Source organism: Herpetosiphon giganteus, from assembly GCF_016907925.1.
Lineage (GTDB): Bacteria > Chloroflexota > Chloroflexia > Chloroflexales > Herpetosiphonaceae > Herpetosiphon > Herpetosiphon giganteus.
Genome location: NZ_JAFBCZ010000006.1, coordinates 1 through 57,671, shown reverse-complemented (window position 1 = coordinate 57,671; position 57,671 = coordinate 1). Strand labels below are relative to the sequence as shown.

49 protein-coding genes and 1 tRNA gene (1 of these 50 running past the window's edge) are annotated in these 57,671 nt (G+C 51.6%); 24 read left to right on the top strand and 26 right to left on the bottom strand.

The annotated features are described in order from the left end of the window. From plsX to mazG, 7 genes are all read left to right on the top strand, one after another. Nucleotides 1-343, top strand: the final stretch of a protein-coding gene (gene plsX, locus JOD20_RS07190; protein ID WP_204754612.1) for a phosphate acyltransferase PlsX. The gene continues 764 nt to the left of window position 1, outside the view; the window shows 343 of its 1,107 coding nt (coding positions 765-1,107); its start codon lies beyond the left edge, outside the window; it ends in the stop codon at nt 341-343. Between the two features lie 17 nt (nt 344-360). After that, nucleotides 361-1,611: a 3-keto-alpha-glucoside-1,2-lyase-like domain-containing protein gene (locus JOD20_RS07185; RefSeq protein WP_204754611.1), complete on the top strand. Its 1,251-nt coding sequence runs from the start codon at nt 361-363 to the stop codon at nt 1,609-1,611. Between the two features lie 45 nt (nt 1,612-1,656). Further along, nucleotides 1,657-2,439 (top strand): enoyl-CoA hydratase-related protein, encoded by a 783-nt coding sequence (locus JOD20_RS07180; protein WP_420828943.1) that lies wholly within the window; start codon nt 1,657-1,659, stop codon nt 2,437-2,439. A 25-nt stretch (nt 2,440-2,464) separates the two neighbouring features. After that, complete coding sequence (locus tag JOD20_RS07175; protein ID WP_204754609.1) at nt 2,465-5,626, top strand: GAF domain-containing protein; 3,162 nt, start codon at nt 2,465-2,467, stop codon at nt 5,624-5,626. Between the two features lie 88 nt (nt 5,627-5,714). Continuing rightward, nucleotides 5,715-6,965, top strand: coding sequence for a serine hydroxymethyltransferase (locus tag JOD20_RS07170; protein ID WP_204754763.1), 1,251 nt, complete (start codon nt 5,715-5,717; stop codon nt 6,963-6,965). 131 nt (nt 6,966-7,096) lie between these two features. Then, nucleotides 7,097-8,038, top strand: a complete 942-nt coding sequence (locus JOD20_RS07165) for a peptidylprolyl isomerase (protein ID WP_204754608.1) — start codon at nt 7,097-7,099, stop codon at nt 8,036-8,038. A 71-nt stretch (nt 8,039-8,109) separates the two neighbouring features. Continuing rightward, nucleotides 8,110-9,252: a nucleoside triphosphate pyrophosphohydrolase gene (gene mazG / locus JOD20_RS07160; protein ID WP_204754607.1), complete on the top strand. Its 1,143-nt coding sequence runs from the start codon at nt 8,110-8,112 to the stop codon at nt 9,250-9,252. A 548-nt stretch (nt 9,253-9,800) separates the two neighbouring features. Here the strand turns inward: mazG and JOD20_RS07155 are convergent. From JOD20_RS07155 to mnmA, 7 genes are all read right to left on the bottom strand, one after another. Beyond that, on the bottom strand, nt 9,801-10,808 hold the full coding sequence (locus JOD20_RS07155; protein ID WP_204754606.1) for a DUF1152 domain-containing protein: 1,008 nt from the start codon (nt 10,806-10,808) through the stop codon (nt 9,801-9,803). A gap of 86 nt (nt 10,809-10,894) precedes the next feature. Continuing rightward, entirely contained in the window at nt 10,895-11,425 is a 531-nt protein-coding gene (locus JOD20_RS07150) for a GTP-binding protein (protein WP_054533430.1), read from the bottom strand. Nucleotides 11,426-11,493: 68 nt separating this feature from the next. Further along, nucleotides 11,494-12,315, bottom strand: a complete 822-nt coding sequence (locus JOD20_RS07145) for a DUF4388 domain-containing protein (protein ID WP_204754605.1) — start codon at nt 12,313-12,315, stop codon at nt 11,494-11,496. 29 nt (nt 12,316-12,344) lie between these two features. After that, a complete protein-coding gene (locus JOD20_RS07140) occupies nt 12,345-13,268 on the bottom strand; it encodes a DUF1385 domain-containing protein (RefSeq protein WP_054533428.1) in 924 nt (307 codons plus the stop codon). Nucleotides 13,269-13,344: 76 nt separating this feature from the next. After that, nucleotides 13,345-13,788: a hypothetical protein gene (locus JOD20_RS07135; protein ID WP_054533427.1), complete on the bottom strand. Its 444-nt coding sequence runs from the start codon at nt 13,786-13,788 to the stop codon at nt 13,345-13,347. A 159-nt stretch (nt 13,789-13,947) separates the two neighbouring features. Next, nucleotides 13,948-14,205 carry a hypothetical protein gene (locus tag JOD20_RS07130; protein WP_204754604.1) on the bottom strand — a complete coding sequence of 86 codons (258 nt, stop codon included), beginning with the start codon at nt 14,203-14,205 and terminating at the stop codon, nt 13,948-13,950. Continuing rightward, nucleotides 14,202-15,275 (bottom strand): tRNA 2-thiouridine(34) synthase MnmA, encoded by a 1,074-nt coding sequence (gene mnmA, locus JOD20_RS07125; protein ID WP_204754603.1) that lies wholly within the window; start codon nt 15,273-15,275, stop codon nt 14,202-14,204. The genes JOD20_RS07130 and mnmA overlap by 4 nt, the downstream gene beginning before the upstream one ends. Before the next feature lie 169 nt (nt 15,276-15,444). Here mnmA and JOD20_RS07120 point away from each other — a divergent pair, with 169 nt between their 5' ends. Together JOD20_RS07120 and JOD20_RS07115 are read left to right on the top strand one after the other, a co-directional pair. After that, on the top strand, nt 15,445-15,762 hold the full coding sequence (locus JOD20_RS07120) for a DUF427 domain-containing protein (RefSeq protein WP_204754602.1): 318 nt from the start codon (nt 15,445-15,447) through the stop codon (nt 15,760-15,762). Between the two features lie 64 nt (nt 15,763-15,826). Continuing rightward, the gene (locus JOD20_RS07115) at nt 15,827-16,618 is read left to right on the top strand and encodes an enoyl-CoA hydratase-related protein (RefSeq protein WP_204754601.1); all 792 of its coding nucleotides are present in this window, start codon (nt 15,827-15,829) and stop codon (nt 16,616-16,618) included. A gap of 293 nt (nt 16,619-16,911) precedes the next feature. On the opposite strand, the gene JOD20_RS07110 is transcribed toward JOD20_RS07115, so the two are convergent. From JOD20_RS07110 to JOD20_RS07100, 3 genes are read right to left on the bottom strand one after another with little or no spacing between them, the layout of a single operon-like run. Beyond that, nucleotides 16,912-18,288 carry a sigma 54-interacting transcriptional regulator gene (locus JOD20_RS07110; protein ID WP_204754600.1) on the bottom strand — a complete coding sequence of 459 codons (1,377 nt, stop codon included), beginning with the start codon at nt 18,286-18,288 and terminating at the stop codon, nt 16,912-16,914. A 21-nt stretch (nt 18,289-18,309) separates the two neighbouring features. Then, on the bottom strand, nt 18,310-19,596 hold the full coding sequence (murA, locus tag JOD20_RS07105) for a UDP-N-acetylglucosamine 1-carboxyvinyltransferase (RefSeq protein ID WP_204754599.1): 1,287 nt from the start codon (nt 19,594-19,596) through the stop codon (nt 18,310-18,312). Nucleotides 19,597-19,617: 21 nt separating this feature from the next. After that, entirely contained in the window at nt 19,618-20,781 is a 1,164-nt protein-coding gene (locus tag JOD20_RS07100) for a hypothetical protein (protein WP_204754598.1), read from the bottom strand. A 567-nt stretch (nt 20,782-21,348) separates the two neighbouring features. Here JOD20_RS07100 and JOD20_RS07095 point away from each other — a divergent pair. Together JOD20_RS07095 and JOD20_RS07090 are read left to right on the top strand one after the other, a co-directional pair. Beyond that, entirely contained in the window at nt 21,349-22,530 is a 1,182-nt protein-coding gene (locus tag JOD20_RS07095) for an ATP-binding protein (protein WP_204754597.1), read from the top strand. A gap of 9 nt (nt 22,531-22,539) precedes the next feature. After that, nucleotides 22,540-23,343 (top strand): response regulator transcription factor, encoded by an 804-nt coding sequence (locus JOD20_RS07090; RefSeq protein ID WP_204754596.1) that lies wholly within the window; start codon nt 22,540-22,542, stop codon nt 23,341-23,343. A 45-nt stretch (nt 23,344-23,388) separates the two neighbouring features. Here JOD20_RS07090 and JOD20_RS07085 read toward each other — a convergent pair whose 3' ends face one another. Beyond that, on the bottom strand, nt 23,389-23,658 hold the full coding sequence (locus JOD20_RS07085; protein ID WP_204754595.1) for a hypothetical protein: 270 nt from the start codon (nt 23,656-23,658) through the stop codon (nt 23,389-23,391). Between the two features lie 323 nt (nt 23,659-23,981). On the opposite strand from JOD20_RS07085, the gene JOD20_RS07080 reads away from it, so the two are divergent. The 5 genes from JOD20_RS07080 to JOD20_RS07060 all read left to right on the top strand — a co-directional run bounded on the left by JOD20_RS07080 (nt 23,982) and on the right by JOD20_RS07060 (nt 27,780). Further along, a tRNA-Val gene (locus JOD20_RS07080) sits at nt 23,982-24,058 on the top strand. Nucleotides 24,059-24,212: 154 nt separating this feature from the next. Next, entirely contained in the window at nt 24,213-24,887 is a 675-nt protein-coding gene (locus JOD20_RS07075; RefSeq protein WP_204754594.1) for a hypothetical protein, read from the top strand. Nucleotides 24,888-24,921: 34 nt separating this feature from the next. Next, nucleotides 24,922-25,533 carry a hypothetical protein gene (locus JOD20_RS07070; protein WP_204754593.1) on the top strand — a complete coding sequence of 204 codons (612 nt, stop codon included), beginning with the start codon at nt 24,922-24,924 and terminating at the stop codon, nt 25,531-25,533. 108 nt (nt 25,534-25,641) lie between these two features. Then, nucleotides 25,642-26,520 carry a VOC family protein gene (locus JOD20_RS07065; RefSeq protein WP_204754592.1) on the top strand — a complete coding sequence of 293 codons (879 nt, stop codon included), beginning with the start codon at nt 25,642-25,644 and terminating at the stop codon, nt 26,518-26,520. Nucleotides 26,521-26,604: 84 nt separating this feature from the next. Further along, entirely contained in the window at nt 26,605-27,780 is a 1,176-nt protein-coding gene (locus tag JOD20_RS07060; RefSeq protein ID WP_204754591.1) for an RtcB family protein, read from the top strand. A gap of 311 nt (nt 27,781-28,091) precedes the next feature. Here JOD20_RS07060 and JOD20_RS07055 read toward each other — a convergent pair whose 3' ends face one another. Both JOD20_RS07055 and ligA read right to left on the bottom strand, forming a co-directional pair. Next, entirely contained in the window at nt 28,092-28,757 is a 666-nt protein-coding gene (locus JOD20_RS07055) for a hypothetical protein (RefSeq protein ID WP_204754590.1), read from the bottom strand. A gap of 326 nt (nt 28,758-29,083) precedes the next feature. After that, on the bottom strand, nt 29,084-31,099 hold the full coding sequence (ligA, locus tag JOD20_RS07050) for an NAD-dependent DNA ligase LigA (RefSeq protein WP_420828944.1): 2,016 nt from the start codon (nt 31,097-31,099) through the stop codon (nt 29,084-29,086). A gap of 198 nt (nt 31,100-31,297) precedes the next feature. On the opposite strand from ligA, the gene JOD20_RS07045 reads away from it, so the two are divergent. Beyond that, a complete protein-coding gene (locus JOD20_RS07045; RefSeq protein ID WP_204754588.1) occupies nt 31,298-32,584 on the top strand; it encodes an acetyl-CoA hydrolase/transferase family protein in 1,287 nt (428 codons plus the stop codon). A 164-nt stretch (nt 32,585-32,748) separates the two neighbouring features. Here the strand turns inward: JOD20_RS07045 and JOD20_RS07040 are convergent, their stop codons facing one another. Then, the gene (locus JOD20_RS07040; protein ID WP_204754587.1) at nt 32,749-35,475 is read right to left on the bottom strand and encodes a phosphoenolpyruvate carboxylase; all 2,727 of its coding nucleotides are present in this window, start codon (nt 35,473-35,475) and stop codon (nt 32,749-32,751) included. Nucleotides 35,476-35,648: 173 nt separating this feature from the next. On the opposite strand from JOD20_RS07040, the gene trhA reads away from it, so the two are divergent. From trhA to JOD20_RS07015, 5 genes are all read left to right on the top strand, one after another. After that, nucleotides 35,649-36,311: a PAQR family membrane homeostasis protein TrhA gene (gene trhA, locus JOD20_RS07035; RefSeq protein WP_204754586.1), complete on the top strand. Its 663-nt coding sequence runs from the start codon at nt 35,649-35,651 to the stop codon at nt 36,309-36,311. Between the two features lie 398 nt (nt 36,312-36,709). Continuing rightward, nucleotides 36,710-38,161, top strand: a complete 1,452-nt coding sequence (locus tag JOD20_RS07030; protein ID WP_204754585.1) for an ArnT family glycosyltransferase — start codon at nt 36,710-36,712, stop codon at nt 38,159-38,161. 15 nt (nt 38,162-38,176) lie between these two features. Further along, nucleotides 38,177-38,953, top strand: a complete 777-nt coding sequence (locus JOD20_RS07025; RefSeq protein ID WP_204754584.1) for a DUF1295 domain-containing protein — start codon at nt 38,177-38,179, stop codon at nt 38,951-38,953. A 544-nt stretch (nt 38,954-39,497) separates the two neighbouring features. Next, entirely contained in the window at nt 39,498-40,625 is a 1,128-nt protein-coding gene (locus JOD20_RS07020; protein WP_204754583.1) for a LuxE/PaaK family acyltransferase, read from the top strand. Between the two features lie 46 nt (nt 40,626-40,671). Beyond that, complete coding sequence (locus tag JOD20_RS07015) at nt 40,672-41,847, top strand: MFS transporter (RefSeq protein WP_204754582.1); 1,176 nt, start codon at nt 40,672-40,674, stop codon at nt 41,845-41,847. Here the strand turns inward: JOD20_RS07015 and JOD20_RS07010 are convergent. After that, nucleotides 41,844-43,070 carry a GGDEF domain-containing protein gene (locus JOD20_RS07010; RefSeq protein ID WP_204754581.1) on the bottom strand — a complete coding sequence of 409 codons (1,227 nt, stop codon included), beginning with the start codon at nt 43,068-43,070 and terminating at the stop codon, nt 41,844-41,846. The genes JOD20_RS07015 and JOD20_RS07010 overlap by 4 nt on opposite strands. Before the next feature lie 280 nt (nt 43,071-43,350). Here JOD20_RS07010 and JOD20_RS07005 point away from each other — a divergent pair, with 280 nt between their 5' ends. Continuing rightward, nucleotides 43,351-43,785, top strand: a complete 435-nt coding sequence (locus tag JOD20_RS07005; RefSeq protein WP_204754580.1) for an ester cyclase — start codon at nt 43,351-43,353, stop codon at nt 43,783-43,785. Here JOD20_RS07005 and JOD20_RS07000 read toward each other — a convergent pair. Together JOD20_RS07000 and glpK are read right to left on the bottom strand one after the other, a co-directional pair. Beyond that, complete coding sequence (locus JOD20_RS07000) at nt 43,782-44,522, bottom strand: helix-turn-helix transcriptional regulator (protein ID WP_204754579.1); 741 nt, start codon at nt 44,520-44,522, stop codon at nt 43,782-43,784. The two genes, JOD20_RS07005 and JOD20_RS07000, sit on opposite strands and share 4 nt — an antisense overlap. Before the next feature lie 6 nt (nt 44,523-44,528). Continuing rightward, nucleotides 44,529-46,019 (bottom strand): glycerol kinase GlpK, encoded by a 1,491-nt coding sequence (gene glpK, locus JOD20_RS06995; protein WP_204754578.1) that lies wholly within the window; start codon nt 46,017-46,019, stop codon nt 44,529-44,531. A 529-nt stretch (nt 46,020-46,548) separates the two neighbouring features. On the opposite strand from glpK, the gene JOD20_RS06990 reads away from it, so the two are divergent. Continuing rightward, nucleotides 46,549-47,163: an NACHT domain-containing protein gene (locus tag JOD20_RS06990; RefSeq protein WP_204754577.1), complete on the top strand. Its 615-nt coding sequence runs from the start codon at nt 46,549-46,551 to the stop codon at nt 47,161-47,163. Here the strand turns inward: JOD20_RS06990 and JOD20_RS06985 are convergent. From JOD20_RS06985 to JOD20_RS06945, 9 genes are all read right to left on the bottom strand, one after another. Continuing rightward, nucleotides 47,160-48,461, bottom strand: coding sequence for a DUF4129 domain-containing protein (locus JOD20_RS06985; protein ID WP_204754576.1), 1,302 nt, complete (start codon nt 48,459-48,461; stop codon nt 47,160-47,162). The two genes, JOD20_RS06990 and JOD20_RS06985, sit on opposite strands and share 4 nt — an antisense overlap. Further along, a complete protein-coding gene (locus JOD20_RS06980) occupies nt 48,458-49,645 on the bottom strand; it encodes a DUF58 domain-containing protein (protein WP_204754575.1) in 1,188 nt (395 codons plus the stop codon). Before JOD20_RS06980 ends, JOD20_RS06985 begins: the two co-directional genes overlap by 4 nt. Next, on the bottom strand, nt 49,642-50,595 hold the full coding sequence (locus JOD20_RS06975) for an AAA family ATPase (RefSeq protein ID WP_204754574.1): 954 nt from the start codon (nt 50,593-50,595) through the stop codon (nt 49,642-49,644). The genes JOD20_RS06980 and JOD20_RS06975 overlap by 4 nt, the downstream gene beginning before the upstream one ends. Nucleotides 50,596-50,616: 21 nt before the next feature. Continuing rightward, nucleotides 50,617-51,816 (bottom strand): sensor histidine kinase, encoded by a 1,200-nt coding sequence (locus JOD20_RS06970; RefSeq protein ID WP_204754573.1) that lies wholly within the window; start codon nt 51,814-51,816, stop codon nt 50,617-50,619. Further along, nucleotides 51,816-52,526 (bottom strand): response regulator transcription factor, encoded by a 711-nt coding sequence (locus JOD20_RS06965; protein ID WP_054533396.1) that lies wholly within the window; start codon nt 52,524-52,526, stop codon nt 51,816-51,818. The genes JOD20_RS06970 and JOD20_RS06965 overlap by 1 nt, the downstream gene beginning before the upstream one ends. 276 nt (nt 52,527-52,802) lie before the next feature. Continuing rightward, complete coding sequence (locus JOD20_RS06960) at nt 52,803-53,294, bottom strand: SMI1/KNR4 family protein (protein WP_204754572.1); 492 nt, start codon at nt 53,292-53,294, stop codon at nt 52,803-52,805. 346 nt (nt 53,295-53,640) lie between these two features. Further along, the gene (locus JOD20_RS06955) at nt 53,641-54,543 is read right to left on the bottom strand and encodes a glycosyltransferase family 2 protein (protein WP_204754571.1); all 903 of its coding nucleotides are present in this window, start codon (nt 54,541-54,543) and stop codon (nt 53,641-53,643) included. Beyond that, a complete protein-coding gene (locus tag JOD20_RS06950; protein WP_204754570.1) occupies nt 54,540-55,595 on the bottom strand; it encodes a glycosyltransferase family 4 protein in 1,056 nt (351 codons plus the stop codon). Before JOD20_RS06950 ends, JOD20_RS06955 begins: the two co-directional genes overlap by 4 nt. Nucleotides 55,596-55,642: 47 nt before the next feature. Next, nucleotides 55,643-57,172, bottom strand: coding sequence for a Kelch repeat-containing protein (locus tag JOD20_RS06945; protein WP_204754569.1), 1,530 nt, complete (start codon nt 57,170-57,172; stop codon nt 55,643-55,645). Between the last annotated feature and the right edge of the window lie 499 nt (nt 57,173-57,671).

Genomic DNA, 57,671 nt, shown 5'->3' with positions numbered 1-57,671 from the left:
ATGGCGACAAAACCTTGCGCTGGGCTTGCTGCCAACCTTGGTGGCCTTGGCACTACCAGGCAAAGGCCGTTGGCGCGCCCTGCTCGCTGGATTAACCGGCTTGAGCTTGCCAGCCAGCCTTGCAGTTGCACCACTTTTGGCCCTCCGCAAACGGATGGACTATCGCAGTCATGGCGGTGCACCTTTGTTGGGTGTCAACGGCATTGCGATTATTGCCCACGGCAAATCCGATGCTTTAGCGATTCAAAATGCGATTGGGCAGGCGCGCAATGCGGTTGAGCAACGGGTTGTTGCTACCATTAGCCATGCCCTTGAAACCGTTGAATTAGTACCCTCGGCCTAGCTTTGGAGGTAATCCCTATGGCGCTTCGTGAATGTCCTAATTGTCGGGCAAGTGTCGACGATATTAATCCGTTTTGTTCTGAGTGTGGAACCCGGCTCAACGCTGCGCCAACTGCTGCCGAAGGCCCAACTCAGGCATTGCCACGCTACGATGGTCAGGGTGGTAGTTATCCCCCAGCATCGTCACAAAACTACGATCAGCCAGGTAGCTACCCGCCGCCACCGCAACAAAATTATGGTCAACCAGGCAGTTACCCACCACCGCCACAACAAAATTATGGTCAACCAGGCAGTTACCCACCACCGCCACAACAAAATTATGCTGGCGGCTATCAGCAACCGCAAAATTATGGCCAGCCTGGCAGCTATCCGCCACCACCACAACAGCAACAATATGGCAACCAACAGCAATATACGCCAGCCAACTATCAACAACCAAGCTACGGCGCTGGCTACCCAAATGCTGGCACACCAACCAAGCGCAGCAGCAACACTGGTATGGTTATTGGGATTGTTGTGGGGATTGTGCTGTTACTCGGGGCTGGCATAGCCTTCTTGATGAATGATAAAGAAGATGATCCCAAGAAATTGATCGCGACCAATTCGACCAGCGTGGCCACGGCAACAACTCGCCCAACCCGTACTCCGGCCTCAACCGACGACCCAGAACCAGCAACCACCGAGCCAGTTGTTGGCAGCGGCGTGTTCTTGGAAGACGATTTCTCCAACACCGACCAAGCCTGGCCAGAGCAAGAAACCGCCAGCAAGTCGGGCAAATATGCCTATGTTGAAGGCGCATATCAAATTCATGTTTATGTCAACGAACGCATCATCTGGACTTCGACCAACGAAGTGTATAGCGATGTTGATGCAGAAATTGATGTCACGATGGTCAGTGGCGAGCCAACCAATGCCGCTGGCTTAGTGCTGCGCGAACAAATTGAAGGCGATACGTCAGGCAGTTTGTATGTCTATCAAATCGATGGCCAAGGCAATTTTGCCTTCCGCCGCTTCGATAAAGCCGTTGACGAATGGATTAACTTGATCGATTGGAAATATAGCTCGGTTGCTAATGAGGCTATTGGCGCAACCAATCGTTTGCGCGTGGTGGCGGTTGGCTCAAACTTCACCTTCTATTTGAATGGTGAAAAAGTTGGCTCCTACACCGACGAAACTTACGCCACTGGCGCAATGGGCTTTGGTGCAAGCACCTTTGAAGAAGGCGATACCTTGACCCAATTTGATAATTTACGCATGGCTTATCCATAGGCCAATGCCAATCTGGCCCAACAACGAGGTTGGGCCAGCCGGAGTATGTTCGTGTCATATCAACTGATCAGCATCAGCCAGCAAGCAGCAGTCGCCACCGTCAGTCTCAATCGCCCAGAATTGCACAATGCCTTCAATCCCGAATTGATCGGCGAGTTGCGCCAAGCATTAACCGCCATCGCCGCAGATAGCAGCGTGCGGGTGGTTATTTTGACCGGCACTGGGCCTTCGTTCTCTGCTGGCGGCGATTTAAGCTGGATGCAAGCTAGCGCTAGCTACACTGCCGAGCAAAATATTGCCGATGCTGAAAATCTCGATGCCATGTTTGCGTTGCTCAATAGTATGCCGCAGCCAGTCATTGGCCGCATCAATGGCGCAGCGCTTGGTGGTGGCGCAGGCTTGGTAGCCTGCTGCGATCTCGCGGTGGCCGTCGAACAAGCCAAATTCGGCTTTACCGAGGTCAAACTTGGCTTGATTCCAGCAGTGATTGCCCAATATGTCGTACCCAAAATTGGGGTCAGCCAAAGCCGAGCCTTGTTTATTTCAGGCGAACGCTTTAGCGCCGAACGAGCTTTCGAAATTGGCCTCATCCACGCCATTACTGGCGAAGATGAGCTTGATCAAACGGTCGGCTTTTTGGCTGAACGCATGCTCAGTGGCGGCCCCCAAGCCATGGCCCAAGCCAAAAAATTAGTCCAAGCCATGTGGGAAATGGAGCGCAGCGCCGCCAAACGCTACGCTATCGAAGCCATTGCCCAAGCCCGCACCGGCTCCGAAGGCCAAGAAGGCCTCGCCGCATTTCTCAACAAGCGCAAACCCAAATGGTAAACCCTTCGATGAAAGGATAGCCGGTATGTACGATGGTGATAGCGCGGAATCAAGCATTTGGCACGAGCAGCTTGAGCTATTAAGCAAAACCACCCAAGAACATTTTTGCCTGCACAATGCAGAGTTATTGATTCAACGGATTAGCGCATTAATCAGCCATTACTTGCAAACGCCGCATGTCACCATCGCCCTGCTTCAAAACGATCAGCTTGTGCCAGTTGCTAGCGCGCTTGGCCCACTAGAGGATCCCAGCTATCACCAGCCGCCACGCCTGCGCCACAATGCAGGCCCTGCATGGTCGGCACTTTGCCAGCAACAGCAAAGTATCATCACGCCTGCAAATACCCTCAACCAACGCTCTCAACTCAGCGTGCCAATGTTGCGCAACGAGCAATTGCTTGGCTTAATCGATATTCAAAGCGACCAGCCAGCCTCAAAACTGCGTTTGCTCCAACCAATTATCGAGATGATCGCCCAACAATTGGCCTTGGCTTTGGGCACGCTAGCAACACATCGCCAGCATTATCGCGAAGATCAATGCACCAAAATCATCGAAAAAATCAATTTGCATATTTTAAAGCACCTCGATGTGCTGACCGAGCCATACCAAATTATTCGTTTAATTTGGCACTATTTACCAATCCAAGGTGCAGCGCTCTATCTCTACGATGAGCAAGGGCTTGGTTTATTGACCCAAATCAATGCCGCTCATGTGCCAACTCGGCGGGGTATGCAAGCCCTAAGCCATTCCGAGCCACTTGGCCAAGCAACCAGCCCGAATAGAGCTAAAATGCTGCTTGCAGGCACGTATGGCATTGATATTCATGTGCCTGGCAATCAGACCAATCTTGGTATGCTGCACTTGATTCCAGCCACGCCATTCGAGCCAAGCGACGTACAGCTGCTGCACGATTTTGGCGCACGCTTAGGTTATATTCTGGAACATAATCGGCTGTTTCGCTCGATGTATGTGGCCAACGAACGGAATGTGCTCTTTGCCCGCATCGTCAGCCATATTCGCCAAACGATTAATTTGCGCGAGGTCTTGCAGGATGTCTTGGCAACCCTTGGTTTGGGCCTACGCGCCGATTTCTGCACCGTGGCGATGTACGAGCAGGAGCAGCGCTTACGCTTTCATGGCACCTACACAACCTTGCTGCCGCCCGATCAGCGCACCGCGACCGAGGCCTTGTTGCATAGCGAAATGTTGCAAGCCTTCCAGCAAAAGCGCTCGCTGACGATCGACGAATATCACGATAGCAATTACCCCGAATTGCGCGAGCGCTTGCTGGCCTTGAATATTCATGCCTTGGTTTGGGTGCCGTTGGTCGCCAATGGCCAGTGGTTGGGCTTTGTCTGCATCTATAAAGTGCAACGGCCATTCCTCTGGTCGCTTGATGATTTGCGTTTGATCAACGATGTGGCCGATCAATTGGCCTTGGCGTTGCGCCAAATGCAACTTTACGAGGCCGAACATCAACGCCGCCGCGAACTTGAAGCCTTGCAAGAAATTATTCGCGCGATCAGCGGCGAACTCAATTTGCATGCCTTATGCGGCAATGTGGTCGAAAAAGTCATCGATGTGTTTAAAATTGCGGCGGCTGCGGTGCTGATGTGGCATAACGATGGCAGCGCAATGCAGGTCGTGGCTCACGCTGGCTTTTCCGAACGCTACCTTGATTCGCTAGAAATGACCACCGATACGGTTAATTATTGGATTTCGCGCTTCAAGCCGCCAACTCCACTCTACATTAGCGATATTCGCCGCGTTTCGTTGATCGGCGGTGATCCGGCCAGTGCAGAAGGGCTATCATCGCTCTTCGCCCAGCCCTTGATGGTTGACGGGCGGTTTAGTGGCTGGCTGCAAATGTATAGTCGTGGCAACGTGCGCGCCTGGAATGCAGAGGAAAGCCATTTGGCGGCCTCGATTGCCCAGCAAATTTCGCAAGCAATTCATACGGCACGGCGCTATGAGCAAGAGCATTTGTTGCGCACCGATGCAGAGCAATCGTATTATCAATTGCGCAGCGTGCTCGACGAGCTAGAAAACACCCGCGAAACCTTGATCAACTCGGAAAAATTGCGCGCCTTGGGGCAGCTGGCCAGTGGCGTTGCCCACGATTTCAACAATCTGCTAGCCTCGATTCTTGGTAACGCCCAATTTTTACTCATTGATGAAACCCATGCTGAACGCCGCGACGCGTTGCAAGTGATCGAACGTGCGGCCAAAGATGGCGCGGTCACAGTGCGCCGAATTCAGGAGTTTGCGCGGGCATCCGAAACGATCTACGATGATATTGTCGATTTACGCGATGTGGTTAATATTGCGCTCGATTTTACCCGCCCTTCGTGGCGCGACAAAACTCAGCAACGTGGCATCAAGCTCGATATTAGCACCCACTTGGCTGCTGCCCATGTTCAAGGCAGCGCCGCCGAATTGCGTGAAGTGTGTGTTAATTTGGTCGTCAATGCGATTGATGTCTTGCCCAAAGGCGGCACGATTACGATCAGCACAGGCACAACTGGCGAGTGGTCGTATTTCACCATTGCTGATAACGGCCCAGGCATCGCGCCCGAGGATCGCACGCGCATTTTTGAGCCATTTTTCTCGACCAAGCCAATCGGCGAGGGCACGGGAATGGGCTTGGCGGTTGCTTTGAGCATTGTGCAACGCCATCGTGGTAAATTATTGACTGAAGATGTCTATCCCCATGGCGCGCGCTTCGTCGTGTTGCTGCCAATTCATCATGCACCCCAACCAAAGCCGCGCCCAGTTGCGATTGTGCCCAAAACGGCTGCCCAACGCATTTTGGTAGTTGATGATGAGCCAGCAGTGCGCAACATTGTGGCCAAAGTACTGCGCCACGATCATCACGAAGTAACTTTGGCTAGCTCTGGCGAAGAAGCCCTGCGCTGGATCGACGAACAAGCTTTCGACCTGATTATTTCTGATTTGGGCATGCCAGGCATGAATGGCTGGGATGTGCTGGAGCAAGCGCGCCATCGCCGCCCGAATATCATCGCAATTTTGATTACTGGCTGGGGCTATCAACACGATGCCGATTATGCAGCGGCACGCGGCGTGGATAGCGTGCTTGGCAAGCCCTTTGAAATGCAAACCCTGCGCAGCACGGTTGCCGATTTGATTCAAGCCCGCAACACACAAAGCCCAAACCGTGTATCATAGGGATGGGTCAAACAGCAGATCGTCGCACCACGCCCAACCGGCTGCAAGGATGTTTTCCACGTAGACAAGGAGTGTACGCATGTCGTTAATGGATGAATTGCGCCAACAAGATCCCGAATTGGCGCAAGCTATCGACTCTGAAGCTGAACGTCAACGCCATGGGATTGAGCTAATCGCCTCTGAAAACTATGTCAGCAGTGCCGTATTAGCCGCCCAAGGCTCGGTGTTGACCAATAAATATGCCGAAGGTTATCCACGCAAACGCTACTACGGCGGCTGCGAGTTTGTTGACGTTGCCGAAGATTTGGCGATCAAACGGGCTAAGCAATTGTTTGGCGCTGAACATGTCAATGTCCAGCCGCACTCTGGCGCACAAGCCAATATGGCGGTGCAACTGGCGACGCTTGAGCATGGCGACCGCGTGCTGGGCATGAGTTTGGCCCACGGCGGCCACCTGACCCACGGCCATCCGCTGAACTTCTCAGGCAAATCATATGAGATTCACGGCTATGGCGTTGATCGCGAAACCGAACAGATCGATTATGAAGAAGTTGCCGAGATTGCCCACAAAACCCAGCCCAAAATGATTATCTGTGGAGCCAGCGCCTATCCACGCACAATCAATTTCGATTTGCTGCGCACAATTGCCGATAACGTTGGGGCAATTTTGATGGCCGATATTGCCCACATTGCGGGCTTGGTTGCTGCTGGCCTGCACCCATCGCCCGTCGGGGTTGCCGATTATGTCACCACGACCACCCACAAAACCTTGCGCGGCCCCCGTGGCGGCATGATTATGTGTAGTGCTGAACACGCCAAAAATATCGATAAAGTTGTGTTCCCTGGCGTACAAGGTGGCCCGTTGATGCATGTCATAGCTGCCAAAGCGGTCGCCTTTGGCGAAGCCTTGCAACCAGATTATCGCGATTATATGCGCCGCGTGGTGGAAAATGCCCAAGTGCTGGCCGAAGCCTTGACCAACGAAGGCCTGCGGATTGTCAGCGGCGGCACTGATAACCACCTGTTGCTGGTCGATTTGACTCCAGTGAATGCTACAGGCAAAGACGCTGAAAAAGCCCTTGACCATGCTGGCATTACGGTCAATAAAAACGCGATTCCGTTTGATCCCAAGCCACCAATGACTGCCAGCGGTTTGCGCTTTGGCACGCCTGCCGCAACCACGCGGGGCTTTGGGCCAAACGAAATGCGCCAAATCGCCGTTTGGGTCGGCCAAATTGTGCGCGATTTGAGCAACAAAGAATTACAAGCCAAAGTTGCTGGCGAAGTTCGCGAATTATGCGCAGCCTTCCCAGTGCCAGGCCAACCAGAATATGCCTAAATTGGCCAATTAAGCAGCTTAAACGAGGTAGTCGGGCACGGCTACCTCGTTTGGCGTTTGACAAGCAGCCATGGCTGCGGTATCAATGAGATATATAATTTAGCATTTCAACATGTGGAGGACTTTGGCTCATGCGACGACACGCCCAGTGGTTGCTGCTCTGTTTTGTAATCGCAATCCTAGCAGGTTGTGGTAGTGAAATTACCACCAGTCAATCGAAAGTGATGGTTGAGGTCGGTAATTCTTCAATCACTGAAGCAGAATTTACAACCTTTTTGGATTTAAATTCCAATGTTATCAACCAAAATACGAGCGGCCTTGATGCCAATACCACTCGCCAACAACTTTTAGAGCAACTGATTTTGCAAAAAGTGATTCTTGAAGAAAGTGCCAAGCTTGGCGCAGGCATCGATAGCGTGACAGCAGAACAAACTACGATGATGATCGATCAGGCTGTCCAAAAAGAAAAACCAACCTTTGCCGATTATGAAGCGTTTGCCAAAGAAAATCGTTTTGGCACGGTTGAAAGCATGCGTGCCTATGTTGCCCAAATTTTAACCTTCGAGAGCTATGCCAAAATGCTCCAATTGCCAAGCGAAACACCACAATTTCATCTGTTTCATATCTTGGTTTCAACCCAAACCGTCAGTGAATCAGTAGCCCTTGATCGCGTCAACCAACTCTTGACCCAATTGAAAGCTGGCGAGGATTTCTCGGCCTTAGCCCAACAATATTCTGAAGATCCTGGCAGTGGCTCAAATGGTGGCGACCTTGGCTGGTATACCAAAGAGCAATTTGCTGGCTTCGTTCCTGAATTTGCCGCTGCGCTCAACACGCTGGAGATTGGCCAATTGAGCGAGCCTGTGAAGACCGAATTTGGCTATCACATTATGAAAATTACCGAAAGCCGCAACGCGACCAGCTTTGGCTCATTCCAAGAACTCATGAGTTCGCCCGAAGGCACCGCCTATGTCCAAAGCAAAGTCGAAGAATATCGCCAAAAGGATTTGATCAAAAATTATGTCCGCGCCGAGGATGTGCCTTTCCCAGAATCAGTAACCGTTTTCCAATAATCAGAGCAATGCCAATGGGCGTTACGACAGGATGCTTGCTCATCCTGTCGCTCTTTGTTTAAGGAGCAATTATGCTAAACATTCTCAGCCAATTCCCACTCGACCTGAGCCAAGGCTTTCAAGTTCTGCCTGCCCACAAGCTGGTTGCACCAGTACCTCAACCAGCAGAAGGCGCTGATCGCGCGTGGAGTGAATTACAAAGCATCGCTGATTATCAGGCCTTCGTCAGCCCGTTGCCCTTCCAAGCAACCCAAGCTGTGATTATCACCGAAATCGATGCAGCAACCTTGCCAGCAGTTCGGGCCAGCTTATTGCGCCGCTATCCCAGCGAATATCACATTCAGAGCCTTGATGCAACGGGCCTGAGCCAACAAACCCTTGCCAACGCCAGCCCCGCCCAAGCCTGGTATCTGCCAGCGCTCAGTATCGAGGCCGATGTTGCTAGCCCTGGCACCTTGGAATGGATTATGGCGCGCTTGGCGGGGCCACACGGCTGCCCATGGGATCGCAAACAAACCCACGCCAGCTTGCGCGAATTCTTGCTTGAAGAAACCCATGAAACCCTCGAAGCGCTCGACGCTGAAGATTGGCCCAATCTCAAAGAAGAATTGGGCGATTTACTTTTGCAAATTGTCTTTCATGCAGAGTTTGGTCGCCAAGCAGGCCGCTTCGATCTCGATCAGGTCTATGCTGCAATCAACAGCAAGTTGATTCGTCGCCACCCGCATATTTTCAGCACCACCGAAGTCAGCGATGCAGACGAGGTGCTGCGCAATTGGGATGCGATTAAGGCCACTGAGCACAAAGAAAAAGGCAGCCAACGTGAGAGTGCGCTTGATGGCATCGCCAAAACCTTGCCACCGCTCGCAACAGCCCAATTAATGGGCAAAAAAGCTGCCAAAGTTGGCTTCGATTGGCCCGATGTCAGCGGCGTGTGGGATAAAGTGCATGAGGAAATTGGCGAATTGCAAGCAGCAACCAGTCCAGAAGAACAAGCAGCAGAGTTTGGCGATGTGCTGTTTGCGCTGACCAATTTGGCGCGCTGGCTCAAAATTGATTCAGAAAGTGCGCTACGCGGCACAATTGCCAAATTTCGCCGCCGCTTTGTGGCCGTTGAACAAGCAGCCCAAGCCCAAGGCCGCCAACTCAGCCAACTCAGCCTCAGCGAAGCAGACACGCTCTGGGAAGCTGCCAAACGCACCGAGAAACAATAACATTCCCCCACCCCCAGCCCCTCTTCCACTGCACGCGGGCGAGGGGAGCAGACCCTTTTTTACCACACAGTGCGGCAGAACCATGCGCTTAAAGCCCCTCGCCCATCCGATGGGCGAGGGGTTGGGGTGAGAGGATCATGCGGTGGTTAACGCAATGAACCATTACAGTTATAGGCTAGCGGAAAATCATTGGCGTTGGCGACATGTGGTTGGCACTGCACAGGCTCCCGATCCCCAGCCCCTGACCCCCGATCCCTCGCGTCGCAACCGCGAAGAACACGAAGGACACGAAAGCGAGGTTTTTTAGCCACGAATTCCACTAATTTCACGAAAAAGGGCTTTTGACTTGCAGAACATAATCCCAAAAATCTGTGGCCAAAAACTTAACTTCGCAAACTTCGTGGTTCCTAGCCCTTCGTGCTCTTCGTGTCCTTCGTGGTTAATATAACTTTCTAATTTTTGACTTTTGACGTTACTTCATCCTTCACTTCTCTGCGCCTCTGCGTTAAAATCCCAGCCCCCGATCCCTGCCCCCCGATCCCCAACTCCTAGCGTATTCGCGGGCGAACTGGCAAATTTGCGCGCAAGGTATGCACCCATTGCACCACCTCGCGCAAATGCTCGGTCTCAAGCAGCGGCTCCAGCATCAAATGGCGCTCAGCCAGCCCAGCCAAATCAAAAAACCAATACACACTCATGAGCGGATTAATATCGAGCTTGCTACCTGCGGTTTTACTCGTCAAATGATAATCGCCAAAATAGCCCTCGACCGCCGAGATAATCGAGCTATTGATCACACTGGGGTCTTGGTAAATTCGAGATTGCGCCCAGTGCACTGCCGCCGCGTAGGCTTGATAAACCGGCATTTGCTTGATCAAACTGCACGTTCCAAGCAGCACTTCGGCCTCAGCCAGCCTAGCAATATTTTGAAAAATATGGGGATAGTGCATATCGCGTTCAGCGCCCAAGCCAATGCAGGCCACAATTTTGGTTGGCACTTCATGTAATTGGTTAACCGCCGCCAACGAGATTGAATCTTCGACCAAGGTGCCAATTTCGGCCTCATCGCCTTGCACCAAGGCATCAACTCCGCCATCGACCAAGATGATCGCATCGATTGCTAAATGCTGCACCAAGCGCCGATAACTATCCAAGAGGGGCTGCACGCCACTGCGCAAAAACGACCAAACCGTCAATCGCTCGCCATAGGTTTGGCGAAACCACTCGGCCAAATACAGCTCAGGAAAGTAGATAAATGGGCTATGGCGCTGGAACAAAGCGACTTGAGTGGCATCAATTGGGCTATGCTTAGGCACAAATTCAGGGTCGTGGGGCAAACTAGGCACCCCATAAAGCGTATCGCCAAGATATTCGAGATTGGTGGCGGCCTCAAGGTCGCTGAAGCTAAAGTTGGCCAGATGGACATTAAAGCCTTGCGCGCGCAATTGGAGGAAGATCGGCAAGCCACAGAAAATATCAAAGCCACCGCCCATACCAGCGATTAAAATCGAGCGCCGGCCTTGTAATTGTTCAAGAATTGGCAAATTAAGCTGCATAGTCAACCTCTCCCAATGGCAAAAAGCCGCACTCTGCAAACAGAGTACGGCATGGCGAAAAAGAGCAATGAAGCGTGAAGAATCGCCTAATCGGCTGAGCGCTGCATAATAACGTAGAGCAATTCTAGCAGCACATTCTTAACCGAATCCTTTTGGGTTGCCACACAGGGAACAATTTTAACATGGGCTGGCAACCGCAAGGCGAGCCGCAATTCATCAGGTGCCCAAGCATTTTCGTGGTCTTGTTTGTTGGCGGCGACGACATAAGGCGCATCACGTTGCGAAGTGAAGAAATCGATAATCCGATTTGTTTCGCGGAACGTTTCAGGCCGGGTGCTATCGACCAACACAATCAAGCCGAGCATCCCCTCGGACAAGATTTCCCACATAAAGTCGAAGCGTTTTTGGCCGGGTGTGCCGAACAAGTGCAACACCAAATCATCACTGATGGTAATGCGGCCAAAGTCCATTGCAACGGTGGTTTCGCCCTTGAGCAGTTTGGTATCGTCGGAGGCCTTCCGTTCGGTCGAAACCACCTCGATTTCACTAATGGCACGAATGAACTGTGTTTTACCAGCGTTAACCGCGCCACTGATAACCATTTTGACAGTCTGCATACGTCCTCCTAAGACGGAGCTAGGTTGCCGGTGGGAGTGTGGGAGTGTTCCAGCGCAGCGCCGCCTTTCTACATTCCCCTAATACGATTGATGATCCGTGAGACGAGGCTGCGTTTTGGTGCTCCTGCAGCGGCACCAGCACCAGCGCGTCCCGTCGCTGGGACAGGAGGGCGAGGTCGGGTTACCTCAACCAAGCCTGCCGAAATGAAGCCGTATACAATGCGGCTCACATCAAATTCACTCAGACCAGTCCGACTAATCACTTCTTTGATCGAATCTTTGCCGTTGATCCGGGCAAAAATCCGCCATTCATCGGGCGTTAAGTTGATACTTTTAGCCTTTTCGAGTGGCTGATCGACAAAGCGTGCGATCATATCGGTATTGGGAATATGATCCTTGATGCGGCCCCATTCATCGACGCGGCGTACACCCTCCATAATGAGGTTTTCCACCCCAAGCGGTACCGGCGATTGGACATCATCACGGTCGAGCTTTACCCCGGCATTGAAGCAAAACTCACCATCGGGCCAGCCAAACAGACTGTACACCGTCTCTTCTATGTGGGTTTGGATGTGGCGTTGCAGGTCTTCGCGCGTGATAAGATCGTGCTCGACCAGCACCGTTCCAAGCGATTGGTTGCCATCAGTTTGCTGCAGTTGCACCGCCTGCTGCACTTGTTGCGGCGTGAGTTTCCCCGTGCGCTGCAACATCTCGCCGAGCGATTCGCGTTCTTGCGCTTGCGCGGCGTAGAGCAGTTTTCCCTTTTCAAAGTAGAGCGTTGCTGCGGCACTTTGACGGTTCAGTTGTAAACTGCCAGTTTTGTACCCGCGATCGATCAGATAAAGAAAATCAGCGAGTGCAAAGTCGCGCAAATTACCAACAAGAGCCATACAGATGCCCTCACTCTGGATGTACGATGTTAGGACGTAAGTGCAGGCCGAATATCGACCGCAATGGGCTGCGTTTCAATCGTTTGTCCATCGGCGGCCAAGACCCGCGCCAGGGCAGCGATTGCTACCTCAAGCATGGCATCATCTGGTTCGCGGGTGGTCAAGCGTTGCAGCGCCAGTGCTGGTGTCATTAAACCACGCACAATCGGGTTTGTTGCTTTGCTTGCCGTAAGCCGCATCAGCTCGTAGGCAAGCGCCGCCACAAATGGCACTAGGATGATTCGGCTTAGCAAGCGTAGCCAAAAGGGAAACGTGCCAAGCAATGCAAATACAGGAATGCTGAGCACCACCACAATGAGCAATAAGGTTGTGCCACAGCGCGGGTGGATGGTTGTAAAGGGCCGAACGTGCTCAACGGTCAATGGCAGGCCAGCTTCATAGGCCGATACGGCTTTATGCTCAGCCCCATGATACCCGAAAACCCGCCGAATTTCTGCGGTGCGCCCGACCAAGATCAGGTAGCCAACAAAAATCAGCAAGCGCGTTATACCTTCGATTGTTTCGCGACTATAGATGCCAAGCTTGGCCCAACTGGCGATACCCGAAGCAACCAGCAATGGCAACACAAAAAACAACGCAATCGAAATCCCGACTGAGGTTGCGACCAACAGTGCGGTTTGGCCTTTACTCAAGGGTTGCTCTGCTTGATCCTCGGTCACACTGGCCGAAAACATCAAAGCCCACATCCCAATTACCAAAGCATCGCCCAAAAGCTGAATGCCACGCAGCAGCGGAAGCCGACTCCAAAAAACCCGCCGCGCTAAGTTTAATTCACGGTCACGAATGACGATTTGGCCAGAAGGTGAACGGACAGCGACACTAGCCCGGTGTAAACCGCGCATCATTACGCCTTCCATTACTGCTTGTCCACCATACGGAAACCGTTCAGCCATAGCGTTCACCAGAATATGAGGATGGTTTGGTCTGTGTATCGTACCACTAGCCCTTGTCGTTTGACAAGAGGGCAGCCTAGTTATTTTCGTTGCGATCGCTGGGCAACGAGCCACGGGCTTGCCGCCGCGCCAATGATTTGGCCCCAGCTTTGACCCCTGCCAACAAGCTAGCGGCCTTGATCACTGGTGAAACAACGCCTTCAGCCACATACGAGGCTGTTTGCTTGGCGGTTGTGGTCGTAACCTTGGCATTTTCGGTAATATCTTTGACCCGTTCCAACACGTCGTCGACCTTGGGCGAGATCTTTTCCTTGGCCAAGTTGCGCAACTCGTTGACCATCACCACCAACACGCCCACCAAAACAATCATCAAGGTGACCGAGAAGAGTTGGAAAATTGCCAAGAGGATAATCGCAAGATCACGGGCCTCATTCAGCCAGCCCTGTGATATCAACAAAATCGGCAGACCAATCCCAAGAACAAGGAGGACGATGCCCCCGATAATGGCAAACTTCTTCAAGCAATCCTCCAGCGTACCGACACGACCAATCAAAACGTCGAAAGGTACATTTAATGCTTTACAGAGAGGGATTTGATCGCGGCGATTATAGCATATTGCCTTGAAATATGCCACACTTTCACCACAGGAATATTGTCGCCTTTTTTGCCTTCGTAGGGGTTAAACGCGCAGTCGCGTTGCTAGGATTAACATAATCCACGCGGCAATGGTCGATTCGACCAAAGGTACTCCTGCTGGCACTGGCCCAGCCCCAATAAAATGCAAGTTAAAGGCATAGCTCATCAGGCAGCCAATCAGCGCTGTGCCCAAAAAAAGTGGCAAATGTCGCCAACGCTGCCCCCAAAAGAGATGCGCCAAGGCTCCGTAAACGCTGGCGAGCAGCGCAATAATCAATGCTGCTGGCTCTAGCTCATTCACGAATAGCGCTCCGTACTGATCCGACCACCACCAAAGACCCGATCATCGCGATAGAGCACAGCGGCTTGGCCTGGAGTCACCGAACGTTGTGGTTGGTCATAGCGAATGTGCAGCGTGCCGTTGTCGCGGGGGGTAATTGTGGCTGGCACTGCATCGCCATGGGCGCGGATTTGCACCGCATAGGTTCCGGCTTCGATCTGGCCATAGACGCTGCGTACATCGTCAATCACAAAATCACGGCATTCTAGTTCATCAGCGTCACCAACGATGAGCAAGTTGCGTACCGTGTCGATTTCGATCACAAACAACGGCGAGCCAGCTGCAATGCCCAAGCCTTTGCGCTGGCCAATCGTATATTGTGGCAAGCCTTTATGATTGCCCAGCACATCACCACGCCGATTGACAATTGGGCCTGGGCGCATAATTTCTGGGCGTTCTTCGTTTAAGAAGCGTCGATAGTTGTTATCGGGAATAAAACAAATATCCATGCTTTCTGGCTTGTCGGCAGTTACTAAGCCGCGTTCACGGGCCATTTGGCGCACTTCGGGCTTGGTAAAACCACCAAGCGGAAAGTGCAAGCGCGCCAGTTCGCGTTGGCCAAGCATATACAGCACATACGATTGATCTTTGTTAATATCCACGCCGCGGCGCAAATCGTAGGGCTGCTCGCCGCCGCCAGTAATATGCACAAAGTGGCCAGTTGCTAAGCCATCGAAGCCCAATAATTCGGCCCGTTCGAGCAGCACCCGAAATTTGAGGTCGCGGTTGCAGGCCAAGCACGGGTTGGGCGTGGCTCCGCTCGAATATTCACGCAAGAAGTAATCAATCACATGCTTGCGAAAATCTTTTTGATAATTAAACACATAGTAGGGAATGTCGTATTGGGCACAGACACGCCGCGCTCCTGCCGTCATTTCGACCGAGCAACATTGACTTTCCATGATCCCGTTATCATCGCCTTCCCACAGGTGCATGGTTACGCCAGTCACATCGTGACCTTGTTCTTTGAGCAATACTGCGGTCAGCGAGCTATCCACGCCGCCACTCATGGCGACCATAATCTTTGCCATAATTCCTAATCCTAGGTTGTTGAGCACTAAAGATGATTAACGCGCCGGAAATGCATGGCGCGTCGTAGCTGCCAAAATCATACCACGATTTCTGGTTGCGCTCGATGCTGCGCCGAATTTAAGGCCTTTTTCGTGGTACGATTTTCCTATTACCAACGGAGGACGATCCATGTTACGGGAAATTAGCATCAAAGCCAAACATGATCAGGCGACTTTGGCCAAAGGTGTTGAAACACAATCGGTTTTTCGGCTCGAAGGCAACTGGTATTTTGATCAAGCAGTTGTTGATATGCATAATTTACGGGTGACCGAGCGCACCTATGTTTGCCCTCACAAAGGCACATGCTTTTGGATTGATTTGGTGACTGATAACGGCACCATCGCTGATGTGGCCTGGATGTATACCATCGTCAAGCCCAATTACGAACATATAAAAGATAAAATTGCCTTTTATGGCGGCACACGTCACGCCACAACCGAAGCATAAGCGGTACAATCGACGCTGCATCAAGCAATGATGCAGCGTCTTTTTTTGTGCAAAGGAGCATGCTGTGAGTGGTTTCGTTACAACCGAGCAAATTGGCGCGATCTTTCGGATTACGATCAATCGGCCTGAGAAGCGTAATGCAATTAGTTGGCAAGTTGGCAAGGATTTACGCGCGGCGATCGATCAGGCAGCCAGCGCTGCGGGCGTGCGCGTCGTCGTCTTGAGCGGCGCAGGCCCAGTTTTTTCAGCAGGCATCGATCTTGGCGATTTGCTTGATCTGCCCAATCGCTATGGCGAGAATTGGTTGCGCCAAATGCGCACAATCACCGACGATTGGCAGGCCTTGACAACCCGCATCGAGCGCCTAGAAATTCCCACGATCGCCGTTTTGCATGGCATGTGCCTTGGCTTGGGCTTAGAAATTGCCTTGGCCTGCGATTTTCGAATTGCGGCCAATGGCACCAAGTTGGCCTTGCCAGAAACCCGCTTGGGCATTGTGCCCGATGTTGGTGGTACAACCCGCCTGACGCGCTTGGTTGGGGTTGGCCGCGCCAAAGAGCTGATTATGACCGGACGCACGTTTAGCGCCGCCGATGCTGAGCGCTGGGGCATTGTCAATCAAGTGGCTGATGCAGGCAGTTTAGATGAAGTTGTGCAGGCGTTTGCTGATGAGCTGATTCTGGCAGCACCGTTGGCCGTCGGCATGGCCAAACGGGTCATTGATGGTTTGTTTGATGTTGACCGTGGCTTGATGCTCGAAGGCTGGGCGCAGAGCCAATTAATTCGCACTGCCGACTTTAGCGAGGGCGTACAAGCGGCCATCGCGCGTCGCGCCGCCGAATTCAAGGGCGAGTAACGAAGGGGCTAGGGGGCAGGGGTTAGCAGTCAGGGAAAAGGTCATTATTCCTAACGCAGAGGCGCAGAGGAACAAAGGGCTAGGATTCAGGAATCAGGGACTAGGGGTCAGGGGCTAGCAGTCAGAAGTTATTTTAACCACGAAGAACACGAAGATCGCGAAGACTGCGTATGCCAAAGTCCTGACATCTGGCCCCTGACTCCTTGCTCCTCATCTTTCTCTGCACCGCTGGGTTAAAAATCCAATGCCTGCTAAGAGATCTGACCCCTAACCCCCAACTACTGACCCCTCGCCTACGAACTATACTTCTTCTGGCGCTTCTGAAACTCGGCTTCGCTCAGGCCAAGGCTACGGGCGGCGGCCTTCAGGTCGTCGTCGTGTTGCACGAGGGCTTCTTGCAACGCCAAGCGTTCAACATCGGCCAAGAGTTCGTCGAGCGTCGATTGCTCGCGCAAACGGGCGGCAATATCAACTTGCAAGGCCGAGCGCGACGAAGGCACCAACGACATGTGCTCGCTGGTAATGACATTGCCGCGTGACAAAATCACCGCTCGCTCAATTTCGTGCTCAAGCTGGCGCACATTGCCTGGCCAATCGTAGTTGTTCAGCCGCTGCATAGCTTCTTCGGAGATGCGGGCTGGTGGCGACGATGGCGAGTAGCGATATTTATCCAAGAAAAATTCGGCCAGCAAGGGAATATCGCCAGTGCGTTGGCGCAACGCAGGCAGATACAAGGTAATCACATTCAAGCGATAGTACAAATCTTCGCGGAAAGTGCCAGCCCGCACTTCAGCCTCAAGATCGCGGTTGGTCGCAGCAATCACCCGTACATCAACCCGCACGGTGGTCGTGCCGCCGACCCGCTCGAACTCGCGCTCTTGCAAAATGCGCAGCAACTTCTTCTGGGTGGCAAGGGTCATTTCGCCAATTTCATCCAAGAAGATCGTGCCTTTATGGGCTAATTCAAAGCGGCCCTTGCGCTGCGCCATTGCGCCAGTAAACGCGCCTTTTTCGTGGCCAAACAATTCGCTTTCGAGCAGCGATTCGGGCAAGGCAGCACAATTGACTTTGATCAGCGGCCCGTTGCGGCGTGCAGAATTAACGTGGATCAAGTTGGCCAGCACTTCCTTGCCAGTGCCAGTTTCACCAGTAATCAGCACGGTTGCATCGGTGTGGGCCACCCGCCCAATTTGTTTATAGATTTCCTGCATGGCTGGGCTATTGCCAATCATTTTGTCGCGTGGATCAAAGCTTTTGGCTTCGAGTTCACGCACTTTTGAGGCAAGTTGCTGATGGTCAAACAAGCGCTTGACGACCAAGGTCACTTCTTCAACATCAAATGGCTTGATCACATAATCGTATGCGCCAATTTGAATTGCCCGAATTGCCGTTGATGACGTGCCATGGGCGGTCATCATAATAACTGGGGTGGTAATGCCATTTTTGCGCAATTGCTCAAGCACGGTCAAGCCATCTTGGCCAGGCATACGCACATCCATAATCAACAGATCATAGGGATGTTTTTTGGTCATTTTGGCCAAAACTTCGCCGCCATGCTCGGCTGGCTCTGTCAGATAGCCCTCTTCATCAAAGACCTCGCACAAGAGGCCACGAATCCCAGGATCGTCATCAGCAATTAAGATATGCCGTTGTTCTGATGCTTTGGTCACACCGACCCTCCTTAAAGGCCATTATTCAGCAGGACGGCGTTCGATCCGCGCCCCAAGCGCAGCCAGCCGTTGTTCAATTCGTTGGTAGCCCCGATCAATTTGGGCAATATTCGAAATAATGCTTGTCCCTTTGGCGCACAATGCAGCAATCACCAAGGCCATACCCGCGCGAATATCGGGGCTGGTCAGGCGTTCGCCAAAGAGTTTGGCTGGCCCAACCACCACCGCTCGATGCGGATCGCACAAAATAACCCGTGCGCCCATGCTCAGCAGTTTATCAACAAAGAATAAGCGTCCATCAAACATTTTTTCGTGAATCAGCACCGTGCCTTGGGCTTGGGTCGCAATCACCAAAGCAATGCTCATCAGATCTGGTGGAAAGCCAGGCCATGGCATATCGTCGATTTTGGGCACAACCCCATGCAAATCGTCGCGCACGCGCAATTCTTGATCGCCAGGAATCACAATATCTGGGCCTTCATCCTGCCAGGTTACGCCCAAACGCCCAAACATAATCCGCGTCATGCGGTGTTCTTCAGGCCGAGCGTTGGCGATGCGAATGTTGCTGCCAGTCACGGCGGCCAACCCGATGAACGAGCCAACCTCCATAAAGTCGGGGCCGAGCGTATATTCGGTGCCATTGAGCCGCGAAACGCCTTGAATTTGCAAGGTATTGGTGCCGATGCCAGTGATTTTTGCGCCCATGGCAAACAAACAGCGACACAAATCTTGGACGTGTGGTTCGGATGCGGCGTTGACAATTGTGGTCGTGCCATTAGCCAAAACAGCAGCCATAATCGCCTGTTCAGTGCCAGTAACGCTCATTTCATCAAGGAAAATATCGGTGCCAACAAGGCCATTGGTTTGCAATTCGTAGGCTTGTTTGGTCACTTCAACTTCAGCACCCAAGGCAACCAAGGCCAAGAAGTGCGTATCCAAGCGCCGATGGCCAATCGAGTCGCCACCTGGTCGGGCCAATACTGCGCGTCCAGTGCGCACCAACAACGGCCCAGCCAGCAAAATCGAGGTTCGAATCCGGCGCGCCAGCGCAATATCTGGCTCGGAGGTATTGATCGTGGCGGCGTGCACCCGCAACACATTATCTTCCAGCCAGCTGCATTCGATACCTAAGGATTGTAATAACTGAACTTTGACCCGCACATCGGCAATATCGGGCATATTGCGCAAAATAACTGGTTGGTCGCTGAGCAAACAGGCTGCCAATAATGGCAAGGCGGCATTTTTGTTTCCGGCAGGTGTAATTGTCCCGCTCAGGCGATGACCGCCTTCAATGACAAAGGTTTCCACGAATGATAATCCTCAATGTGATTAAGCAGCAGAATTGGACTGATCGTTTGACTCTGCTGGTTGGTGTACCTGTTTGGGTTTGCGCTTGAAACGGCCTCGAATTGCCTTAAACCAATTTTTGGGGTTCAGCAAGCTGCCGAGCCGTTGGCGCAAACCAGGTTTCGCCGCTGAAGTAGGATCATTATCGGCTGATTTACGATTGCCAATGAGCGCCTTTGCCCGTTGTCGCCCTTCTTCTAAAGCCGTTTTGACCAAGCTTTGTAATTCGGCTTTGCTGATCAGTTCGCCACGTTCGTACCAACGCCACGCAGCAATGCCAGTCACAAACGTGCCTGCGTAGGCTACCGCAACTTTGGGTAATAAGCCAATGCCCGGAATCAAGCCCACCAATTGACGCGCAAGTTGTCGCCAGAGAAAACCACCGCCAACGACTGGCAGCAGTTCGCGAATCATGGCGCTGAAATCTCCTTCAGCACCCATCGCCAACGCCACCCGATACGCCAAAAGGGCCTGATTTTTGGTCAGCACCAACATATCGGCGGCATTTAATGGCAAGTTTAATACAGGAATCATTTCAGGCAAGCCCGACGTAAAAGCAAATGTGGCATTGCTCAGCGCAACACTGCTCAGCAGGCTATTGGTTACTTCGCTGCGCAAGCCCGGGTAGCGCCGCGCGGCGGCAATATGCAACGATTCAGGCAAGAGTTCGAGCACAGCTTTGGCCAGTGCTTTGCGTTGGCTCGCCGGATCTGCTTGCGGATCGAGCAACACCGCCGGTGAGGCTTGCAAATCTGCTTGGTGCGTGCTCTCGGAGCTTTTGGGCAAATCCGTGCCCCAAACCGCAATCAACAGCGGAATCGGCAGAATTGCCAATTTTTCGTAGGCCAGAAATTCGTCGTAGCTCAAGGCTTGGCTGGCATCAAGCGTTAAGAGCACCAAATCGACCCGATTGAGGTCGACTGCTTGATCACGGCCTAGCGGTAAATCGATAATGCTGACTTGGGGAGTGCGGGCTGGAAAGCGTTGCGCGCCAAGCGTCAACAACCGCATAATCAAATCGCGCCCGAAGGTAGCATGGCCCAGCAGCGCAATCCGACACGGCAGATCAGCTTGATCGCGAATATCGCGCACATCGATTTCTTTGATGGTTGACCAAATGTTGGTGACATCGCTGAAGCGGCTCACACATCCTCCTCGGCATATGAATGTACTGCATTATAACATAGGCACTTTTAGGCTACTCAGACACATATGAGCGAGCCTGCTAGTTTAGCATAATTTAGGCCAACAATAAAGGATGAATTATGAAGAATGAAGAGCGAGGGATCAGGGGCTAGGTTTCAGGTGTCAGAGGTCAAAAGTCAAAAGTCAGAGGTCAAAAGTCAGAGGTCAGAGGTCAAAAGTCAGAGGTCAAAAGTCAATAGCCCAATCACAATAATCTGTGGCAAAAATAGCCTTCGCGTTCTTCGTGGTTTCCATCCTTCGTGCGCTGCGTGTCCTTCGTGGATCAGCATTTAACGTAGCGGCGCAGAGAAAAGTTAGAAGGATGAGGGATGAATTATGAGCGATGAAATGTGGCGGAATTCATATAGTACCCAACAATCTTCCGATAGCCAATAGCCAAAAGCCACAGCTCCTTCGCGTTCTTCGTGCTCTTCGCGGTTTCCATCCTACCTAGCCCCTGACCACTCACTCCTGACCCCTCGCCCTCAAATATGCTATGATTGCCAATCATTCAAGGGAGTTTTTGGTATGCTGAGTCATGAACAGCTTGAAACGGAAAACGCCAGCCTTAAACGCGAAGTTGAGTTATTGCGTCATCAACTGGCTACTCAACCTGCCGAGCCGCTTTTTCAAAGCTTGCTTGAAGCCGCACCTGATGGCGTAGTCATTGTGAATGCCCACGGCGTGATTGTGGTGGTCAATGCCCAAGCCGAGGCCATATTCGGCTATGAGCGCGAATCGATGATCGGCCAGCCAATTGAAATATTGATTCCCGAGCGCGTACGCGGCGTTCACGTCGCCTACCGCAGCAATTACACGCAAGAGCCACGCACTCGCCCGATGGGCATTGGCAGCGATCTCTTGGCGCGCCGCAGCGATGGCAGCGAATTTTACACCGAAATTAGCCTTAGCCCATTGAAAACGACTGAGCAATTATTAATTATTGCCGTCGTGCGCGATGTGACCGAGCAAAAGAAACTGGCCAAAGAGCACGAACATCGCTTGACCCAGCGTGTCAGTGCCGCCGAAGCAGCCTTGTTGCAAGGCGCACGCTTGGCAGCGGTTGGCCAGCTTTCAGCATCGATCGCCCATGAAATTAATAATCCGCTATATGCGGCGCGCAATGCCTTGCTCTTGCTGGAAGAAGACTTGCCCGACGATTTGCGCGAATCGCCAATTATGCAATTAGCTCGCGATCAATTGACCAGAATTGCTGGGATTATTGAGCGTATGCGCGATTTCTATCGGCCAATGCGCGGCGAGATGGCTCCAACCGATATTAATGAAATTATTGAAGAAACTTTGGCGTTGGCGGGCTTACACGCACGGCATAACAATACCGTAATCACCTTTACGCCCGACCCACAACTGCCAGCAGTAGTGTGCAATGCCGATCAATTACGTCAAGTATTTTTGAATTTGGTGCTGAATGCGCTTGAGGCGATGACCACTGGCGGCACATTAACCGTCACAACCGAGGCCGCCACAAGCTTTGCGACGATCGAAATTTGCGATACAGGAACCGGGATTCCTGATGATATTCGGGCGCATCTGTTTGAGCCATTTTTTACCAACAAACCCAATGGAACAGGCCTTGGTTTACCGATTAGTGCCCATATTGTGACCCAGCATGGCGGCCAAATCGAGGTTGACAGCACCGTTGGGGTTGGCTCGACCTTCCGTGTTGTGCTGCCCTACCAACCTAGCTAGGAGTATTCAATGAGTCAAGCTTCGATATTATTGGTTGATGATGAATTTCCGATTCGCGCCACACTTGGCGATTTGCTGCGCCGCCGCGGCTACGATGTGCAAACTGCCGATAGCGGCGAAGAAGCCCTCGACCGGATTGCCCAACGCCCATTTGATTTGTTTCTTTTGGATTTGCGCTTGCCTGGAGTCGATGGGATTACGGTTGCCCAACGGGTGCGCGAACGCTATCCTGATGCAGCAATTTTGATTTTGACCGGCCATGGTTCGCTAGATAGTGCGATCGAAGGCATTCACTTGGGCGTGTTCGACTATATGCTCAAAACCTCAAGCCCGCAAGATGTGCTGGCGCGGGTCAAAAGTGCGCTCGAAGCCCAATCAGAGCAACGGCATAAAAAGAGCTTAATGACGACCCTCCAAACGGTCGTTGGCGAGCTGGGCGGCAAGCAACAAGAACCAAGCGAACCAACCAGCCAACAGCCAGCAGGCGATCAATGGATTCGGGTTGGCGAGCTGGAAATTGGCCTGTGGCGGCAAATGGCTCGGCTCGGCGAGCAAACATTAAATCTTACGCCAACCGAATTTCGCTTGTTGAGCTGTTTGGCGCAGCAAGCAGGCTTGGTAATGAGCTACGCTAATTTGTTGCGTTGCGCGCAAGGCTACGAGGCTGAAAGCAGCGAAGCCGCCGAATTGCTCAAGCCACATATTTACCACTTGCGCCAAAAAATCGAGCCAGATCCATCGAACCCACGCTATATTTTGACCGTGCGCGGAACTGGCTATGTGTTGGCAGTCGAGCCGCCACAAAGCAAATAGCTTAAATACAAAGCGCCCAAGCGAACATACTTGGGCGCTGTTTTTTTATTGGCCAATTTGTGTAAGCACTGTTTCCTCGAATTTATCGCCAATAATGCTGCTTAGGGCATAGCTGGTCAGCAACGAATAAATCATCGAATTGCCACAGAGCACGCCGACAATTGCTGCTGGAGCAACATTCGAGAGCGTGACGTTAACTGGGCCAAGCGTCATGCCTTTGGGCGTGCCAGCGCCATGCTTGGGCGTATCGCCAAGATACGAACCAACTTGGGCCGCTAACAAAACTCGCGCTATCCCAAAAATAGGTTTCAACATACACAAATTCCTTCTAAATCAACAGAAATCGCTAGCATTGTGTGAGCAAATTGTGTACCGTGAAAGAGCATAGAACATAGCGAAATTATGAAGTATGAAGGATGAGGGATGAAGGATGAAAAGATAAGGAATGCTATTGGCTATTGGCTATTGGCTATCGGAACATTATTCATACAATTCGTGGAACTCGTGGCTAAAAAAATTAACTTCGCGTCCTTCGCGCGCTTCGTGGTTTCATCCCTTTGTGTGCCTTCGTGTCCTTCGTGGATCAATTTGCGCAAAGCCATGGGCTATGCTATACTCGGCAGTGGCTTGAAGGCTATGGGCTGTTAGCTCAGTTGGTTAGAGCGCGTCGTTCACACCGACGAGGTCACTGGTTCGAGTCCAGTACCGCCCACCAAACCCAACCACTCCTGTTTGCAGGGGTGGTTTTTTGTTGTGCTTAATCCATTTTGCATCCATTTGGCGGGCAATTATCTCAATCAAACGCCATTTTTCCGCCATTTAGCCGTGTCATCATACAACTGAGCGTTTCGTTTTAAGGAGCCACGGCTATGTACCTGCTATCGATCAATATGAGTGGACTGGCAATTGGATTCTTTTTTCTAATTGGAGTTGGAATCTTAATCCTCGGCATGAATATATGGCTATTAGTTTTGCTTGGCAGCATTCAAGCGATGCCGCGCAATCATGCCAAAGCTGCTTGGGGATTAATTACAATTAATTTGCTGGAGCCAATTATAACCAGCTGCTGGTTAGTTGCTATCACCTTAATTAAAGGTCATGATTTTTATCGATCGCTTTGGACTATTGCAGAAACTCTTTGGGGATGGGAATTTTTGACTGGATCATCAGGCCAAAGTAATGTTGAAATACTTCTCTATTGTTTAAAATTCTATTGGCCAATGCTCCTTTGTTTAGTGGTTGTGCCAATGCTTGGCTTGCTGAGCCGTAACCATACTACCAGTCAAACTGCCCGATTAAGCCTAAAATATGGTTTTTTGCGCATCTATGGGGTGTATATTGCCTTGATTGTGGTGCAAATGTCAATATATTTCCCAATTTTAATTGGCGCATTTGGCTTAAGCATCTATACCTATCGCAGCATGTATCAGCATGCCAAAACCATTTTGCAACACCCAATCCAAGCATTAACAATGCGCAACCAACAACTTGCGATTGGCTCAACGAATCCGGAAACAAGCCACATTGCAACCAATATCCATTAGAATGGTTGCTATATCGATTAATTGAGTAACAAGCATGGATTCTCTATCATTAGTTGGCTTGTTTATTGGAATATTCGGGCTGACGGTGTATGCTGGCATGCTTTTGCAGCGGGCGCTTAGGCTCTATCGCCAACGTGCCGATTTGCGCCGCGCCTTGTGGCCATTAATTGTGAATCTGGCTGAACCATTTATCAGCTTGCTCTACCTGATTCCTTGCCTGCTTTGGTGGGATTATGGCTATCTTGTGGGTTTGGTTGGGCGCAATTTTGCTGCTAGCTCAATTGTATTTGCCTACCATTGGCCAATGCAGATCTTGCTAGTTTTGGCCCCGCTCAGCCAAATCTTGGCCCAAACCAAACTAGTTGCTCGCACGGCGGGGTTGTGTTTTGCAACTGGCTTTGCACGAATGTCGATGCTCTGGCTGAGTTTCAATTATCTTGCTGGCGGTGCAATGGTCGTTTTGGCCCTACTGGTGAGCGCTGCTAGCTTTTGGCTGCTTGGGCGCTATCTGGTTTGGCTCGGCTTGCCCATACCACAACGGCCAATTGCAGTTACCATTGATGAACAGGGCTTGATATTAATTCAGCCAATTGCGCCAGCCGCGCCGTTGCCAGAGCCAAATCCCCAGCAAAACGCCGATTTGTGACGCATGCAAGGATAACAGGGGGGACAACATTAAGGACAAAGCGAGCGTAGAATGGTTACAGCTTGACAGTAACAACGCTGTACTGATTGCTCGAAAGGAACGAATATTATGGCTACATTTCGCACGATTACGCCTCAATCGATCGATGCCGCTACGACACTCGGCGTAACTACTTTGCGTGTCGCTGATGCTGGCCGCTCATTAGCATTTTATCGCGATTTACTTGGCTTTCACGTTTTAGAACAAACGGCCTCAACGATTGTTTTGGGTTCGCCCGATCACGTTGTGTTGCGCTTAGAGGTTGAAGCTGGCCTGAAACGCCACCCAAGCAATGTCACTGGCTTATACCATGCAGCAATTCTCTTGCCAACTCGGCTTGATTTGGCTTATATGGTGCAACGCTTGATTGCCGTGCGCTATCGCTTTGGCGCGTCGGATCATGCGGTCAGCGAAGCTTTGTACCTCGATGATCCCGATGGCAATGGCTTGGAAATCTATCGCGATCGCTCACGCAGCGAATGGCGCTGGGGAGCCAATGGCGAAGTTCATATGGTCACCGAATCGCTTGATCTGTATGGAGTTTTGGCCGAAATTACGCCCAATGCACCTGCTTGGGCAGGCATTCCTGCTGGCACAACGATTGGCCATATGCACTTACAAGTTGGCAATTTGCGCCAAGCAGAAGAATTCTATCACGGGGTTTTGGGCTTTGATATTGTGGCCCACTACCCGGGTGCGCTGTTCGTCAGCGCTGGCGGCTATCATCATCACTTGGGCTTGAATGTGTGGCAAAGCCAAAATGGCCCACAACAACCAAACGATGCAGCTGGCTTGGCGCATTTTGAGATTGTTATGGCCAACCAAGCAGCGCTTGATAGCGTGCGCCAACGCTTAGCAGCTGCCGACGTTACAGTGCAGGAGCAAGCAAACGGCTTGGTGGTGCTTGATCCATGGCAAACTGAATTGCGCTTTATCGTCGCTGCCTAAAATCAGGCTGGGGAACGATGGTCGCTGGTATGGGCTATGCTAAGCTATAGCCCATTTTTGTTTTAAAGCGATAGGAGAGCGATCGTGCAGTACGTTGAGAATATTCCAATCTGGGGTGATCCAATTGATGAAGGGGCGTTGAGCCAGATTAAAACCTGTGCGCTTGATGCCGACGCGGTGGCATTGATGGCTGATCATCATAAAGGCTATGCGGTGCCAATTGGCGGCGTAGTGGCCTACCGTGATGCAATTAGCCCTTCGGGCGTTGGCTACGATATTGCCTGCGGCAACAAAGCCGTCTTGCTCGATATGCCCGCCAGCGAAGTTCGCGCCAATATCAAGCAGATTATGGACGACATCTGGCGTTCATTGTCGTTTGGGGTTGGCCTGAACAATCGCCAAAGCGTTGATCATGACTTGTTTGATGACCCAGCGTGGAAAATTCCAGCGGTCAAATCGTTGAAACAAACTGCCCGCAATCAGCTGGGCACGATTGGCTCTGGCAATCATTATGTCGATTTATTCGCCGACGAACTTGATCGGGCTTGGATCGGCGTGCACTTTGGCTCGCGGGGCTTGGGGCATAAAACCGCCACCTACTTTTTAGAGGCTGGCGGAGCCAAAGATGGCATGGACGTTGCGCCCTTGGTTTTGCCAGCAGCCTCGGATTTAGGCGAGCAATATTTAACCTGTATGAATTTGGCTGGGCGCTATGCCTACGCGGGCCGCGATTGGGTTTGTAGCGAGGTGGCGCGTATTTTAGGCGCAAACATCCTTGACGAGATCCATAACCACCATAACTTTGCTTGGCGCGAAACCCATAACGGGGTTGATATGTGGGTGGTACGCAAAGGCGCAACCCCAGCCTTCCCAGGCCAACGCGGCTTTGTTGGCGGCTCCATGGGCGATATTTCGGTCATCTTAGAAGGCATCGATTCGCCAGAATCCAAAACTGCCTTGCATTCAACCGTGCATGGCGCTGGGCGGGTGATGAGCCGCACCGCTGCCCGTGGCAAAGTCAATTGGCGCACTGGCAAAGTGCTCTCGCCTGGCAAAATCTCGCGCGAGATGATGAATACATGGGTGCAGCAAAAAGGCGTTGAATTGCGCGGCGCTGGCACCGACGAATCGCCACATTGCTACAAACGCTTGCCTGATGTGCTCAAGCATCACGCCAATACGGTCAAAATTCTGCACACCTTGCAACCGCTGGGCGTGGCGATGGCTGGCGAAAACGAGTTCGATCCGTATAAGGATTAGAACATAGAACATAGAGCATAGAACATAAAGCCAAGTCAGAAGTCAAAAAACAAAAGGCAGAATTGAGATCAGAATCTTCGTAGCGGCGCAGAGAGAACGAGGCTATAGGCTGTGGGCTTTTGGCTATCGGAGATATTTTCGATCAATTAGCATTCAGAATTTAGCGCAGAGCGTTTTGTAACCACGAAGAGCACGAAGAGAACGAGGCAGTAAGACTATAGGCTATAGGCTATGGGCTATTGGAATGTTTTGTGGTATTCCAATAGCCTATGAAATCATTATCATTTATAAAGTGAGTTATCATTTTAATTTTAATTGATAATAGGCCAACTATAGCTATTCTTTTTTTTATTATATTTCACTTTTTTAAGATACTCTAGATCAGCTTCCCAAATTACTATAGCATTCTCCATATTAGGATGATTTTTACGCATTTTATATAATAATTCTATATGTGCAGTAACTTTCTTAATACCTTCTCCTACAACAGCCCTTTGCAAAGATTCAAGACGTTTTCTTGGTAGTATACCCTTATTCGCAGAATAACCATATTTCTTCTTTAAAACACTTACTTCTGCTAATTTTTCATATATCAATACCTTTTTAGGTATTATCTTCTTTTTTACTATAATTCTATCATTTTGTTCTACCAATTTAGCATTATTAGGACTACTAGTATTTATACCCCATCTGGCCCTAATACGACTTAGTTTATCGATAGAATTTTCATTTCTTTTAATTCTATTAATATTCTCGATAGAAATCCCCTTATTTTCACTCAAGTGAATGTTCTTAGCAGATTCAGCAATCAATAAATCTGTTGTATTTTTATTATCTTGCATTGCTTGCCATATAGCTCTATATGTTGGTCTAACATTCGTACACAATTTTTGAATCGAATTAAATCTTTCTCGTGCCTCTTTTTCACCACATTTATATCGTTGGATATAGTTTTTGATTACTGCTTTTCTGGACATAGATAAATCTCCTGCATTTTGCAATCAAAACAATATATTTTGACTATATCAGAATGAGGGGATTGAAACAAGCATCAATTTTTAACGCAGCGGCGCAGAGCTTTTTTTAACCACGAAGGCCACGAAGGGCACGAAGTAGAGTTATTGGCTGCTGTCGATTGGCTATCGGAGATTTGTTGAATTTCCAACAATTGTTCCGATAGCCTAATGCCAAAAGCCCAGAGCCTCATCCCCCTTCGCGATCTTCGCGATCTTCGCGGTTTCAGGCTTTACGCCCCTCGCAATTTCAGCCTTCGTGTAACTTCGTGCTCTTTGTGGATCAATAATTAACTATCGGCGAGCAGTGCATACAAATCGTCCATGCTGAGCACTTTCACGCCTAAGCTTTGGGCTTTGGTGAGCTTCGAGCCAGCGGCCTCGCCCGCCAGCAAATAATCGGTTTTCTTGCTGACGCTACCGCCAACTTTGCCGCCATGGGCTTCGATCAAGGCTTGGGCTGCTTCGCGGCTGATGCCTGGCAATGTGCCAGTGATCACAAAGCTCTTGCCTACCAAACGATCGCTTTGTGGCTCGGCAACAGCGCCAAGTTGGGCTTGTACGCCCAAGGCCAGCAGTTCGGCAATCAATTGTTGGTTGGCTGGCGTGCTGAAGAAATCCACCACGCTTTGGGCGGTGCTGTCACCAATCCCATCAATCGCGGTCAATTGCTCAATTGTGGCTTGGGCCAAGGCTGGCAGCGAGCGGAAATTGCGCGCCAAATCAACCGCAGCAACGGTACCAACGCCATTGATTCCCAAGGCCGTAATCACCCGATCAAGCGGGCGCTGCTTGGATTCTTCGATCGCATTCAGCAAATTAGCCACGCGCCGATCGCCATAGCCTTCGCGGCCAGCAAAACTCGCAATGTTCAAACGGTAAATATCAGGAATCGATGTGATTAAGCCCATTTCGACAAATTGGCTGGCTTGACGCTCGCCCATGCCCACAATATCCATCGCGCCGCGGCTCACCCAGTGTTCGATTGAGCGAATCAGCCGCGCAGGACAGGCATTGTTGATGCAATAAATATCAACTTCATCGGCAAGTTGCTCGACTGGCTGGCCACAAGTTGGGCAAAACGTTGGCGCTGGCCATGGCTGCTCGTTACCAGTTCGCGCCTCGACAATTGGCCCAATCACATATGGAATCACGTCGCCAGCCCGTTTGACCACGACCCGATCGCCGATGCGAATATCGCGGCTGATGATGTAATCGGCGTTGTGCAGCGAGGCATGTTGCACCGTCGTGCCGCCCAAACTGATTGGCTCAAGCACGGCGTTGGGAATCAGTTTGCCAGTGCGGCCAACATTGATCACAATATTCAGCAGGGTTGTGGTTTCTTCGCGAGCAGGGAATTTGTAGGCAATTGCCCAGCGTGGATCGCGGCCAACCACACCAAGCTCGCGTTGCATAGCAAAATCATCGATTTTGACCACCACGCCATCAACTTCGTAGCTGAGCAATTCGCGGCGGCCCATCCACTCGTGACAATAATCGACCACAGCAGCAAAATCATCAAAAAGCCGCGTATCGGGATTAATGCTAAAGCCATAATGGCGCAAGGTGTTGAGAGTTTCAGCTTGGCTACTGAGGTCTACGCCGCTGAACGGGCCGACGGCGTAGGCAAAAAAGCGCAACGGACGGCTCGCAGTAATCGTCGAATCGAGCTGGCGCAACGATCCGGCGGCAGCATTGCGTGGGTTGGCAAAAACTTTTTCGCCTGCATGGGCTTGGCGTTCATTCAATTGATTAAAAGCTTCGATCGGCAAATAGACCTCGCCGCGCACCTCGATACGGTCGGGCAACGGTTGGCCATCGATTGGTTGCAGCCGCAAGGGCACATCGCGAATTGTGCGCAAATTGGCGGTAATATCTTCGCCAATTTCGCCATTACCACGAGTTGCGCCAACGCTAAACACGCCATTGATATAGGTTAAAGCCACGGCTAAGCCATCAATTTTTGGCTCGACCGTGTAGCTCATAGGCTGCGCACCAATAATTTGCTCGGCACGTCGTCGCCAGGCAGCTAAATCATCGGCATTGAAGGCATTGCCAAGACTCAACATTGGCACAGGGTGTTGCACTTTGGGAAATTTACCTAAGGGAGCGCTGCCAACGCGTTGGGTTGGCGAATCGGGGGTGCGCAATTCGGGATATTCTGCTTCAATTGCCCGCAATTCATTCAATAAACTATCGTATTGGGCATCGCTGACCAACGGCGCGTCAAGCGTATAGTAATGATGATTATAACGATTCAATTCATCGCGCAAGCTTGCGGCGCGGGCAACCGTCTGCTCTGACACGGCCATGCATGCATCCTCCAATTTAATCGAACAGATGTATTATAACGGCTGTCTGTGACAAATGGCGCGACAATGTAGCCAATGTTGAGGTTGCCAAATCTTAACCCATTCCTTAGCTCTTTTCACTTCGGAGTGGCCCGAAATCGGGCACAATAGAGCGGTAGCCAAGCTACAACAAAACGATTTAGGGGGCTTAGGATGCGTTACGTTTCAGCCAACGAAGCTGTTCAAGCGATTAAATCACACGATCGTGTGTTTATTCATAGTGTTGCCGCAGCACCTCAACAATTAATTGCGGCCTTAGTTGCTCGGGCCGATGAATTGCGCGACGTGGAATTAGTGCATATTCATACCGAAGGCCCAGCGCCATATACCGATCCCAAATATCGCGAAAGTTTTCATACGCGGGCCTTGTTTATTGGCTCGAATATTCGCAGCGCCGTGGTAACTGGTGAAGCCGATTATGTGCCGGTCTTTTTGAGCGAAGTGCCTGGTTTATTCCGCCGCGGGATTTTGCCGCTTGATGTGGCATTAATTCAAGTTTCGCCGCCCGATCAGCATGGGTTTTGTTCGCTAGGCGTTTCGGTTGATGTCACGCGGGCTGCGGTCGAAGTGGCCAAATGTGTGATCGCCCAAATCAACCCGCACATGCCCCGCACCCATGGTGATGGCCAAATTCACCTCAATCAAATTCATTTTGCAGTTGAAGTTGATGAGCCAATTTATGAGCATGCGCCAGCCACATTGAGCGACGTAGAACGAGCAATTGGCCGCCATGTTGCTGGCTTGGTCAGTGATGGCGCAACCTTGCAAATGGGCATTGGCGCGATTCCCGATGCAGTGCTAGCAGCATTGACCAACCACAAAAACTTGGGCATTCACACCGAAATGTTTTCCGATGGGATCATCGATTTGGTTGAACGCGGCATCATCAACGGCAAAATGAAGAAAACTCACCCTGGCAAAATCGTTGGCGGGTTTATGATGGGCACGCGCCGTTTGTATGATTTTGTTGATGACAACCCGCAGATTGCCATGCTCGACATCACCTACATCAACGATACTAGCGTTATTCGGCGTAACCCAAACGTTACAGCGATCAACAGCGCGATTGAAGTTGATTTGACTGGCCAAGTGTGTGCCGATTCGATTGGCACCTATCAATATTCAGGGGTTGGCGGCCAAATGGACTTTATGCGCGGCGCTGCGCTCTCAGAGGGCGGCAAACCAATTATTGCCCTGCCTTCTGCCACCCGTCGCGGCCAATCGCGCATTGTGCCAGTGCTGCACGAAGGTGCTAGCGTTGTGACAACTCGCGCTCACGTTCAATATATCGTGACGGAATATGGCGTGGCCTATTTGTATGGCAAAACCTTGCGCGAACGGGCCAAAGCCTTGATTGATATTGCCCACCCCGACCAACGCGAAGCTCTCGAACGTGCCGCCTTCGAACGCTTTCACGGCGAAGCAGCGCTGAAACATTAGTTGAGTTTCGTTCCCTCACCCCAACCCCTCTCCCGTAACGCGGGAGAGGGGCTTTAACGCAGTGGTTCTTGCGTAATGCGTTGGTATAAACCGGTGCTCCCCCTCGCCCGCGTTGAGTGGGAGAGGGGGTTGGGGGTGAGGGACTTTTTCAGAATAAATGACATTTAGCCCGTTGTGCGCAGGCCGCTGGCGATGGCATTGACCGTCAGCAGCAATTGAGTTAATAATTGCTCGCGCTCTGGCACTTGTTCGCTGGGCAAGCTGCGCCATGTGTGCAGCAAATTGATCTGTTGTTGATGTAATTGGCTGAGCCGTGCTTGGCGACCTTGCAACATTCGGTAGATGCGCGGGCGGCGTTCGGCCAAACTGCCGCCAAAAATCAGCTCCAGTTGCTGTTGGGTTTGCTTAAATTCGGCCTCAATTGCAGCCATAATCGGCTCGCGCACCGCCGAATCTTCGACCAACTGACTGTAGGCTTGCATCGTGACCAAATCAGCAGAGAGCATACTGGTGCTGACGTTGGTCAACAAATATTTAAGCGGATACCACTCAAAAGCAGCGGCTTTCAGTTGATCAAATTGGTCGGGATGCTGCTCGGCGAGCCATGCCAAGCCACTGCCAACGCCATACCAACCAGAGAGGAAAAAGCGCGCTTGGCTCCAGCTAAACACCCATGGAATCGCCCGCAAATCGCCAAGCGTGCGCTGGCCAGTGCGGCGGGCTGGGCGCGAGCCAATTTTGCCTTGCTCAATCACATCGATGGGCGTGGCTTGGCCAAAAAACTGAATAAAGCCCGGGGTTTGGATCAGGCTTTCGTAGCGTTGGCGGCTGTACGCGGTCAAGGCATCCATTGTTGGCGCAAGGCTATGTGGGGTTTGATCGCGCTGCGAGCCAAGCAACGTGGCTTCGGTTACACCAGCGACCATTAATTCTAAATTATAGACCGCCGTGATCTGGTTGGCATATTTTTGGGCGATGGTTTCGCCTTGCTCGGTCATGCGCAAATCGCCTGCCAATGCTGCTGCTGGCAAGGCATTCAAAAAGCGGTGGGTTGGGCCAGCACCACGGCTAATCGTGCCGCCACGACCGTGGAAGAAGCGCACCCGCACATTGTGTTTGGCTCCAACCGCTGCTAGTGTGCCTTGCGCTCGATACAAGCTCCAAAGGCTGGCCAAAATTCCGCCATCTTTGTTGCTATCGCTATAGCCAACCATCACTTGCTGCACGCTGGTTTGGCGCAACGCACGGCTGGCTTGGCTGACGGGATGGGCCAAAAAGGCATCGAGAATATCGGGGCTTATTTCCAAATCTTCGATCGTTTCGAACAATGGCACGACGGGCAGCACACAGGCCAAGCCAGCCTCGGTTACTTGCAACAAGCCAGCCTCGCGGGCCAACAAATAAACCGCTAGCAAATCCGATAGGCTACGGGTCATGCTGATAATGAGCGAACCAAGGCCAGCAGTGCCATGCTGAGCAATTTCATCGGCCAATACGCGGTAGCAATCGCGCACAGCACTCGCTTCATTGCCCAACTCAAGGTTTGGGTGGGCAAAAGGACGAGCACTTTGCAACTCGCGATTAAGCAATTCGAGCCGTTGTGCTTCCGGCCAACGGCTAAAGTGATAATCGCTGAATCCGGCGGCTTGGATCAATTGCTCAATTGCCAAATCGTGGAATTTGCTGTTTTGGCGAATATCGAGCACCGCGCTGTGAAAGCCCAAGCTTTGCACGCTGCGAATGACTGACTGAAGATCGTTAAGTGCCAGCCGTTGGGCACCAACAGCATTCAGTTGCTCGGCCAAAAATTGCAAATCGGCCACAATTTCGCTGCTACTGCGATACTGCCAAGGTTGGCGTGGCTGGCCTGCTTCAGGCAAGCGGGCAATGATCAGGTTGAGCCATTGTCGCCATGGCTCCTCGGGATTGCGCGCCAAAGCGATTTGACCACGCTGACCAAGCGCGGCGGCAGTGCTATCGAGGGCAGCAAGCAAGGCATCGGGTGGTGATTGCAGGCGATCGGATAAGCTTAATTTGATCACTAATTGAACTAATTGCTCGTGCAGCACGTCGAGCGCATTGCGGCGTAATTCTTGTAAGGCAAAGCGCGTAACCGCCGCCGTAACCAAGGGATGACCATCGCGATCGCCGCCAACCCACGTGCCAAACTGCACATGCGGCAATTGCGCGGTTTGGGCCAAGAGACTTGATTCAAAGCCTTGCAGCTGCCAAGCCTGTTGCAAACGCAGATCGAGCGTGGCAAGGCTGGCAGGAAAAACATGGCGCAAATAGTGAATAATATTGCGCAATTCATCGGCAACATCGGGCTTGGCCAGGAAAATTTCGCCAGTGCGCCAAAGCCGCTCAAGCTCAACTTTGATCTCGTTGCGTAGAGCTTGCTGCTCAAGCGGAGTCCACATTGGATTTTCGCGTTTGACCAACAGCAAATATAAGCGCCGATAATGCTCAAGCATGGTTGCCCGTTTGGCCTCGGTTGGATGCGCGGTCAGGACTGGCTCAACCTGAATTTGGCCTAGCGCGGCGGCAATCTGCTCGGCGCTAAAGCCTGCTTGACTCAGGCTTTGCAGGGTATTGCCCCACAAGCCAACTTCAGCATTCAAGCCCTCTGCTGATTCACGCAGGCGGCGGTGTTGAGCAGCGGCATTTTCCTCAACCATATTCAGCAATTGAAAGCTGAGCGAGGCCGCTTGAATCGCCCGTTCTGGGGTAATTGGGGCATTGGTTGGGGTTGTGGTGGGCAACCCAAGATAGCCAGCGAGATCAGCCTCGCCTAATTCGTGCAAAACTTCAGCGAAACAGGTTAACAAAAATTCAGCGTCATGGTCAGCTTTGATCAAATCGGCAAAATCGTAGCTTGGCAAATTGGCCATGGCAAATACCTCGAACTACAGGAATCTTCACTCTCGTGGTGCAACGCTGCGCGCCAAGTATAGCAAAAATCGCTCGCTTGGCTAGCCTAAAAGAACTATACCTGATACTGCAAAGTACTTTGCAATACGAGGTATAATACACATCAGCAAATCATCGCTTAGCTGGAGGTTATATGGCAAAAGCAATTCAAGAGCGCAACGTACACTACTCAGAATATTCAGCCGCCGAAGAATTGGCCAACGCGATTACCCATGGGATTGGGGTCGCCTTGAGCGTGGCAGGCTTAGTGATTTTATTGGTGATGGCGATTAATACTGGCGATCCATGGCGCATCGCCAGCTTCACGGTCTATGGGCTGAGCTTGATTTGTATGTATCTGGCCTCGACGCTGTATCATAGCATTCGCAACCCACGCGCTAAATATTTGCTCAAAATTTTCGACCACTGTGCAATTTATTTATTGATTGCAGGCACCTACACCCCAATTTTGTTGGTGAGCTTGCAAACCAGCCTAGCTTGGACGTTATTTGGCCTAATTTGGGGCTGTGCGTTTGCCGGAATCTGCTTCAAATTATTTTTCATTAAGCGCTTTGAACTGCTTTCAACCTTAATGTATGTAGGCATGGGCTGGCTTTCGGTGATGGCGTGGGATGATATGGTGGCGAGTTTGCCAGGCGGGGCTTTTGCCTTGTTGGTGGCTGGCGGCCTGACCTACACCGCTGGCGTAATTTTCTATCGCTGGGAAAAATTGCCCTACAACCACGCCATTTGGCATGGTTTTGTGATGGGCGGCAGCGTTTGCCATTTCTTGGTTATGGCACTCTATCTCGGCTAAATATACTGGTTCATAGCATTAACAACGTTCTTTCCTTACCATCCAAGGGTTGTTTATTCACCATCATTTCTGTCACCACCCTTCCGTCCCGCCAGCGAGAGACGCAGGGGGCTTTAATCCCCCTGCACCCCCTCAAATACGATCAGCGACCAAACCACATTCCTTGATAAGCCTGTGAATTCGTGCTCTTGAGCAGAAACTGAGCATTGGTTTGAGGTTGGATGAGGAAATGCTCCGCTTGTGCATCCAATGAACCAGTACAACTAAAAAGTAGCGCAAGCTCAATCGAATGGCTCAGCCAGCATGGATATGCAAGGCTGAGTTATTTTTTTGCGCGGCTTTTGACCAATTTGCAGTATTATTGCGACTAGCAATCTTTTGGTGTGGGGGATTAAGCCATGTTGCGACGTTTTCGGCGGCGACGCTTGGCCTTGTGGGCAGTGATTGGCGCGGTTTTTGGCTTGATTTGGCTGCTGCGTATGCCATTGCATCAACTGCCACTTGAGCGCGACGAAGCTGCTTATGCCGTCATTGCCCGCGATTGGGCCGATGGGGCGATTCCCTACCGCGACCGTTTTGATCATAAACCGCCGTTTATCTATGCTGCTTATGCACCGCCAATATTGGTTGGTGCTGAGCCAGTGCAGGCGATTCGGGTTTGGGCAACGCTCTGGCTACTGGTCACAACCTTGGTGATGTGGCGGGCTGGGCGGCGCTTGTGGCGCTCTGAGGTTGCAGGTGTATTGACGGCAATCTTGGTGGCAAGCTGGAATAGCGCTGTGTTTCTGCAAGGCGTGACCTTCAACAGCGAAGCAATTATGCTTTTGCCCAGTGGCTTGGCCTTGCTCTTTGGCCTCAAAGCACTTGATAGCGGGCAAAAAGCTTGGTGGATGCTGGCGGGAATCGCGGCGGCGGTCGCGATTTTAGCCAAACCAGTTGGCGTATTAATCGTGCCAGCCCTGTTTGTCACCACCCTGGCGATTAAAGGCGATGTCAACGAACGGATTGGGCGAGCAATTCTGATTGTTGATGGCTTGGCACTGGTATTAATTCCAACCGTGCTTTATTTTGCAATCGCTGGCGGCTGGAGCGATTTTGTTGAAGCAAATTGGACGTATAACACGACCTATTTGCAGCAAACCAATGCCACGCTCGGTCAACTTTGGCCAATTTGGCGCTCGTTGCTGCTCTTAGTGGTGGCGGGCATTATTGGCGCAACCTTGGCATGGCGACGGCGGCGCTACTGGCCAAGTTTGATCTTCGCTGGCTTATGGAGCCTTGGCTTGATCGCCAGCGCGTTTGTCAGTTTACGGGCCTATCCGCATTATTATCAGGCGCTGGTGCCAGCCTTGGCGGTGTTTGCTGGGGGTTTGGCCAAAGTACGGTTTGGCTTTTTACAACAATACAAAGATTTTTCGATTGTTTTGATTGCGGTTTTGCTGGCAATTCTACCCTTGAGCAGCCTCTGGCCGTTGTATAATAAGACTCCCGAAGCCCAAATTGAACAACTGTATGGCGTTGATGGCCGCGAATTCTTTGCCCTCGCGCCCAAAGTGGTCGAATGGATCGATAGCAATGTGGGCAAGCAAACCAGCGTCTGGGTTTGGGCCGCCGAGCCAGAAATTTACCTGTATGGCAACTATGCTGTTCCAAGCCGTTTTCCCTACGATTATCCCTTAGCGATTTTACCCAATGCGCTCGACGAGACGTTGCAACAGTTACGCAGCAAACCGCCAAAAGTCATTGTGACCTATGGCGCGGTGCGCCCGATGGGCTTTGATGCCATGCTGCAAGTTGCGCCCTATCGAATGCGCGTGCATTTGGGTGGTTATGATATTTGGGTGCGTTAGCCGTGTGAGGTTCGCATGAGTTTTTGGCTAATTTGGGGGTTGGGTTTGGCGATCGTGATGGTTCCGCTGACGCTGGCGTGGTTGTGGAGTGTCAAAATTACCAATGCCAGCATTGTGGATATTTGCTGGGGTATGTGTTTTGTGGCCTTAACTTGGTGGTATTTTAGCCAAGCCCAAGGCGATGGCCAACGCAAACTGATTATCAGCAGCTTGGTGACGATTTGGGGTTTACGCCTAACGCTCTATATTGGCTGGCGTAATTGGGGCAAGCCCGAAGATTTTCGCTATGTTGAGTTTCGACGGCGCTACGGAGCTGAGCGCTATTGGTGGTTTAGCTTTTTCCAAGTATTTTTATTGCAAGGCATCTTGGCATTGATCATCTCAGTAACCTTGCTTGGTGCCCAAACTGGGGTTAAAAGCTGGAACTGGATCGATTATTTGGCGATTGCGGTTTGGCTGATTGGCTTTAGTTTTGAGGCCTTTGGTGATTGGCAACTAAGCCGCTTCAAGGCCAATCCGGCCAATAAAGGCCAGGTGCTGCGCTCAGGCTTATGGCGCTTCACCCGTCACCCCAATTATTTTGGCGATTCGGCAGTCTGGTGGGGCTATGCGCTCTTTTCAATTGCCGCTGGCAGTTATTGGCAAATTATCGGCGCATTGCTCATGACCTTGCTGATTATTCGGGTTTCAGGCGTGATGCTCTTAGAACGTACCTTGGTCAAAACCAAACCCCAATACGCAGATTACATTGCCAAAACCAGCGCTTTCTTGCCATGGTTTCCCAAAAGCTAAGCAATCAGAACATTTTGATCCACGAAGAGCACGAAGGCTGATGTGGCTATAGGCTATGTGTACTGGTTCATTGGATTGGCAACCATGTTCCCTCACCCCCCAACCCCCTCTCCCACGAAAACGCGGGCGAGGGGGAGCATCCGTGGTGCACCAAGGAATTGGGAGCGAACCACGCTGTTAAAGCCCCTCGCCCGCGCCACGGGAGAGGGGTTGGGGTGAGGGGATCTTAACAACCTACCCGTGTAAGAATCCCCGATCCTCAATACTTATGCTCTATGTTCTATGCTCTCTGTTCTTTTTGATTTTTGCCTTTTGCCTTCTGCTTTTCATCCCTCATCGTTTATTTTCGCCACAGATTGCCCAGATGTATTTGATTATTATTCCCAATAGCCTATAACCTGATCTTTTTGACTTCTGACTTTTGATTTGTTCTATGCTCTCTGTTCTATGCTCTCTGTTCTTTTTCGATAACAAGACCCAAAGTGCCCGTGGTACAATTCAATTCGCGTCCTGCGGGCGTGTTTTGGCTCAACTGAGGTTGGAAATGAACGAGATAGAAACCCTAGACTTCGAAATTCGCGCTTTGATGAAAGCAGGTGTGCGCTCGATCGACCCTGCTGACGATAGTTTATTTAATGACTTAGCCTTGCGGACGTTTCGCTACCAATGGCAACACAACCTTGTGTATCAACGCTATTGTGAGCGGCGCATGCTCAGCCCTGAGCGAGTTATGCATTGGTCGGAGATTCCGGCAGTGCCCACCACCGCCTTCAAGCACTTGCCTCTCACCACCTTCCCGCCCGACGAGGCCCAAGTAATTTACCGCACCAGCGGCACAACTCAAGGCAGCGAACAACGCGGCTCGCACTACATCCGCGATCGCTCGTTGTATGAAGCATCGCTACGGCCAAATTTAGCCTATCACCTGTTTCCCGATGCCAAACGCATGCCAATTTATGTGCTGTTTTGGCAGGCGCATGAACTGCCGCAATCGTCGTTGGCGCATATGCTTGGCGATGCAATTGAGCAGCATGGCAGCAGCGAAAGCCGCTATGTGTTTAGCGCCGAGGGCCTTGATTCAGCAACTTTAGCCGCAGCGCTTGATACTGCGGTTGCAAACAATCAGCCCATTTGCTTGATGGGCGTGATGTATACCTTCGTCTATTTTCTCGATTGGTGCGCCGAGCATGGCAAGCGTTGGCAATTGCCCAAGGGCAGCCGTTTGATGGATACTGGCGGCTCGAAAGGCAAAGTACGCGAAATTGCCCGCAACGATTTATATGCCCTCTACAGCGACGTTTTGGGCATTCCATCGACCATGTGTGTCAACGAATATGGCATGACCGAGTTGGGCAGCCAATTCTACGATAGCTCGTTGCACTCGGCCTATCTGCGCGAATGGCAACCACGGCATAAAGTCGTTGTGCCATGGGTGCGTACCCAAGTTGTCGACTCAACCACCTTTGCACCGTTGCCTGCTGGCGAAACCGGCCTGTTGCGCCACCTCGATTTGGCCAATCTCTATTCGGTGCTTGCCTTGCAAACCGAAGATTTAGGCGTGGTCGTGGCCGATGGCTTCGAGGTGCTTGGTCGGGCCAGCGGAGCCGAACTTCGTGGTTGTTCGCTGGCAGTTGAAGATGTCCTAGCTGCTCGCCGCAATGGCAATGGCTAAATAGTTATAGGAGCCGCTAGCCGCTCGCATGGCTAGAAACTCGCCTATGAAACGCTCTCCACTTTTGACCATCTTTTTGATCGCTTTTGTTGGCACAATGAGCTATGGGGTCGTGATTCCGATTACGCCGTTTTATGCTCAAGAATTTGGAGCTTCTGAATTTCAAGTTGGCTTGATCGTCGGCTGTTATGCCTTGATGCAATTTATCTTCGCCCCAATCCTTGGCCAATTATCCGACCGCTTTGGCCGTCGCCCGCTGCTCATCTTGAGCCTAATTGGCACGGTGTGTAGTTTGCTGCTGTTTGGCTTCGCCAATAGTCTGATTTGGCTATTCGTTGGGCGGATGTTCGATGGTGCAACTGGCGGCAATATTTCGATTGCCCAAGCCTATGTGAGCGACGTAACCACCGACAAAGATCGCGCGCGCGGAATGGGCATGGTTGGCGCGGCGCTTGGCTTGGGCTTTATCGCTGGGCCAGCAATTGGCGCATTGCTCAGCCGCGATGGCAATTATCAGTTGCCAATTTTTGTGGCTGCTGGCATTGCCATGTTGAGCTTAATTTTGACCTTTTTCGTGCTGCCAGAGCCAGAACGCCATGCACCCCAACAAGGCCGTACCTTCAACTTAATGACGTTGTTCGCAGCAGTTCGCAAGCCTAACGTTGGTCGCTTGCTCAGCATTACCTTATTGATCAACTTGGCATTTGTGGCTTTCGAAACAACCTTTGCCTTGTTTGCAGCGCGTCGCTTGGAGTTTGGCTCGCATCAGACTGGCTATACCTTGGCGGGAGTTGGAGTGGTTGTGGCAATCGTCCAAGGCGGTTTAATTCGCCGTTTGGCAGCCCGCTTTGGCGAAGCAAGCTTGATTGTGGCTGGCTCGTTGTTGCTTGCACTCTCGTTGGCAGGCTTGGGCTTTATTCAAAATGTGTGGCATTTGGTGGCAATTTGTATTGTGCTGGCAATTGGTGAAGGCTTGCTCACGCCATCGCTTTCATCATTGGTCAGTCGCAATTCGCCAGCTCAGGAGCGCGGCGAAAATATGGGCCTCTATCAATCGATGAGCAGCTTGGCGCGGATTTTTGCTCCACTCTATGCTACGTGGATGCTCTCGAATGTTGGTGAAGCCTCGCCATATTTGATGGGCAGCGTTTTGGTGGTAGCAGGGGCGTTAATTGCGGTTGGCTTGCCCAGCGCCGAGCCACAAGCCCAACCAGCGCACTAGGCATAAATCGATGAATCAACATCAAGCACAAGGTCTTCGTTATTAAGGGCTAAGTTAGCCTCAAGTTGGTTCAACATGCGACGCTCATACACAACCCAACGATTCTTCCCAGTTTCTTTGGCTTCGTAGAGCGCTAAATCGGCAGCAGTCAGCAATTGGGTTTCGTTAAAACCATGCCAACCACAGACCGCAATCCCAATGCTGACTGTATGCTGAATAGCTTGCTCGCACCAGACGGTTGGTTGGTTTTGAATGGCTTGGCGCAAGCGTTCGGCCAAGAAGCTCGCCTGTTGCACCGTTGCTGCATCAACAATCAGCAAAAATTCTTCGCCGCCCCAACGCCCAATCAGATCGTTGATCCGCACTTGTTCGCTCAGCACCAAGCCAATATGGCGTAATACACTATCGCCAGCTTGGTGGCCATAGCGATCATTAATTTGCTTGAAACTATCAATATCCAGCATGATTATTGCAAAGCCCTGCTGGTTGCGCCGCCATTTGGCCATTGCTTGCTCTAAATAGTCGTTAATTGCGCGCCGATTGGCGAGGCCTGTCAACGCATCGATGCTTGCTAAAGCAGATAAATCGCATTGCAAGCGCTGGGTAATCATCACCCCAAACCCACCAGTCCATAGCAACGAAAGCAGCAAAATCAACACACTATAGCCAAGTTGCAAGCTGGCAACGCTCGGCCACACTTGGCGATACCAAACGTAGCTCAGCCCAGCAACGACCATCGCAATCTTCAACCCCAAGGCAATTGCCAACAATCTGCTGGCGCTTTGATAGGGAATGGTGCGCTGAAACAAGACCCGAATTGCGGTATAGGCCATGCCCAAGCTGCCAATCAGCATCGCCAAACTAAGAATCAGGCTTGGCGCAGCCCAACGCCACGCACTCACACTCAGCAAACTAGCCACGATTAGCCAGCTAAAACCATAAATGCGCGCTGAGTTCTTGGCCCCGATAAAGCGCAAAATCCCACTACTTAACCCAAACAAGCCACTGAGCAGCACAATATAGCTAGCAGTAGTTGCAATTAATGAGCTTGAAGGCAGCAGGGCTTGAATCAAAAAGCCCATACCCAAGCCAATTGTGCCCAGCAAAAAGCAGCGTATCCCTTGATAGCGCCGGACAAACACCAAAAAAGCCCCAATCACACACGCTTGGAGCAATAAACCAATTCCGACAATCAAGCTAACCATTGGCTGATCAAGCGCCATGCTTCCTACCTCCGTAGGGTGGGTAGTTGAGTAGTCAAAAGCTAAGGAATGAGAAAGCAACGTCACATTGCATTATGTTTAGTTAATTCGAGGTTACTTTAGGCTACTCCTACAATACCACTAGCGGTAGTTTTTCTAAAGTAGCTCTTTAGTAGCCAATTTCGGCGCAAGCTGGTTCGTTACTTGGCAGCGTGCAATAGGTTTTTGGCAGGTTGCAAGCTGCCTGTCGCCAACGAATTCGCTAGACTAGCAACATCAACCAAGTTATGGAGCTGTTGCAATGTCAGAACAAATCGCGCTCAATCGCCACATCGTTCATCAATTTATCGAGCAATGTTGGAACCAAAAGAACCTGAATAGCATCGAGCAATTGCTTAGCCATGATTATGTCGACCATGCGTATCAGCCAGCAAATCAAGTCGGCTTGCTCGCAATCCTCGAACAATTGGGCCACAGTTTTCCCGATCATCAGCAGCAGATTCTGCATACAGTAGCCGAAGCTGATCGGGTTGTCGTTCAGTTGCGTTTTCGGGCAACTCATTTAGGTGAATTTCGGGGCATTGCGCCAACTGGGCTGGCAGTTGACGTTGCAGTCTATCGGATGTATCGGCTAGCGCAAGGCCAAATTGCCGAGCATTGGGCCTTATTTGATACTGCTGGCTTATTTCAGCAATTGCAGGTGAGCCTTGATGGGCAAAAAGCTTGCCAACGTTAAGCGTAGCCTTGGCGAAATTGGCGTGGTGCTTGGCCGCTAAATTGGCGAAAGGCACTGCTAAAGCTGGTTACGCTTTCAAAACCAACCGCCAAAGCAACTTCTAAAATGGGTAAATTGCTGGCAAGCAACAATTCAGCAGCCCGAATCATGCGTGCGCGATGCAGATAGGCCCGCCACGATAGACCCAATTCGCTAGCACAACGCCGTGCCAAGGTTCGTTCGGCCATGGCTCCTGCTTGGGCTGCCATGGCCAATGTAATCGGTTGCTCAAGCTGAGCCAAGCTATAATCCAAGGCGCGTTGCAAATCTGCCGATTGAGCAACTGGCAGCCAAAAATTATCAGGCTGGGTCGCTAGCTCCAAACAAACATCAGCTAAAGCCAATAAAAAGCGCTCAGCTTTGGGATCAAACTCAGCATTTTGGGGCCAGCGTTTGGCATGTTCCAACATTGCTTGAGCCATGGCCGAAACGCTAAACACCCGACAATCAGCGATTGGCAAATCGAAACTGCTTGGTGGAAGAATTAACGAGCTACAGACAACTGTGCTTTGGCAATGAATCCGAATTGGCACATGCGCTGCAATCCATGCAGCCCGCTGCGGTGGCAACAACCAGCGCAGCGTTGCCACCTCCAGCTGAAACGCACCTTGGGCAGCATACAGCAAATAGTGATGCGGAAACTGTTTCCAGCCACTATCGAAGGCCGCCAAGGTTTGATACAAACAATAGATCTGCATCGCAGCTTATTCTTGCCAATTCAGGGTGCGTTCTACCGCCTTGCCCCATTGCGCATATAAGCTATCGCGCTGATCGATGCTCATTTGCGGTTCCCAACGCTTGCTTTCGCTCCAATTGGCGCGCAATTCAGCAGGATTCGCCCAGTAGCCAACGGCCAAGCCAGCGGCATAAGCAGCGCCCAAGGCGGTGGTTTCGGCAACTTTCGGGCGCACAACGGGCACTCCCAAAATATCAGCCTGAAACTGCATCAACAATTCATTCGCCACCATGCCGCCATCAACTTTGAGGGCTTTTAATTCAACCCCTGAATCTTGGGCCATGGCGCTCACCACTTCGCGGGTTTGGTAGGCAGTGGCTTCAAGCGTAGCGCGGGCAATATGGGCTTTGTTGGCATAACGGGTCAGGCCAACCAAAACCCCACGCGCATCCGAGCGCCAATGCGGGGCAAACAAGCCCGAAAATGCAGGCACCAAATACACGCCGCCATTATCAGCAACGCTGGCCGCCAAGCCCTCTACCTCAGAGGCTTGATGAATAATGCCCAAATTATCCCGCAACCATTGCACCAACGAGCCAGTTACTGCAATCGAGCCTTCTAAGGCCCAAGTTGGCTGCTTGCCAAAATGATAGGCTGGCGTGGTAATCAGCCCATGGCTTGATTGCACCAAGCGTTCGCCAGTGTTGAGCAGCATAAAGTTGCCAGTGCCATAGGTATTTTTGGCCTCGCCAACTTCAAAACAAACTTGGCCGACAGTTGCCGCCTGTTGATCGCCCAAAATCCCCGCTAAGGGCACGCCATCGAGTTGGCCGCGACATGTGCCATAAACCTCGCTGGAAGAACGCACGCTTGGCAACATGCTGCGCGGAATCCGAAAAATTTCTAGTAATTCAGCATCCCAATCGCCAGTTTCGAGGTTGAGCAGCAAGGTGCGCGAAGCATTGGTTGTATCGGTAATATGCAAGCCGCCATGTGGCCCGCCAGTCAACCACCAAGCCACAAAACAATCGATCGTGCCAAACAGCAAATTGCCAGCTTCAGCCGCTGCCTGTGCACCCTCAACCTGATCAAGCAGCCAGCGAATTTTGGTCGCCGAAAAGTAGGTGGCCAGCGGTAAGCCCGTTTTGGCCCGAAAGCGATCTTGGCCGCCTTCGGCAGCAAATTGACGCACCAGCTGGTCGGTGCGGGTATCCTGCCAAACCAAGGCGTTATGAATCGCCTTGCCGGTGTGGCGATCCCAAATCACCGTCGTTTCGCGTTGGTTGGTAATTCCAAGCGCCGCAAGATCGGCTTTTTCGATGTTGGCAGCAGCCAGTGCGCCTGCAATTACGCCTTGGGTGCGTTGCCAAATCTCTGCTGGATTATGCTCAACCCAACCTGGGCGCGGGAAAATCTGGTTATGTTCGCGTTGATCAACGCCAACGACATTGCCATTGTGATCGAACACCATACAGCGGGTGCTGGTTGTGCCTTGGTCGAGCGCCGCAATATACTGCATACAATTACCTCATTGTAATAATTGGGGATTGGTTATGTTGATCCACGAAGTACCGAAACCACGAAGAACGCGAAGATCGCGAAGGGTTCATTTTTTCGCCAGAGATTGCCACAGATTTCCCTGATTATGCTTCCGATAGCCCATAGCTGCAATGGTTCATAAGGTTAACCACTGCCTGATCCCCTCACCCCAACCCCTCTCCCACGTGGCGGGCGAGGGACTTTCCTTTCATGCCGTGGTTCTGCTGCACTCCGTGACAAACGGGTGCTCCCCCTCGCCCGCGTCCAGTGGGAGAGGGGGCTGGGGGGTGAGGGAACACGGTTGCCAATCCAATGAACCAATACACATAGCCTGCCTCCTATGTTCTATGCTCTCTGTTCTATGCTCTCGCTTTCATCCTTCATCCTTCATCCTTCATCCTTCATCCTTTCGTCTCGTCTCGTCATCGCATTGTAACCTTAACTGCTTGAATGCGTGCCAGCCAAAGCGTAGGCTAAACCGCACAGCTATCGTTTTAGGAGGCACGGCCATGGCCCTTGCAACATTTCGACTTAACTTCCTGCCGCGATTGCGGGATGGGCGGCAGATTCGGCGCTATCGCCATCACTTGCTCGAAGGCGAGACCTTGGTTGGCTCGCAGCCGTTGTTGCCACATCTGCAACGCCTGCCGCTGCAATTTCAGCAGGTCGAAGGCGGCCCTTCGATGACCTTGCGCGATGCATTGCGTGAAACGCCCCGTTTAGCCTTGATCGAGCCAGGTTCACGCTCGCTGGCGATGCGCCAACTCTGCTTACAATGGGCACGCGGCGCTCAATTACCAACCGCCTATGTTCCTTTGCTCTACCGCGTTCAGCAAGCAGCAGACCGCTCAATCCAACCCTTGCAATTGTTGCATCAACAGATGGAACAGCTCGGCTTTGCAATCAACGAATTGGTGGTTAAACGTGGTCTGGCCGCTGGCGTATGGCTGTTATTGATCGAAGGTTGGGACCAACTCAAGCCCAACGAGCAACAGCGTTGGTCAACGTGGATTAGCGCATGGCTCGAACGCTATCCCGCCTTGTCGATGATGTTGGCGACCAGCAAACCACAAACAATTCCCAACCAATTTGCCTTATGGCATAGCGTGCAATGGCGAGGCTAAGGCTGGTTTTTTTGAATGTTTTTGAGAGCCTGTTCGGCGCGTTCTAAGGCCGCTGGATCAAGCTCGGTTGCATAGCGGGCTTGGGTATAGATAGCTGTTAATTCATCGATTGCTGGTTCGCTATTGGGCTGGCGTTGAGCATAGCCACGTCCATATTCGTGGGCTGTTTGATGCTTGCCTCGTGGCTGGCCATGATCTTCGCCAAGCTCCAAAAACTTGGTATACACCCGCCGCACTTTCTGGCGCTGTGGATCATCTGCGCCAAACTTCCAAGGCTTTTTGCGCCGAAAACGTTCTAAAATCTGCTCGCGTAAGCTATCAAACGACCAAATCGATTGCTCGACCACAGCCTCGCCTGGCACAGCTGCTCGCGTTTCAATCTCGCGCAGCCAGCGCAGCACAAGATAGATCAACCAGCAAATCATCAGCACGCCAATCAAGGCCACGCTGATCGTCAGCATATCGCCAAGCAACGAGCTTATTTTGCTGGTTTCCTCTGGTTTAAGCGTTGAAGGATCGACAGCTTCGGGCATCACCAGTTGTTCCGGCGGGCGTTGGTTTGGCTTGAATGAAGGAATCAGCCAGCCAACCAGCCACGACAACCCAACGCTAATGCCCCCAACAATCAGCACCAGTCCATCAATAAACGTGCTAAAAATCAGCCCTACAAGGCTGCGTTGGCCATCGACAAGCCCAAAAAGCAGCAGCGGAATACCAATAATTAACACGGTAAACAAGCTGCTCCAGCCCAGCATTGGCGGAGTTTGCAACTCGGCTTGGTTGCTTTGATCAAGCATCATGGCAAATAAACATGCCGCAACAAAGCCCAAGGCTTGGGCAACGAACAGCTGAATGAAGCTAGCTTCTTCGAGTGCGCCACGGGTCATGACTGGCCCCAAGGCCACAAACGCCACCAACAAGCCAAGCCCACGCCAAAACAGCTGTTGCAACCAATCGTGATTCCATTGATCGGCGTTGATTGCCCGCGCCATCAAGAAGCTCACCCCAAAGCCACTCAAGACCAATTCTTGACCACTGAAGCCAGTGCGTAGCCAAAGCCAGCCAAGCATGCTCAGCCCAATCGCGCCAGCGGCGGCAATAATCGCGCCTCGTTGGCGTAACCGCAGGCGCACACTCACCATGACGATCAAGCCAAAACAAAAAACTGGCCAACGCCAAACAGCACTCGCGTTATCGCCAACAATGTCGAAGCTGTTGAGCACAAGGCTCATTAGGCTGCTATAGGCGATGCAGGCACTGAGCAAAATTAATACTTTGGCGCGTTGACGATTGATCATGGCTCCCTCTGATAGCTATGAATCAGCTTGATACCAGCGACTTTGGGTGCATGTTCGCCCAAATACAGCCATACCGGTGCGTAGCCGTATTCGCGCAAACGGGTCAATGCGCTGCGATGAGCGGGCGTATCGACAACGCTAATCAGCAATACCGTTGCCCCCAAGGGCAAGCGCGATTGTTCGCGCCCAATAAACTTGGCAATTTCGAGCCGCGAATAGAGCGACATTTGCGCCAACACTTCGAGAATTGCACTGGCCTGTTTAAGACTACGGCTTGGCGGTAAATGCACCGCCGTATTGCCTTCGACCAAGGCTGCATTCGACCATAAGCCAACCGCATGCCCAGCTTTGTGCAACGCGCTACAAACCGTCGCCGCCATACTAATTAACCGTTCGCCTTGGAATTTATTGACCCCAAGATAGGCGGGCACAATCGTTTCAATATCAACAATGCACATCACGGTTAATGCAGTTACTGGCTCGTAAATTCTGGTTTGTAATTGGCCACGCCGCGCAGTTGCCGTCCAGTGAATGCTTTTCAGCGGGTCGCTTTGGGTATAATCGCGAATGCCAATTGGCACAACTGGATCAGTTAATAAGCGCTGCGAGGCGCGAATTGTGCCCAACAGCTCACGCAAGGGCATACCCAATTCGAGGTCTTTCAACAAGCGCGGATAGACGATCAAACGATCAATATCGTTGATTGTGGCGCGGCTCATGCTCAGGCCAAGCGGATCGCTGGCGCTCAGATTGGCCGGGCCAAAGCGGTGCAAGCCACGCTGTGGGCAGCGAATCGTATATTGGCGGGTCACTTGTTGGTAGCTGCTCAAACCAAAAGCGCGGGCTAAGATTCGATAGTTGGGGCTAGCAGCAGGTTGGGTTTCGATCTGCTCAATCTGAATCCCAACGGGCACTAAATCGTGCACATTGACGAATGGCAAGGGCAAAAATTTACGATTGCTCAGGGTCAGGCTCAGGCTGGTCGTGCTATCGGGGAAAAGATGGGTATGGCCAAGCTCACGCTGATATTCAACATGGGCAAACATACGCCATTCCCATAATTCTACCGCTGCGAGCGCCATAATGCCCAGCATACAAACCAATGGCAACAAAATGACATCGGTCAGCAAGCCAATAATCAAGAGCAAAACTAAGCAAAATAAGCCTGCTCGCCGCCCTTTCATGCCCGTTCCTCAACTGGCGTGGCAATGCTTTTGACAATATCGGCCAAAATTTTCTCTGGGCTGCGTTGGGCCAAGCGGGCCTCGGCTCCCAAAATGAGACGATGGGCCAAAACACTCGGGACTAATTGTTTAACATCATCGGGCAGCACGAAATCGCGGCCATGAATTAAAGCCCAAGCCTGGGCAGCGCGGGTCAATGCCAACGAGCCACGCGGGCTAGCTCCAAGCTCAATTTCTGAGTGCTCGCGGGTTGCCCGCACAATCGCAATTGCATACTGCCGCACTGCATCGCTTAGATGCACGCTGCGCACTGCCTGAATCGCATCCAACAGCTGCGCCTGATTGCTGACCGCGTGCATGGCAACCCATGGATCGCCCTGATTAAAGCGTTGGATAATTGCATGTTCTTCGGCTTCGCTGGGATAGCCCAAATTGACCCGCAACAAAAAGCGGTCGAGTTGGGCTTCGGGCAAGGGAAACGTGCCTTCAAGCTCAATGGGATTTTGGGTTGCCAACACCAAAAACGGGCGGGTTAATTGATGCGTTTCACCATCGATCGTGATCGTGGCTTCGGCCATGGCTTCGAGCAACGCTGATTGGGTGCGTGGCGTAGCGCGATTAATTTCATCGGCCAGCACAATATTGGCAAATAGCGGCCCAGCCCGAAACTGAAATTCGCTCAGTTTTTGATTGTAGAAATTCAGGCCCGTCACATCGCTTGGCAAGAGGTCGGGAGTAAATTGCACCCGCCGAAATTGGCAATCAAGGCTTTGGGCCAGCGCCCGAATCAAGGTTGTTTTGCCAACGCCTGGCACATCTTCCAGCAGCACATGGCCTTCGCATAATAAAGCTGTCAGCAAAAGATCAACGCTGTTCTGCTTGCCCACTACCACTTGGCCAACTTGGTTGCGTAACTGTTCGGCCCATGTTTGCACATTCAACGCGGTCATGATTTCCCTCAAATCACACAATTATTCATCTTCGACAACGGGCAGTGCCACCGTAAAGTTGCTGCCACGGCCTTCGCTGCTGGCAACCCAAACCACGCCACCATGGCCTTCGACCAAGTGTTTGACGATGGCCAAGCCCAAGCCTGTGCCACCAACCCCACGAGTTCGCGCCCGATCGACTTTGTAGAAACGCTCGAAAATTCGTGGAATCGCCTCGGCAGGAATTCCCGCGCCAGTATCGTGAATCGCCATAGTTACCCAGCGATTGCTTGGCTCCAGCATGCGGCTGAGATGATGGCCAAGCTCAGCCCGCGAACGCAAGCCTGCTTCAATCGTAATCGTGCCGCCAGCATCAGTCCATTTGACCGCATTATGCAGCAAATTGAGCAACACTTGGCTAATTCGGTCGCGATCAACATAGACTTCGGGCAAATCTGGGGCAACCGTCACCACAACCCGCAGATCTTTGCGCTTGGCTTGGGGCTGAATCCGATCATGCGCTCGCTCAACAATCGTGCTGACTGCGGTTGGCTGCAATTGCAAGGCCGTGCGCCCAGACTCAATCTGCGAAAGTTCGTGCAATTCATCGACCAACTGCATCACCGCATCAAGCTCGGTATCGACTTGACCAAGCATGCGTTGGGCCAACTCTGGCGGCGGCTGGGTTGCCAAGGTTTCGACCAACAGCTTAATTGAAGCTAGTGGTGTGCGCAATTCGTGCGATACATTCGCCACCAAATCACGGCGTGCGCGCTCCAACAAGCTGAGTTGGGTCAAATCGCGGGCCAGAATTAACGCGCCGCTTTCGGGCATTGGCTCACACCAAATTCGAATTGTGCGATTGGAAAGCACTGGTTGCAAAGTAACTTGTTGTGGGTCGCGGCGGCGAATCGATTGCTCAATCATCGTATCGGCCTGATAATCGCGCACCAAGGTGATGACGCTATGGTTGAGCACGGCGTTGGCACTGACCCCAAATAATTTGGCCGCAACATCGTTACAATAACGAATGGTACGGCCATCATTGACGACAATCACGCCTGCATCGAGCGCGGCGCTGAGCGTGCGAAACAACTGGTTAAATGGATCGGCTGGTGGCGGCGGCGCAACCACAGGCCGATTGCGTAAATAGTCCAGCTCGCGGCGCAAATTACGTTGCCCACGCCAGCCCCAAATCAGCGCGATGATCGTTGTCACCGCCAACAACACAATCCAGATCATTAGTTTTTGCGCTCGCTACGACTGAGTTGATCATTGAAGCGATAGCCAATCCCGCGCACTGTTTGGATATAAATTGGGTTGCTTGGGTCAAGCTCGACTTTTTCGCGTAACCACCGCACGTGCACATCGACCGTGCGCGAATCGCCTGGAAAATCGTAGCCCCAAACCCGTTCGAGCAGCAAATCGCGTGAGAGCGCCATGCCACGGTTGCGCATCAAACAGACCAGCAAATCAAATTCCTTTTGGGCAAGGGTAATTTCGTTGGTATCGCGAAACACACGGCGGCTGCCAGTATCAACTTTGAGATTGGCAGCGGTCAGCAATTCGCGTTCAACGCCGGTTGGTTGGCGATCGGTTCGGCGCAGGATTGCCCGCACACGGGCCAGCAATTCGCCAAGGCTAAATGGCTTAATCACATAATCGTCAGCGCCCAATTCCAAGCCAGCAATCCGATCAACTTCATCTTGGCGCGCGGTGAGCATCATAATGGGAATATTAGTTTCGCGGCGCAAAATGCGACAAACTGAAAAGCCATCGAGCTTAGGCAGCATCACATCTAAAATCAACAAATCGGGCTGTTCAGCGCGAGCCAAATCAAGCCCAGTAACACCATCGGAAGCAGAAAGCACGGTATAGCCTTCGCGTTCGAGGTTGTAACGCAGCGTATCGGCGAGCAGGGCTTCATCTTCTACCAGCAATATTGTGGACATAGGTTGTCAGCACCATGGTGATAAACATTCAGAAGGGCTTGCGCCCGCAGCTATTGTACCATTATCGCAAGGATGAAGGGATATTGATCTACGAAGGACACGAAGAGCACGAAGGATTGAAACCACGAAGCGCGCGAAGGACGCGAAGCACGATTCTTTAGCCACGAATTGCACGAATTCCACGAAAAATTGCCCAATAGCCCATAGCCCATAGCCATCAGCCCCAATATTCTATGCTCTATGTTCTTCCTGCTTTTTGACTTCTGCTTTTGCTTCTTACTCGTAATTAAGTTCTGATTCTGGCGACAAACTTTCAACAAAGGCTTGGAATGAAGGGCTGCAACACGAAACATTATAGTAAAGATCGCCCATCTCTTCGGCCTCTAGCTCAAATTCATGATCCCAAAAATAGACCTTGCCACGTTGCTCGCCACGAATCCCCAAGCAAATGATGTTGCCACCAGGATCGCAGGCAATTGGCAAAAGCTCTGGTGGCATTCGGGTTTCATCGGTGTAGACTTTAATCTCATCGCGTATTTCATAGTATTCTGAAGCTGGGTCTAAGGTAAAAAAGTAATGGATCATACTTTGATCATCGGGCATCAAAGTGCTATTTATATCAAAAACTGTTAGTTCAGGCTGGCCGCCATTGTGTTCAAGCAAAAATGCGCGATAATCTTCTGGCAAGCGACAACCCAACTCTTGTTCAAAGGCCGCGACTGCTTGCTCGTTGGTTGGGGCAAAGCCATCAACAATCGTAATATTCATCAAATTCTCCTCAATACTAAGCAGCATCCAGCATTCATCCACGAGGGATCGGAACCGCGAAGGCCACGAATTGCACGAATAGTTATTTTTAGCCACAGATTGTATTGATTATTATTTTCCAAAGCCCATAGCCAGCAGCCAATAGCCATGGGTTCTCTGCGCCGCTGCGTTAAGAATTTGATCCACGAAGGGATAGGAACCACGAAGCGCGCGAAGGACGCGAAGCACGATTCTTTAGCCACGAATTGCACGAATTCCACGAAAAATTGCCCAATAGCCTATAGCCCATAGCCATCAGCCCCAATATTCTATGTTCTATGCTCTATGCTCTATGTTCTTTCTGATTTCATTCCTCATCCTTCATCCTTGCATTCCGTTCCCGCTTGCCGCGGGCTAGGTGCTGTTTGATCAAACGCTCGACCACGTTGCGATCGGCAGTGACTTGGGCTTGAATTGCGCGGCGGGTTGCAAGCGTCTGGTTGAGATTTTTTAGGTGCCAAATCCAAAGCTTGAACATGGTCAAATTGCGCTGGCGCAGACTCACAAGCACGGTTTTGGCCAGCATGCGCACGCTATAGCCAACAACCGCCGACCATGGCCGCAACTTTAGGTAGCTATACAAACCATTTTTGCTGCTTTCGACCAACCAACGCTGGCCGCCGCCGCTGCCGCCACGTTCGTGAACGACCAGCGCCTCGAAATCTTCGAGCACCTGCCAACCCAACAACCACGCCCGCCAGCACAACTCGGTATCTTCCCAATAGAGGAAAATCTTGGGGTCGAAGCCGCCAATTGCTTGCCATGCGCTCCGCCGCAACAGCAGCGCACAACCAGGAACCGCCGCCGTCATCGCTACACCTTGGCGAGTGGGCGGCGCTTGGTTGGGGTACAATGTGGTTGGGCAAATAATCGCTGCCTGTGGATGTTCATGCAAATGTTGGCGCAAAATCGTCAGCCAATTGGGGGTTATTTGCACATCGGGATTGAAAAATACAAAATATTCGCCAGTTGCTATTTCCATGCCTTGGTTGCATGCCGCGCCAAAGCCATGATTCTGTTGATTGGCGATCAGCGTGACTTGCGGATAGTGTTGGCGCACCAGTTCTGCCGAACCATCGCTCGACGCGTTATCGACGACGATTAATTGATAGTTGTCGTCGTTGGTGGTGGCGAGGCTAGCAAAACAGGCTGGGAGCAATTCGGCGCTGTTGTAGCTCACAATAATGATCGAAATTTGGCCTGAAATCATGGATTCTTCTCGAATAAGCGCCGATACACGTCAGCAGTTTGCGCCGCAAGCTGTGCCCAATCCAAATGTTGAACCGTTTGTAAGGCGTTTTGCTGCAAGGCTTGACGATTGGGGTGCGCGGCGGCGCGCTGCAAGGCGGATCGTAAACTCGCTACATTATTTGGCTCAAACAAAAAGCCATTCTCACCTTCGCGAATCAACTCGCGCACTGGCGGCAAATCGGGCGCAACCACGGGCCGAGCATACGACAATGCCGCCAACAACATGCCCGAGGTTAATGTTTTGCGATACGGCAAGACCACTACATCCGCCGCCGCAAACCATGCAGGTAACAACGCATCGGCAATAAAATCTGGTCGAATAGTGATCGCTGGGCTTGTCGCAAGCTGCTGCAATTGCTGAACATACAATGGGTCTTTGACTGCTCCGACGATCTCCAATTGACCAAGCTCAGCAGTCCAAGCTTCGATTAATAATTCTACGCCTTTGTAAGGGCGCAGTGTACCCAAGCTAACCGCTAAAAACTCGTTTTGCTTGAGCTGTAATAGCTCGCGGGCGGCAGTTTGTTGCAATTGCGGGCCATAAAAACCGATATACGCCCCATGCGCAATAACCGTGGTTTTTGCCGCAACCTGATAGCATTGATCGATTAACTGAGCCGCAGCCTGTGAATGAACAATAATTTGGCCAGCCGCTTGAATCATAGCTTGGTAACTACGCTTAGCCCAAGCAGGATGGCGCAATTCGTGCGGCTCTAAGTTGTGCGCAGTCCAAACCTGTTTTGCGCCACGCAAGCGCAGCAAACGCAAAAGCGCAATAAAGCTCATACTGCGCAAAGCGGTTGCGCTTTGGCTCGGACGCTGGGTCAATTCATCGAAAAAATGCCAATGCAAAACGCGCTGATCACGCCCCAGCAAGCCAGCGCGCAAGCTTTGAGCAAACGGCTGGCGCATAATCCGTAGCTCGGGCCAAGCAACAAATGGATCATATAACAAATCCAGATACGGACTAGTTGTGAGCAAACGCGGAATTGGATAGATGTTTATGGTCATAGCGTTTGCGTTGGTCGCAGTTTCGACCAACGCCCTGACAAAAGAATTTAGGGTGTGGGAATTCCACGGTAGCTGGTGGTTCCGCCGCCAGTTGTGAAATAGAGCGTGCCATTAATCTCGCCAATAATGCCCGAATAGCGGGTTGCTGGCAAGTTATTGGGCATCTGCGCCCACGTATTGGTCGCCGGATTATACACATAAATCGTGTTATGTTTTGTGCCATTGGTTGTCTGGCCAGCAAACACGAAAATCTTGCCGCCAAGCACTACCGTCGAGTGGCTAATATGGTTCAAGGCCAAGGGAATATCGGCCAATTGCTCCCACGCATTGGTTGCAGGATCATAACGATGCACATCGTTATCGACGGTTAAGCTGCCATCGTGACCATGTTGGCCGCCAATATAATAGAGTTTGCCATCAAGCACCACGCCGCCAGCGTGCTGCCGTGGGTTGGGCAATTCGGCATAGGTTAATTGGTTGGTTTGGGTTACCCAGCCAGTCGCCAAATTATTCAAATCGAGCACAAAGTGGGTGCCAACATCATTTACCTTGTAGTAGGTTCCGCCAACATAGTGCAACTTGCGATCCAAATAATACAACTGGCCAGCGGCACGTTGCAGCGGAATCACCGGCAAGTTGGTGTAGCTATTGGTGGCAGTATCGTAATAGCGGGAAACCCGCGAGCCAAAAATTTGGCCAACGCCATCAAAATCTTCGATATAGCCCCCAACAAAGAAGATTTTCTGGCCATCAGTCGCCGTGCCAACGTGAGTCAGGCCACGCTCCAAGGGTGCAATCGCCGTCCAAGTATTGGCCACAGGATCGTAGACATTCGACAAGCGCGAGGGCGTATCGCCCGATAAGCCAGGCTGGCCGAAACCACCAAAGACATACAATTTGCCGCCGACAACCGCACCTTGGGCTTCGACTGCACCAAAAGGATAGCTAAATGGCGTTGGCACAGCAGTCGACCAAACAATTCGCGTGAAGTTGGCGGGCGTGGTTGGCGTGGCCGTGCCGACAATCGTGGTTGGCGTAGTTGTTGGTGGTCGCGGCGTAGCTGTGGTGGTACTAGTTGCGGTTGCCGTGTTAGTTGGCGTACTGGTTTCGGTTGGCGTGTTGCTGGGAATGTTGGTTGCGGTTGGCGTGTTAGTTGGAACGCTGGTTGCAGTTGGCACATCGGTTGGCGTGTTAGTTGGAACGCTGGTTGCAGTTGGCACATCGGTTGGCGTGCTAGTTGGAACGCTGGTTGCAGTTGGCACATCGGTTGGCGTGTTAGTTGGAACGCTGGTTGCAGTTGGCAGATCGGTTGGCGTGTTGGTTGGCAACGGAGTATCCGTCGCGGTGAGGCTTGGCTCAGCGGTTGGCGAAACTGTTACGCCGAATGCGGTTGGCGTTGCGCTTGGCAAAGCCGTGATCTCACTCGCATTTTTCAAAATTAATGGCAAGAATGTACAATCGCTGACGCTACAATCAGGGTCATCCAACAAGCTATTCGTCCGAGCCAAACTCAAGCCAACGCTCGCCGAAAGCAGCGTCAGGCTAGTTGCAATTATCATCAATCGTCGGCGCTGCATGCAATTTCCTCCGTATATAATGGGGCTGGGAATCGGTTGTCAGGGTTCGGGAGTTGTGATCCACGAAGAGCACGAAGAGCACGAAGTAAGGCTATTGGCTGAAGGCTATCGGAGATTGGTTTGAAATCTCAACAAGTATTCCGATAGCTCATAGCCACAAACATTTTTAGCCACGAATTCCACGAATTGCACGAATAATGTTCCGCTAGCCAACAGACCATAGCCATCTTTCCTCTGCGTTCAATCCCTGACCCTATGTTCAATGTTCTATGCTCTATGCTCTATGTGTAATGGTTCATTGCGTTAACCTTCGATTGCCCCCTCACCCCAACCCATCTCCCGTGGCGTGGGGCTTTAACGCGCTGGTTCTCCCGCAATTCCTTGGCGAAAAATGGTCGGCTCCACCTCGCCCGCGTTTTCGTGGGAGAGGGGGCTGGCTTTCAAGGGTAGGTAGTTAACACGGGTGACCATGGTTCCGGATAAAACCGTCCCACGAGAA

Bases quoted from the DNA above. Each gene is read 5' to 3' on its own strand.
- JOD20_RS07185 (WP_204754611.1), top strand. From the start codon at position 361: ATGGCGCTTCGTGAATGTCCTAATTGTCGGGCAAGTGTCGACGATATT.
- JOD20_RS07180 (WP_420828943.1), top strand. From the start codon at position 1,657: ATGTTCGTGTCATATCAACTGATCAGCATCAGCCAGCAAGCAGCAGTC.
- JOD20_RS07175 (WP_204754609.1), top strand. From the start codon at position 2,465: ATGTACGATGGTGATAGCGCGGAATCAAGCATTTGGCACGAGCAGCTT.
- JOD20_RS07170 (WP_204754763.1), top strand. From the start codon at position 5,715: ATGGATGAATTGCGCCAACAAGATCCCGAATTGGCGCAAGCTATCGAC.
- JOD20_RS07165 (WP_204754608.1), top strand. From the start codon at position 7,097: ATGCGACGACACGCCCAGTGGTTGCTGCTCTGTTTTGTAATCGCAATC.
- mazG (WP_204754607.1), top strand. From the start codon at position 8,110: ATGCTAAACATTCTCAGCCAATTCCCACTCGACCTGAGCCAAGGCTTT.
- JOD20_RS07155 (WP_204754606.1), bottom strand. From the start codon at position 10,808: ATGCAGCTTAATTTGCCAATTCTTGAACAATTACAAGGCCGGCGCTCG.
- JOD20_RS07150 (WP_054533430.1), bottom strand. From the start codon at position 11,425: ATGCAGACTGTCAAAATGGTTATCAGTGGCGCGGTTAACGCTGGTAAA.
- JOD20_RS07145 (WP_204754605.1), bottom strand. From the start codon at position 12,315: ATGGCTCTTGTTGGTAATTTGCGCGACTTTGCACTCGCTGATTTTCTT.
- JOD20_RS07140 (WP_054533428.1), bottom strand. From the start codon at position 13,268: ATGGCTGAACGGTTTCCGTATGGTGGACAAGCAGTAATGGAAGGCGTA.
- mnmA (WP_204754603.1), bottom strand. From the start codon at position 15,275: ATGGCAAAGATTATGGTCGCCATGAGTGGCGGCGTGGATAGCTCGCTG.
- JOD20_RS07120 (WP_204754602.1), top strand. From the start codon at position 15,445: ATGTTACGGGAAATTAGCATCAAAGCCAAACATGATCAGGCGACTTTG.
- JOD20_RS07095 (WP_204754597.1), top strand. From the start codon at position 21,349: ATGCTGAGTCATGAACAGCTTGAAACGGAAAACGCCAGCCTTAAACGC.
- JOD20_RS07090 (WP_204754596.1), top strand. From the start codon at position 22,540: ATGAGTCAAGCTTCGATATTATTGGTTGATGATGAATTTCCGATTCGC.
- JOD20_RS07085 (WP_204754595.1), bottom strand. From the start codon at position 23,658: ATGTTGAAACCTATTTTTGGGATAGCGCGAGTTTTGTTAGCGGCCCAA.
- JOD20_RS07075 (WP_204754594.1), top strand. From the start codon at position 24,213: ATGTACCTGCTATCGATCAATATGAGTGGACTGGCAATTGGATTCTTT.
- JOD20_RS07070 (WP_204754593.1), top strand. From the start codon at position 24,922: ATGGATTCTCTATCATTAGTTGGCTTGTTTATTGGAATATTCGGGCTG.
- JOD20_RS07065 (WP_204754592.1), top strand. From the start codon at position 25,642: ATGGCTACATTTCGCACGATTACGCCTCAATCGATCGATGCCGCTACG.
- JOD20_RS07055 (WP_204754590.1), bottom strand. From the start codon at position 28,757: ATGTCCAGAAAAGCAGTAATCAAAAACTATATCCAACGATATAAATGT.
- JOD20_RS07045 (WP_204754588.1), top strand. From the start codon at position 31,298: ATGCGTTACGTTTCAGCCAACGAAGCTGTTCAAGCGATTAAATCACAC.
- JOD20_RS07040 (WP_204754587.1), bottom strand. From the start codon at position 35,475: ATGGCCAATTTGCCAAGCTACGATTTTGCCGATTTGATCAAAGCTGAC.
- trhA (WP_204754586.1), top strand. From the start codon at position 35,649: ATGGCAAAAGCAATTCAAGAGCGCAACGTACACTACTCAGAATATTCA.
- JOD20_RS07030 (WP_204754585.1), top strand. From the start codon at position 36,710: ATGTTGCGACGTTTTCGGCGGCGACGCTTGGCCTTGTGGGCAGTGATT.
- JOD20_RS07025 (WP_204754584.1), top strand. From the start codon at position 38,177: ATGAGTTTTTGGCTAATTTGGGGGTTGGGTTTGGCGATCGTGATGGTT.
- JOD20_RS07020 (WP_204754583.1), top strand. From the start codon at position 39,498: ATGAACGAGATAGAAACCCTAGACTTCGAAATTCGCGCTTTGATGAAA.
- JOD20_RS07015 (WP_204754582.1), top strand. From the start codon at position 40,672: ATGAAACGCTCTCCACTTTTGACCATCTTTTTGATCGCTTTTGTTGGC.
- JOD20_RS07010 (WP_204754581.1), bottom strand. From the start codon at position 43,070: ATGGCGCTTGATCAGCCAATGGTTAGCTTGATTGTCGGAATTGGTTTA.
- JOD20_RS07005 (WP_204754580.1), top strand. From the start codon at position 43,351: ATGTCAGAACAAATCGCGCTCAATCGCCACATCGTTCATCAATTTATC.
- JOD20_RS07000 (WP_204754579.1), bottom strand. From the start codon at position 44,522: ATGCAGATCTATTGTTTGTATCAAACCTTGGCGGCCTTCGATAGTGGC.
- glpK (WP_204754578.1), bottom strand. From the start codon at position 46,019: ATGCAGTATATTGCGGCGCTCGACCAAGGCACAACCAGCACCCGCTGT.
- JOD20_RS06990 (WP_204754577.1), top strand. From the start codon at position 46,549: ATGGCCCTTGCAACATTTCGACTTAACTTCCTGCCGCGATTGCGGGAT.
- JOD20_RS06985 (WP_204754576.1), bottom strand. From the start codon at position 48,461: ATGATCAATCGTCAACGCGCCAAAGTATTAATTTTGCTCAGTGCCTGC.
- JOD20_RS06980 (WP_204754575.1), bottom strand. From the start codon at position 49,645: ATGAAAGGGCGGCGAGCAGGCTTATTTTGCTTAGTTTTGCTCTTGATT.
- JOD20_RS06975 (WP_204754574.1), bottom strand. From the start codon at position 50,595: ATGACCGCGTTGAATGTGCAAACATGGGCCGAACAGTTACGCAACCAA.
- JOD20_RS06970 (WP_204754573.1), bottom strand. From the start codon at position 51,816: ATGATCTGGATTGTGTTGTTGGCGGTGACAACGATCATCGCGCTGATT.
- JOD20_RS06965 (WP_054533396.1), bottom strand. From the start codon at position 52,526: ATGTCCACAATATTGCTGGTAGAAGATGAAGCCCTGCTCGCCGATACG.
- JOD20_RS06960 (WP_204754572.1), bottom strand. From the start codon at position 53,294: ATGAATATTACGATTGTTGATGGCTTTGCCCCAACCAACGAGCAAGCA.
- JOD20_RS06955 (WP_204754571.1), bottom strand. From the start codon at position 54,543: ATGATTTCAGGCCAAATTTCGATCATTATTGTGAGCTACAACAGCGCC.
- JOD20_RS06950 (WP_204754570.1), bottom strand. From the start codon at position 55,595: ATGACCATAAACATCTATCCAATTCCGCGTTTGCTCACAACTAGTCCG.
- JOD20_RS06945 (WP_204754569.1), bottom strand. From the start codon at position 57,172: ATGCAGCGCCGACGATTGATGATAATTGCAACTAGCCTGACGCTGCTT.